Annotated in this window: 43 protein-coding genes and 3 pseudogenes (2 of these 46 only partly in view); 28 read left to right on the forward strand and 18 right to left on the reverse strand. The window is 61.5% G+C overall.

The features are described 5' to 3' along the window. Both C4J92_RS13250 and pgm read left to right on the forward strand, forming a co-directional pair. Window positions 1–872: the 3' portion of a PLP-dependent aminotransferase family protein gene (locus tag C4J92_RS13250; protein WP_124404158.1), read on the forward strand. The gene continues 532 nt to the left of window position 1, outside the view; only the last 872 of its 1,404 coding nucleotides appear in the window; the start codon falls outside the window, past its left edge; its stop codon occupies window positions 870–872. A gap of 108 nt (window positions 873–980) precedes the next feature. Further along, window positions 981–2,624 carry a phosphoglucomutase (alpha-D-glucose-1,6-bisphosphate-dependent) gene (gene pgm, locus C4J92_RS13255; protein WP_124404159.1) on the forward strand — a complete coding sequence of 548 codons (1,644 nt, stop codon included), beginning with the start codon at window positions 981–983 and terminating at the stop codon, window positions 2,622–2,624. Between the two features lie 125 nt (window positions 2,625–2,749). On the opposite strand, the pseudogene C4J92_RS13260 reads toward pgm, so the two are convergent. Beyond that, window positions 2,750–3,444, reverse strand: a pseudogene (locus C4J92_RS13260) (pirin family protein). A gap of 217 nt (window positions 3,445–3,661) precedes the next feature. Between C4J92_RS13260 and C4J92_RS13265 the strand changes: the two are divergent. After that, entirely contained in the window at window positions 3,662–6,109 is a 2,448-nt protein-coding gene (locus C4J92_RS13265) for a UvrD-helicase domain-containing protein (protein WP_124404160.1), read from the forward strand. Window positions 6,110–6,217: 108 nt separating this feature from the next. Here the strand turns inward: C4J92_RS13265 and C4J92_RS13270 are convergent, their stop codons facing one another. Then, entirely contained in the window at window positions 6,218–6,490 is a 273-nt protein-coding gene (locus tag C4J92_RS13270; protein ID WP_124367027.1) for a DUF1652 domain-containing protein, read from the reverse strand. Window positions 6,491–7,067: 577 nt separating this feature from the next. Here C4J92_RS13270 and C4J92_RS13275 point away from each other — a divergent pair. The 8 genes from C4J92_RS13275 to C4J92_RS13310 all read left to right on the forward strand — a co-directional run bounded on the left by C4J92_RS13275 (window position 7,068) and on the right by C4J92_RS13310 (window position 21,352). Further along, window positions 7,068–8,501: a serralysin family metalloprotease gene (locus C4J92_RS13275; protein WP_124404161.1), complete on the forward strand. Its 1,434-nt coding sequence runs from the start codon at window positions 7,068–7,070 to the stop codon at window positions 8,499–8,501. A 47-nt stretch (window positions 8,502–8,548) separates the two neighbouring features. Further along, the gene (locus C4J92_RS13280; protein ID WP_124367029.1) at window positions 8,549–8,905 is read left to right on the forward strand and encodes a protease inhibitor Inh/omp19 family protein; all 357 of its coding nucleotides are present in this window, start codon (window positions 8,549–8,551) and stop codon (window positions 8,903–8,905) included. A 104-nt stretch (window positions 8,906–9,009) separates the two neighbouring features. After that, window positions 9,010–10,752 (forward strand): type I secretion system permease/ATPase, encoded by a 1,743-nt coding sequence (locus C4J92_RS13285; RefSeq protein ID WP_124404162.1) that lies wholly within the window; start codon window positions 9,010–9,012, stop codon window positions 10,750–10,752. A 91-nt stretch (window positions 10,753–10,843) separates the two neighbouring features. Continuing rightward, on the forward strand, window positions 10,844–12,136 hold the full coding sequence (locus C4J92_RS13290; protein WP_124404163.1) for an HlyD family type I secretion periplasmic adaptor subunit: 1,293 nt from the start codon (window positions 10,844–10,846) through the stop codon (window positions 12,134–12,136). A gap of 2 nt (window positions 12,137–12,138) precedes the next feature. Next, window positions 12,139–13,479: a TolC family outer membrane protein gene (locus C4J92_RS13295; protein WP_124404164.1), complete on the forward strand. Its 1,341-nt coding sequence runs from the start codon at window positions 12,139–12,141 to the stop codon at window positions 13,477–13,479. 32 nt (window positions 13,480–13,511) lie between these two features. Beyond that, the gene (locus C4J92_RS13300) at window positions 13,512–16,469 is read left to right on the forward strand and encodes an autotransporter serine protease (protein WP_124404165.1); all 2,958 of its coding nucleotides are present in this window, start codon (window positions 13,512–13,514) and stop codon (window positions 16,467–16,469) included. Between the two features lie 172 nt (window positions 16,470–16,641). Continuing rightward, the gene (locus C4J92_RS13305) at window positions 16,642–19,749 is read left to right on the forward strand and encodes an autotransporter serine protease (RefSeq protein ID WP_124404166.1); all 3,108 of its coding nucleotides are present in this window, start codon (window positions 16,642–16,644) and stop codon (window positions 19,747–19,749) included. 178 nt (window positions 19,750–19,927) lie between these two features. Then, on the forward strand, window positions 19,928–21,352 hold the full coding sequence (locus C4J92_RS13310; protein WP_124404167.1) for a lipase: 1,425 nt from the start codon (window positions 19,928–19,930) through the stop codon (window positions 21,350–21,352). A 113-nt stretch (window positions 21,353–21,465) separates the two neighbouring features. Here C4J92_RS13310 and C4J92_RS13315 read toward each other — a convergent pair whose 3' ends face one another. Further along, entirely contained in the window at window positions 21,466–21,690 is a 225-nt protein-coding gene (locus tag C4J92_RS13315) for a YgdI/YgdR family lipoprotein (RefSeq protein ID WP_124362844.1), read from the reverse strand. A 187-nt stretch (window positions 21,691–21,877) separates the two neighbouring features. Here C4J92_RS13315 and C4J92_RS13320 point away from each other — a divergent pair, with 187 nt between their 5' ends. Further along, the gene (locus C4J92_RS13320; RefSeq protein WP_124404168.1) at window positions 21,878–23,524 is read left to right on the forward strand and encodes a VRR-NUC domain-containing protein; all 1,647 of its coding nucleotides are present in this window, start codon (window positions 21,878–21,880) and stop codon (window positions 23,522–23,524) included. After that, window positions 23,521–25,779, forward strand: coding sequence for an ATP-dependent DNA helicase (locus C4J92_RS13325; RefSeq protein ID WP_124404169.1), 2,259 nt, complete (start codon window positions 23,521–23,523; stop codon window positions 25,777–25,779). The genes C4J92_RS13320 and C4J92_RS13325 overlap by 4 nt, the downstream gene beginning before the upstream one ends. 126 nt (window positions 25,780–25,905) lie before the next feature. On the opposite strand, the gene C4J92_RS13330 is transcribed toward C4J92_RS13325, so the two are convergent. Together C4J92_RS13330 and C4J92_RS13335 are read right to left on the reverse strand one after the other, a co-directional pair. Further along, a complete protein-coding gene (locus tag C4J92_RS13330) occupies window positions 25,906–26,856 on the reverse strand; it encodes an alpha-E domain-containing protein (RefSeq protein ID WP_124362847.1) in 951 nt (316 codons plus the stop codon). Window positions 26,857–26,858: 2 nt separating this feature from the next. Continuing rightward, window positions 26,859–28,268, reverse strand: coding sequence for a circularly permuted type 2 ATP-grasp protein (locus tag C4J92_RS13335; protein ID WP_124362848.1), 1,410 nt, complete (start codon window positions 28,266–28,268; stop codon window positions 26,859–26,861). Window positions 28,269–28,618: 350 nt separating this feature from the next. Here C4J92_RS13335 and C4J92_RS13340 point away from each other — a divergent pair, with 350 nt between their 5' ends. The 3 genes from C4J92_RS13340 to C4J92_RS27220 all read left to right on the forward strand — a co-directional run bounded on the left by C4J92_RS13340 (window position 28,619) and on the right by C4J92_RS27220 (window position 29,616). Beyond that, window positions 28,619–29,164, forward strand: a complete 546-nt coding sequence (locus C4J92_RS13340) for a hypothetical protein (RefSeq protein WP_124404170.1) — start codon at window positions 28,619–28,621, stop codon at window positions 29,162–29,164. A 90-nt stretch (window positions 29,165–29,254) separates the two neighbouring features. Next, window positions 29,255–29,470: a hypothetical protein gene (locus C4J92_RS13345; RefSeq protein WP_124404171.1), complete on the forward strand. Its 216-nt coding sequence runs from the start codon at window positions 29,255–29,257 to the stop codon at window positions 29,468–29,470. Between the two features lie 11 nt (window positions 29,471–29,481). Continuing rightward, window positions 29,482–29,616, forward strand: coding sequence for a hypothetical protein (locus C4J92_RS27220; protein WP_256592792.1), 135 nt, complete (start codon window positions 29,482–29,484; stop codon window positions 29,614–29,616). Between the two features lie 35 nt (window positions 29,617–29,651). On the opposite strand, the gene C4J92_RS27225 is transcribed toward C4J92_RS27220, so the two are convergent. The 7 genes from C4J92_RS27225 to C4J92_RS13375 all read right to left on the reverse strand — a co-directional run bounded on the left by C4J92_RS27225 (window position 29,652) and on the right by C4J92_RS13375 (window position 39,501). Further along, complete coding sequence (locus tag C4J92_RS27225; RefSeq protein ID WP_256657407.1) at window positions 29,652–31,382, reverse strand: glycosyltransferase family 32 protein; 1,731 nt, start codon at window positions 31,380–31,382, stop codon at window positions 29,652–29,654. Then, the gene (locus tag C4J92_RS13350) at window positions 31,355–34,612 is read right to left on the reverse strand and encodes a hypothetical protein (protein WP_256657408.1); all 3,258 of its coding nucleotides are present in this window, start codon (window positions 34,610–34,612) and stop codon (window positions 31,355–31,357) included. The genes C4J92_RS27225 and C4J92_RS13350 overlap by 28 nt, the downstream gene beginning before the upstream one ends. Window positions 34,613–34,749: 137 nt before the next feature. After that, window positions 34,750–36,099 (reverse strand): sodium:proton antiporter, encoded by a 1,350-nt coding sequence (locus C4J92_RS13355; RefSeq protein ID WP_124404172.1) that lies wholly within the window; start codon window positions 36,097–36,099, stop codon window positions 34,750–34,752. Between the two features lie 111 nt (window positions 36,100–36,210). After that, the gene (locus tag C4J92_RS13360) at window positions 36,211–37,467 is read right to left on the reverse strand and encodes an EAL domain-containing response regulator (protein WP_124404173.1); all 1,257 of its coding nucleotides are present in this window, start codon (window positions 37,465–37,467) and stop codon (window positions 36,211–36,213) included. A 9-nt stretch (window positions 37,468–37,476) separates the two neighbouring features. Beyond that, complete coding sequence (locus C4J92_RS13365) at window positions 37,477–37,860, reverse strand: response regulator (protein WP_124362853.1); 384 nt, start codon at window positions 37,858–37,860, stop codon at window positions 37,477–37,479. Continuing rightward, complete coding sequence (locus tag C4J92_RS13370; protein WP_124404174.1) at window positions 37,845–39,185, reverse strand: HAMP domain-containing sensor histidine kinase; 1,341 nt, start codon at window positions 39,183–39,185, stop codon at window positions 37,845–37,847. Before C4J92_RS13370 ends, C4J92_RS13365 begins: the two co-directional genes overlap by 16 nt. Window positions 39,186–39,306: 121 nt before the next feature. Further along, complete coding sequence (locus C4J92_RS13375) at window positions 39,307–39,501, reverse strand: hypothetical protein (RefSeq protein ID WP_124404175.1); 195 nt, start codon at window positions 39,499–39,501, stop codon at window positions 39,307–39,309. Here C4J92_RS13375 and C4J92_RS13380 point away from each other — a divergent pair. The 5 genes and pseudogenes from C4J92_RS13380 to xylB all read left to right on the forward strand — a co-directional run bounded on the left by C4J92_RS13380 (window position 39,500) and on the right by xylB (window position 45,464). Further along, a pseudogene (locus tag C4J92_RS13380) lies at window positions 39,500–41,031 on the forward strand (sugar ABC transporter ATP-binding protein). The gene C4J92_RS13375 and the pseudogene C4J92_RS13380 sit on opposite strands and share 2 nt — an antisense overlap. Continuing rightward, window positions 41,024–42,007, forward strand: coding sequence for a ribose ABC transporter permease (locus C4J92_RS13385; RefSeq protein WP_124404176.1), 984 nt, complete (start codon window positions 41,024–41,026; stop codon window positions 42,005–42,007). Before C4J92_RS13380 ends, C4J92_RS13385 begins: the two are co-directional and overlap by 8 nt. A gap of 34 nt (window positions 42,008–42,041) precedes the next feature. Beyond that, complete coding sequence (locus tag C4J92_RS13390) at window positions 42,042–42,974, forward strand: ABC transporter substrate-binding protein (protein ID WP_124404177.1); 933 nt, start codon at window positions 42,042–42,044, stop codon at window positions 42,972–42,974. Window positions 42,975–42,995: 21 nt separating this feature from the next. Continuing rightward, window positions 42,996–43,988: a LacI family DNA-binding transcriptional regulator gene (locus C4J92_RS13395; RefSeq protein WP_124404178.1), complete on the forward strand. Its 993-nt coding sequence runs from the start codon at window positions 42,996–42,998 to the stop codon at window positions 43,986–43,988. Window positions 43,989–44,003: 15 nt separating this feature from the next. After that, the gene (xylB, locus tag C4J92_RS13400; RefSeq protein WP_124404179.1) at window positions 44,004–45,464 is read left to right on the forward strand and encodes a xylulokinase; all 1,461 of its coding nucleotides are present in this window, start codon (window positions 44,004–44,006) and stop codon (window positions 45,462–45,464) included. A 129-nt stretch (window positions 45,465–45,593) separates the two neighbouring features. Here xylB and C4J92_RS13405 read toward each other — a convergent pair whose 3' ends face one another. Further along, window positions 45,594–46,034, reverse strand: a complete 441-nt coding sequence (locus C4J92_RS13405) for an Lrp/AsnC family transcriptional regulator (protein ID WP_124362860.1) — start codon at window positions 46,032–46,034, stop codon at window positions 45,594–45,596. 109 nt (window positions 46,035–46,143) lie between these two features. Between C4J92_RS13405 and C4J92_RS13410 the strand changes: the two genes are divergently transcribed. After that, on the forward strand, window positions 46,144–47,052 hold the full coding sequence (locus C4J92_RS13410; RefSeq protein ID WP_124404180.1) for a DMT family transporter: 909 nt from the start codon (window positions 46,144–46,146) through the stop codon (window positions 47,050–47,052). A 73-nt stretch (window positions 47,053–47,125) separates the two neighbouring features. Here the strand turns inward: C4J92_RS13410 and C4J92_RS13415 are convergent, their stop codons facing one another. The 3 genes from C4J92_RS13415 to C4J92_RS13425 form a co-directional block, all read right to left on the reverse strand. Then, a complete protein-coding gene (locus C4J92_RS13415; RefSeq protein WP_124404181.1) occupies window positions 47,126–49,105 on the reverse strand; it encodes a U32 family peptidase in 1,980 nt (659 codons plus the stop codon). 534 nt (window positions 49,106–49,639) lie between these two features. Further along, entirely contained in the window at window positions 49,640–50,020 is a 381-nt protein-coding gene (locus C4J92_RS13420; protein ID WP_124404182.1) for a RidA family protein, read from the reverse strand. Window positions 50,021–50,092: 72 nt separating this feature from the next. Then, window positions 50,093–50,962, reverse strand: coding sequence for an oxaloacetate decarboxylase (locus C4J92_RS13425; RefSeq protein ID WP_124404183.1), 870 nt, complete (start codon window positions 50,960–50,962; stop codon window positions 50,093–50,095). Between the two features lie 290 nt (window positions 50,963–51,252). On the opposite strand from C4J92_RS13425, the gene C4J92_RS13430 reads away from it, so the two are divergent. From C4J92_RS13430 to C4J92_RS13440, 3 genes and pseudogenes are all read left to right on the forward strand, one after another. Further along, entirely contained in the window at window positions 51,253–52,209 is a 957-nt protein-coding gene (locus tag C4J92_RS13430) for an ABC transporter substrate-binding protein (RefSeq protein ID WP_124367055.1), read from the forward strand. Between the two features lie 23 nt (window positions 52,210–52,232). Continuing rightward, window positions 52,233–53,554, forward strand: a pseudogene (locus C4J92_RS13435) (LLM class flavin-dependent oxidoreductase). 136 nt (window positions 53,555–53,690) lie between these two features. After that, on the forward strand, window positions 53,691–54,623 hold the full coding sequence (locus tag C4J92_RS13440) for a cupin (protein ID WP_124404184.1): 933 nt from the start codon (window positions 53,691–53,693) through the stop codon (window positions 54,621–54,623). A 29-nt stretch (window positions 54,624–54,652) separates the two neighbouring features. Here C4J92_RS13440 and C4J92_RS13445 read toward each other — a convergent pair whose 3' ends face one another. Further along, window positions 54,653–54,913 (reverse strand): metallothionein, encoded by a 261-nt coding sequence (locus tag C4J92_RS13445; RefSeq protein WP_177413182.1) that lies wholly within the window; start codon window positions 54,911–54,913, stop codon window positions 54,653–54,655. A 193-nt stretch (window positions 54,914–55,106) separates the two neighbouring features. On the opposite strand from C4J92_RS13445, the gene C4J92_RS13450 reads away from it, so the two are divergent. The 3 genes from C4J92_RS13450 (at window position 55,107) to C4J92_RS13460 (ending at window position 57,638) form a co-directional block, all read left to right on the forward strand. Further along, the gene (locus C4J92_RS13450) at window positions 55,107–55,337 is read left to right on the forward strand and encodes a DUF317 domain-containing protein (protein ID WP_124404185.1); all 231 of its coding nucleotides are present in this window, start codon (window positions 55,107–55,109) and stop codon (window positions 55,335–55,337) included. Window positions 55,338–55,663: 326 nt separating this feature from the next. Then, on the forward strand, window positions 55,664–56,281 hold the full coding sequence (locus C4J92_RS13455; RefSeq protein WP_124404186.1) for a dTMP kinase: 618 nt from the start codon (window positions 55,664–55,666) through the stop codon (window positions 56,279–56,281). Window positions 56,282–56,426: 145 nt separating this feature from the next. Next, on the forward strand, window positions 56,427–57,638 hold the full coding sequence (locus tag C4J92_RS13460; RefSeq protein ID WP_124404187.1) for a cytochrome c biogenesis protein DipZ: 1,212 nt from the start codon (window positions 56,427–56,429) through the stop codon (window positions 57,636–57,638). 3 nt (window positions 57,639–57,641) lie between these two features. On the opposite strand, the gene C4J92_RS13465 is transcribed toward C4J92_RS13460, so the two are convergent. Then, window positions 57,642–57,671, reverse strand: the 3' end of a protein-coding gene (locus C4J92_RS13465) for a HAMP domain-containing sensor histidine kinase (protein WP_124404188.1). 1,314 nt of this gene lie beyond the right edge of the window; only the last 30 of its 1,344 coding nucleotides appear in the window; its start codon lies off the right edge, out of view — the gene reads right to left on this strand; the stop codon is at window positions 57,642–57,644.

Genomic DNA, 57,671 nt, shown 5'->3' on the forward strand with positions numbered 1-57,671 from the left:
TCCTGGAGATCCTGATTGACGCCCTGGGCCTCAAAGGCAGCGTGGTGGTGGCCGAATCACCCTGCGATTACCTGGTCTTGCGCCTGTTGCAGGGGGCCGGCGTGCGGGTAATCGAATTGCCCTGGCTCGCCGACGGCCGCTTCGATCTGAGCACCTTTGAACACCTGCTCAGCCACGAGCCGGTGCACCTGGTGGTACTGTCATCGGCAGTGAGCATGCCGTCGGGCAGCGTGTTGTCGGTTCAGGAGCGCATGCAGGTGGCGCAGTTGCTGGACCGATTCGGCTGCTGGCTGCTGGAGAATGACACCTTTGGCGAACTGAGCTTCGCACCGTCCTCCGTGCTCCTGCGGCACCTGGTCGACCCTGAACGGCTGATAGTGTTCTCCTCGTTCGAGAAGATCCTTGGCCCGGAAGCACCGTTTGGTTTTGTACTGTCGCGCCAGCTGAGCCGCGAGCTGCAGCGTCAGTTTTTATTGCGTGCATTCCGCTTGTCGTCGATTCGTCAGCGCGCCATTGCCCGCTTGTACGAAAGCGGGCGGTTTGACCAGCATGTGCAGACGTTACGCCAGCGCCTGCGTGAGCAGGCACAGGCCATGAGCCTGCGCCTGGATGCACGTCTGGAGGGCCGGGTGAGCTATCGGATGCCCGGCGCCGGCGCGAGTTTCTGGTTGCAGTCGACGGCGGCAGTGGACATGCGCCATGTGTTCCAGCGCATGGTTACGCAGCAGGTGGTGATCGCTCCCGGTGAGCTGTTCAGCCTCAGCGGTTTGCATCACCAGCATATGCGCCTGGGGCACGCGTTCAGCGGGCATCCGAACCTGGACATCGCCTTGGACGCATTGGCCGAGGCACTGCAGCAGGCGCAGATTTGACGCGTATGAAATTTCTGTATTAGTTGTTGGATCGATACCGTCGCGCCGTAGTCCAAGTCACCGTAAACTGTCATTTTTCCGAATCCTTATTTTTCTCGAGGTTTATGCATGACTATCAGTCCTTTTGCGGGCAAGCCGGCGCCAGCCCAGTTGCTGGTGGACATCCCGCGACTGGTCACGGCCTATTACACCGGCCAGCCTGATGCAGCGATCTCCACCCAGCGCGTGGCCTTTGGTACCTCCGGGCACCGTGGCAGCTCGTTCGAGCTGAGCTTCAACGAATGGCATGTGCTCGCGATCAGCCAGGCCATCTGCCTGTACCGCCAGGCCCAGGGCATCGACGGCCCGTTGTTTGTCGGCCTGGACACCCACGCGCTGTCGACGCCGGCCGGCGCCAGCGCGCTGGAAGTGCTCGCCGCCAATGGCGTGCACGTTATGCTCGCCGAGGGCGACGAATACACACCCACGCCGGCAATTTCCCACGCGATCATCTGCTACAACCGTGGCCGCACCAGCGGGCTGGCGGACGGTATCGTCATCACGCCGTCCCACAACCCGCCGCAAAGTGGCGGCTACAAGTACAACCCGCCTAACGGTGGCCCGGCCGACACCCACGTCACCAAGTGGATCGAAGCCAAGGCCAACGAGCTGCTGGCCAACAAGCTCGCCGGGGTCAAGCGCATCACCCACGCCCAGGCGCTGAAGGCCGATACCACGCACCGGCATGATTACCTCAACAGCTACGTGGCCGACCTGATCAATGTGATCGACATGGACGCCATCCGCAGCGCCGGCCTGCGCCTGGGCGTCGACCCGCTGGGCGGAGCAGGGGTGCGCTACTGGTCGGCGATTGCCGAGCACTACCGGCTGAACCTGGACGTGGTCAACGCCGAAGTCGACGCTACCTTCCGCTTCATGAGCGTCGACTGGGACGGCCAGATCCGCATGGACCCGTCTTCCAGCTACGCCATGCAAGGCCTGATTGGCCTCAAGGAGCGCTTCGATGTGGCGTTTGCCTGCGACCCGGACCACGACCGTCACGGTATCGTGACCCCGTCCGGCGGGCTGTTGGCGCCGAATAACTACCTGGCGGTGTCCATCGATTATCTGTTCCAGAACCGTCCCGACTGGCGCGCCGATGCGGCGGTGGGCAAAACCGTGGTCAGCAGTGGCCTGATCGATCGCGTCGCCGCGCGCATCGGTCGGCGTTTGTACGAAGTGCCGGTGGGCTTCAAATGGTTTGCTGACGGTTTGTTTGATGGTTCGCTGGGGTTTGGTGGCGAAGAAAGCGCCGGGGCTTCGTTCCTGCGCAAAGACGGTACGGTCTGGAGCACCGACAAGGACGGCCTGATCCCGGCTTTGCTTGCGGCCGAAATTACCTCGCGCAAAGGCCAGGACCCGAGTCAGATCTATCGCGGCCTGACCGACGCCCTCGGCGAACCCTTTGCCATCCGCGTCGATGCCAAAGCCACGCCAGCGCAAAAAGCCCTGCTGGGCAAACTGTCGCCGGAGCAGGTGACGTCCACGCAATTGGCCGGTGAAAGCATCCAGCAGATCCTCAGCCAAGCGCCGGGTAACAACCAGGCGATCGGCGGCTTGAAAGTGATGACCGAAAACGGCTGGTTCGCCGCCCGTCCATCGGGCACCGAGGACATCTACAAGATCTATGCCGAGAGCTTTATCGGCGAAGATCACCTCAAGCAGCTGGTGGAAGAGGCTCAGGTACTGGTAGATGGAGCGATCTCCCAGTAATCACGCAACACCCATGTGGGAGGGGGGCTTGCCCCCGATAGCGATGTGTCAGTCGATATATTCGATGCTGATCCATCGCCATCGGGAGCAAGCCCCCTCCCACATTAGGCCAACATGGCTTGAGGTCAGGCTAAGTCGACCAACACAATCTCGCTGTCTTCAATCGCCGTCACCCGCAGCACCTGCTCATCCGCAACCGCCACCCCGTCTCGAGCCTGCGCACGCAAGCCGTTGACTTCAATCGTCCCCGTTGCCGGCACCAGGTACGCCCGGCGGCCGCTGTCCAGCCGATACTCGGCACTTTCCCCAGCCTTCAGATTGGCCGCCACCAGGCGTGCATCGGCACGAATGCGCAGGCTTTGCGTGTCTCCGGCCTTGCCGCTGGCCAGAGTCACGAAGCCTTCGCGCGCACCCTGTGGAAACGGCCTGGCACCCCAGGAGGGCGGCAAGCCGGCCTCATTCGGGATGATCCAGATCTGGAAGATCTTGGTCGGCGTGGCTTCCAGGTTGTATTCGCTGTGAGCGATCCCGGTGCCAGCGCTCATCACCTGTACGTCGCCAGCCTCGGTACGGCCCTTGTTGCCCAGGTTGTCGGCATGACTGATCGCGCCTTCTCGCACGTAGGTGATGATTTCCATGTCACGGTGCGCGTGCTGCGGGAAGCCGCTGCCCGGCGCAATGATGTCGTCGTTCCACACCCGCAGGTTGCCCCAGTGCATACGCTCGGGTCATGGTATTCGGCAAATGAAAAGTGATGATGGGCGTCGAGCCAGCCATGGTGGGCGCCGCCCAGGGTGTTGAAGGGTCGAAGTTCAAGCATGATCGTCTCCTGTGGATAGCCCTATGGTCCATCAGTGCATGATCGATAAAAAGCGTAAAAAATGCCTGATTCCTATCTGTTTATTTGATGCTTATTTCAGGTATCAACTTTCACTTCATCGCCTAACCGCATGAGATCAAAGCATTTGGCTGGAACTGAGCGGCAATTCCGGCGACCATGGCGCACTGTAAAAACCTAGCTCATCGCAGGAGTCCGCGTGCCGCACCCACAGCCTGATCTGCCCCCTGAACTGCGCCCCCTGGCTGAAATGCCGCTACTGAAACGGCTTGCCGCGCGCCTGTTCGGCCATGGCCTCACGCGTTTGCGCGCTCAGCACCGGTTTTCGTGGTTGCATGGCCAGGCCGACGGTTTTCGCAGCGGGCATGAAGCCGGGGTGGAATATGGTTACCGCGAGGGCAAGGCGGACGGGTTGGAGGAGGGCCGGCAAGTCCTGCTGATCCGCGATTTCCGGTCGGATGAACCCCGTGCGCCAGGCATCGATGACAGCCTGTTCGACGACTGGCGATTGCCGCTCACGGCTGACATAAAAAAGCGCATCAAGGCCGACGTTGCACGTTTGCTGCCGGCGCACGCCCAACCCAGTGCGGCGCAGTGGAAGATGATCTTCAGCGACACGCCGTCCACTTCGGTGATTGCCGGTGCCGGCGCGGGTAAGTCGACCTCTCTGGTGCTGCGCATCCTGCTGCTCACCCATTACCTGGGCTTCGAGCTGAGTTCGATGACCGTGGTGACGTTTACTCGCGAATCGCGCAAAGACTTCATCCAAAAGCTCATGCACATTCTCAGCTTATGGGGCCAGCCCCTTGACCATAAAGAGGCCCAGGCGGTGGTGCGCACCTTTCACTCACGCATCCTGCCGATGGTGCGCAGCCTGCCGGGCTTTGAGCGACTGCAAGTCTTCGAGAACCTCAGTGCCGGGTTCGAGGATGCCGACAGCAACCCATTCGACCTGCGCATCAACGACGCCCAGCGCCAGCAGATGAACGCGTGTTACCACCGCTTGCACGGCCGCCATGCGCGTTTTCGCGAGTTGATCGCACCGCTGGCACGCCATGGGCTGCAGCTCAAGGAACTGGAACGTGATCATCCCGATGTGCAGAAGCGCGTGGCGGTCACGGAATTGGCGGCCAAGCGTGATGAAGAGCTCTGTGATGTCATCGAGGACCTGTGGTTTCGTGCTGGCGCCTGGCCCATCAAGGGCATCGAACCGAGCCGGCAGACGTTCGAGATCAATGGCGCGCAATTTCATTGCCATGGCTATATCCCTGAACTGGACGCCTGGGTAGTGCTGGGCTTCGATTCGCGGGAAAACCCCCAGATCAGCCGGCCGAATGCCAAGCTGTCCGTGCGCGCAGAGTGGGCGGTAAAGCGCACGCTGTTTCAAGCTTTCTGTCGTAAGCCATTGATATGGATAGAAAGCTATGAATCTTCAAAGCGATTGTTAAGTTGCCTGGCGGGCGATGCCACGGCCGGGCCCGGGTTTGATTACAAGGTCAAGGGCGAGCTTGCCTCGGCGCCGCTCCTCGACAGCTTCGTCATGGCCGCCGGCTTTATCGAGAACCTCGGGTTGGATGTGCCCACCGCCGTGGGCCGGATGAGCTTCGCCAAAGACGATCCGGACCGCTTGTTCTTCGAGGCCCTGGGTATTTTCTGGAAAGCCCTGGAAGACCACTTGCTTGAGCAATCGCCGCCGATCATGACCTATAACCGCATGTTTTCGTTGTTTGGCGAAAACACCCCCGAGAACCTCAAGCTGCTCAGCGACGCGCTGCTGCGGCCGATGTCGCACCTGATGATCGACGAATTCCAGGATGTGTCGCCGCAGATCGTCTCGTGGATCCGCGCCAGCCTGCGTGAAATCCGCAGCCGTGGCCCGGCCATGCACGTTGGTCGCGGGGCGCAGCGTTCATCGTTGCTGTGCGTGGGGGATGACTGGCAGTCCATCTATGGCTGGCGCGGTAGCTCGCCCAAGTACTTCATGGAATTCAACAAGGAGTTCACCTCGCCGAGCACCACCCGCGTCATGCTGAGTGAGAATTACCGCAGCCACCAACACATCATCGACGCTGCCGAGCACATCGTGCGCAGTGCCCCGGCCATTCCCGGCAAGAAGGCGAAGGCCGCTGGCGAGCCCAGGCCCTTGGTGCCCGTGGTGGTGCTGGAGCGCGACGACGCGGCGTTGGCCCGGCAGTTGATCGAGCACTATCAGCGCGGCGATACAGTATTAATGCTGTATCGAAAAAGCAGCGATAAGCTGTTGATAAAAGAGCATATTCAGGCGGTAGTTAATCTGGATTCGAGTTTGCCACCGCAGGCGCGCAGGCTGAAACAGCTGACCTACCACAGCGCCAAGGGCCTGCAGGCGGATGCGGTGTTTCTACTCGGGGATTGCCAACACCTGACCAGCTCGCCTTACAAGAACCAGGTCTACCGCATGGCGGGCCTGGGCAGGGACGGCGACAGCGAGGCGTACGACAACGCTCAAAAAGACGAAGTGCTGCGCCTGGCCTATGTCGGCATCACTCGCGCGGTCAGCCACTGTTATTGGTATGTGGAAAAGCCCGAAGGCCAGGCGGTGAATGTGCCAAAGGCGTCGGAGCGGGTGGACGGCAAGAAAGTGTTTTTCGACGATCAGCGCGGTTAATGTGGGAGGGGGCTTGCCCCCGATTGCAGTGTGCCATTCGATCTTTCAGTGGCTGACCCAACGCTATCGGGAGCAAGCCCCCTCCCACAGTTGGATCTCGGCAATTGATCAGGCACGCAGCGACAACGGCGGCACAAAACACTCCAGCTCAGCTTCCACCGCCTCGATGATGCGCTCCACATCGGCGGCGTTCATCACCGTAGCGCAGGGAATGCCGGCGATCGCGATCAGCGTCTCGCCGCTGGCCCGGTCGAACAGGCGGGCAACCATGCTGCCGGGGGCGTCCATGCTCCCTTCGAAGCCCATCGGATGAAAATGCCAGCGCATCAGCTGACAGGCGTTGGGGAATGTCACTTTGTTCATGTTGCCTACCTTGTTCATTGAGCGCTTCCTTTAGCTCGCGGCAGGGGCCAGGACCTTCAATAGCCATGGCGTCGAACACCCAAAATAGCATTCGTTCGCAAGCACGGCGCGACTTTTTCAGGCCCGTTCGGCGGTTCTTTGAACGGACATTGACCTGGATCATGTCCCAAACCCAGGGTGTCCAGGTCATGCCCCGATGAGTGGATAAACGCCGAGCGTATGTCCCGGTAAAAGGCGACAGCGGAGTCTATTACTTACAAGTAGTGGCTCTTTAATGCCGCTAATGACACCGTGACAATATATTGGATCCATTAAATACGGCGCCCAACTAGAGTGGCTTATGGGTATTTAATATTTAAATATCACTGTGGGCTATTTGGTCGTTGAAATACAACCGTCCCCAACAAACGCGGCGCGCGACTTCTCCAAGTTGCCTGCGGGTCAGCTTTTCGCTGCTGAAATATGTGTAGACGAAAGATTTCAAATTGTGTCAGTTTTCTTACGCCTTCAAAAGAGGTGAGTGATAGGACTATCCTCGCCCGCGAGGTTCCTATCGAACAAAGACTGATGCACTTGCAAACAAGGAAGTACGTTTATGTCAAAAGTAAAAGACAAGGCTATAGTATCTGCCGCGCAAGCCAGCACTGCTTACTCGCAAATCGATAGCTTCAGCCATTTGTATGACCGTGGCGGCAACCTGACGGTCAATGGCAAACCGTCCTACAGCGTAGACCAGGCAGCGACCCAGCTGCTGCGGGATGGCGCCGCGTACCGGGACTTTGATGGCAACGGCAAGATCGATCTGACCTACACCTTCCTCACCTCGGCTTCCTCGAGCACCATGAACAAACATGGCATCTCGGGCTTCAGCCAATTCAACGCCCAGCAGAAAGCACAGGCCGCACTGGCCATGCAATCCTGGTCGGATGTTGCCAACGTGACCTTTACCGAAAAGGCTTCCGGCGGTGACGCACACATGACCTTCGGCAACTACAGCGGCGGCCAGGATGGCGCGGCGGCTTTCGCCTACCTGCCCGGCACCGGTGCAGGCTACGACGGCACCTCGTGGTACCTGACCAACAACAGCTACACGCCGAACAAGACCCCGGACCTGAACAACTATGGCCGGCAGACCCTGACCCACGAAATCGGCCACACCCTGGGCCTGGCTCACCCTGGCGACTACAACGCCGGGAATGGCAACCCGACCTATAACGACGCGACCTATGGACAGGACACGCGTGGCTATAGCGTCATGAGTTACTGGAGCGAGAGCAACACCAACCAGAACTTCAGCAAAGGCGGAGTGGAGGCTTACGCTTCCGGTCCGCTGATCGACGATATCGCCGCGATCCAGAAGCTCTACGGTGCCAACCTCAACACCCGCGCCGGTGACACCACTTACGGTTTCAACTCCAACACCGGGCGTGATTTCCTCAGCGCCACGTCCAATGCCGACAAGCTGGTGTTCTCGGTATGGGACGGTGGTGGCAATGACACCCTGGACTTCTCAGGCTTCACGCAAAACCAGAAGATCAACCTCAATGCCACCTCATTCTCCGATGTCGGCGGCCTGGTGGGCAACGTTTCCATCGCCAAGGGCGTGACAGTCGAGAACGCCTTCGGTGGCGCGGGCAACGACCTGATCATTGGTAACCAGACCGCCAACCTCATCAAGGGCGGGGCCGGCAACGACCTCATCTACGGTGGCGGCGGTGCGGACCAACTGTGGGGCGGCGCCGGCAGCGACACCTTTGTGTTCGGTGCCGTGTCCGATTCCAAGCCAGGAGCGGCGGACAAGATCTTTGACTTCACCTCAGGTTCCGACAAGATTGACCTGTCCGGTATCACCAAGGGCGCGGGCGTGAGCTTCGTCAACGCGTTTACCGGGCATGCCGGCGACGCGGTGCTGTCCTACGCATCAGGTACTAACCTGGGTACGTTGGCCGTTGACTTCTCCGGGCACGGCGTGGCGGATTTCCTCGTCACCACCGTTGGCCAGGCAGCTGCCAGCGACATCGTGGCGTGATGTAAAGCGCGGCGCTCCGGCGCCGCGTTCCAGGATGGAGCCAGGCAATGCAGCGTTTTTCCAAAGGGGTCACCCTATTGATCGTGTCGGCAGGAGCCCATGCAATGGCGAGCAGTCTTGTTTTACCCACTACCGCACAATTGGCGGGGCATTGGCAGTTGCACCAGGATGACCAGGTGTGTGCGCTGGACCTGCTCGAACAGCCCAACAGCCTGGGGGGCGATGTGGCGTGTGTCGCACAATGGCTGGGCGATAAACCGCTGACGTGGTCGCCGACGCCGGACGGCATCTGGCTGATGAATGCCGAAGGCAGTGGCATTACGCACTTGAATCGCCAGAAGGAGGGCGAATATCAGGCCCGCACTAAATCTGGAGCCGTCGTGGTGCTGCAACGTACACCTTAGTTTCAGGTTATAAGCTTATAACTTCATTTGTTAGTTGGCCGCCCGCTATTCAGGGGGTAGGGCAACTAGTGCGCGTACTTTGGGTTCATGGAAGATAAGAAGATATGGCCAAGCCCCATACCGTTGCACCCTTGTTCAAGGCGCTGGGTGAATACAAGAGCATCTTGATCAGCGTTGGCTGTTTTACCGCGCTGATTAACCTGTTGATGCTGGTGCCATCGATTTACATGCTGCAAGTGTACGACCGCGTGCTGTCCTCCCAGAATGAAACCACCCTGGTGATGTTGACGTTGATGGTCGTGGGGTTCTTTGCGTTTATAGGCCTGCTGGAAGTTATCCGCAGTTTTATCGTGATCCGCATCGGCGCCCAGTTGGAGCGGCGGTTCAACTTGCGCGTGTACAAAGCCGCATTCGAACGCAACCTGCAACGCGGCCAGGGACACGCCGGGCAGTCCTTGGGCGACTTGACCCATATTCGCCAGTTCATCACCGGGCCCGCGTTATTCGCATTTTTCGATGCGCCGTGGTTTCCCATCTACCTGTTCGTGATTTTCCTCTTCAACCTGTGGCTCGGCGTGTTGGCCACGGCCGGCGCGGTGCTGTTGATTGCACTGGCCTGCCTCAACGAATACCTGACCAAAAAGCCCCTGGGCGAAGCCAGCGGTTATTCCCAACAGTCGACTCAGTTGGCCACCAGCCATTTGCACAATGCCGAAACCATCCAGGCCATGGGCATGCTCGGCGCGCTGCGCCAGCGCTGGTTCGCGGTGCATTCGCAGTTCCTCGGCTTGCAGAACAAGGCCAGCGACACCGGCTCGGTGATCACCTCACTGAGCAAATCCCTGCGCCTTTGCCTGCAATCCTTGGTGTTGGGCCTCGGTGCGCTGCTGGTGATCAAGGGCGATATGACCGCCGGGATGATGATCGCCGGTTCCATCCTGATGGGCCGGGTACTCAGCCCCATCGACCAGTTGATCGCGGTGTGGAAGCAGTGGAGCTCGGCCAAGCTCGCCTACCAGCGCCTCGACGAGCTGCTGCGCGAGTTCCCGCCGCAGGCCGAGCAGATGGCCTTGCCGGCGCCAAAGGGCCAGGTGAGCTTCGAGCAGGTCAGCGCGGGCCCACCGGGTCGGCGCCTGGCGACCCTGCACCACGTCAACTTCAACCTCGGCGCCGGTGAAGTGCTGGGCGTACTCGGCGCCTCGGGTTCCGGTAAATCCACCCTGGCCCGCGTGCTGGTAGGCGTGTGGCCGACGCTGGCCGGCACCGTGCGCCTGGACGGCGCGGATATTCACCGCTGGGACCGCGACGACCTCGGCCCGCATATCGGCTACTTGCCCCAGGACATCGAACTATTCAGCGGCAGCATCGCCGACAACATCGCGCGCTTTCGCCAGGCCGACCCGCAGCTTGTGGTGAAGGCGGCGCAACAGGCCGGGGTGCACGAGTTGATCCTGCGCCTGCCCCAGGGCTACGACACTCTGCTGGGCGACAACGGCGGCGGCCTGTCCGGCGGGCAGAAGCAGCGCGTGGCTCTGGCCCGCGCGCTGTATGGCGGCCCGCGGCTGATCGTGCTGGATGAGCCCAACTCCAATCTCGACACCGTCGGCGAAGCCGCGCTGGCCAGCGCCATCGTGCAGATGAAGGCTCAGGGCAGCAGCGTGGTGCTGGTGACGCACCGTTCCTCCGCGTTGGCCCAGGCCGACAAGTTGCTGATCCTCAACGAAGGTCAATTGCAGGCCTTCGGACCCAGCCAGGAAGTGCTACGCGCGTTGTCCGGGCAGCAAGAGGCACCGAAGGAAAAATCCGGCGGTAGGAGCGAGCTTGCTCGCGAAAGTCGTCAACGATGACGCGCTCCGATTGGATACACACGGTGCCTGTGGGTTTTTCGCGAGCAAGCTCGCTCCTACATGTTTTGCGTCAAGCAGTAAGGATACTTGCATGATTTACGAACAACACGACGCACGTTTCTTCGTCCGCATGGGCTGGCTGCTGACCGTGGTCGGCGCCGGTGGTTTTTTCCTCTGGGCCAGCCTGGCGCCGCTGGATCAAGGCATCCCGGTGCAGGGCACGGTGGTGGTGTCGGGCAAGCGCAAGGCCGTGCAAACCCTCAGCCCCGGCGTGGTCAGCCGGATTCTGGTGCGCGAAGGCGAGGCCGTGAAGCAAGGCCAGCCGCTGTTTCGCCTCGACCAGACCCAGCACCAGGCCGACGTGCAATCGCTGCAAGCCCAATACCGCATGGCCTGGGCCAGCGCCGCGCGCTGGCAGAGCGAACGTGACAACCTGCCAGGCGTGCGCTTTCCGGCCGAACTGAGCGCCAACCCCGACCCGGCCCTGGCGCTGGTGCTCGAAGGCCAACGCCAACTGTTCAGCAGTCGGCGCGAAGCCTTTGCCCGTGAGCAGGCCGGTATCCGTGCAAGCATCGACGGCGCCACCTCGCAGTTGGGCGGCATGCGCCGCGCCCGCAGTGACCTGAGCGCCCAGGCGCAATCCCTGCGTGAGCAGCTGAGCAACCTGCAACCCCTGGCCGACAACGGCTACATCCCGCGCAACCGCCTGATGGACTACCAGCGCCAGTTGTCCCAGGTGCAGCAGGACCTGGCGCAAAACGCCGGCGAGACCGGCCGCGTCGAGCAGGGCATTGTCGAGTCGCGCCTCAAGTTGCAGCAGCACAGCGAGGAATATCAAAAGGAAGTGCGCAGCCAACTGGCCGATGCGCAACTGCGCAGCCTGACCCTGGAGCAGCAACTGACTTCCGCCGGGTTCGACCTGCAGCACAGCGAAATCAACGCGCCGGCCGATGGCATCGCGGTCAACCTCGGCGTGCACACCGAAGGCGCCGTGGTGCGGGCCGGGGAAACCCTGTTGGAGATAGTGCCCCAGGACACGCGCCTGGAAGTGGAAGGGCACTTGCCGGTGCACCTGGTGGACAAGGTCGGCACGCACCTGCCGGTGGACATCCTCTTCACCGCCTTCAACCAGAGCCGCACCCCGCGCGTGCCGGGGGAGGTGAGCCTGATTTCCGCCGACCAGATGCTCGATGAAAAGACCGGCGCCCCCTATTACGTGCTGCGCACCACGGTCAGCGAGGCAGCGCTGGAAAAACTCCACGGCCTGGTGATCAAGCCGGGCATGCCCGCCGAGATGTTCGTGCGCACCGGCGAGCGCTCGTTGCTCAATTACCTGTTCAAGCCGCTGCTCGACCGCGCCGGCTCCGCGTTGACCGAGGAATGAGCATGAAACCTGTGTTCATCGCCTTGCTGTTCAGCTGCGCCAGCGCGCACGCCGCCATGGGCCCGTTCGATGTGTACGAGCAAGCCCTGCGCAATGACCCGGTGTTCCTCGGCGCGATCAAGGAGCGCGACGCCGGCCTGGAAAACCGCACCATCGGCCGCGCCGGCTTGTTGCCCAGGCTGTCGTACAACTACAACAAGGGCCGCAACAACTCCGAGGCGCACTTGCCCGATGGGCGCGGTGGCAGCTATCGCGACGACCGCAACTACAATAGCTACGGTTCCACCTTCAGCCTGCAACAGCCGCTGTTCGACTACGAAGCCTATGCCAACTACCGCAAGGGCGTGGCCCAGGCGCTGTTTGCCGATGAAAGCTTCCGCGACAAGAGCCAGGCGCTGCTGGTGCGGGTGTTGAGCTACTACACCCAGGCGCTGTTCGCCCAGGACCAGATCGACATCGCCCGTGCCAAGAAAAAAGCCTTCGAGCAACAGTTTCAGCAGAACCAGCACCTGTTCCAGCAAGGCGAGGGCACCCGCACCGATATTCTCGAAGCGGAATCGCGTTATGAGCTGGCCGCCGCCGAAGAGATCCAGGCCCTGGATGAGCAGGATGCGTCCCTGCGCGAGTTGGGCGCGTTGATTGGCGTGCAAAGCGTCAACATCAACGACCTGGCACCGCTGAACCAGGGCTTTGCCGCGTTCACCCTGACCCCGGCCAACTATGACACCTGGCATGAACTGGCAATCAGCAACAACCCGACACTCGCCTCCCAGCGCCAGGCCCTGGAAGTGGCGCGCTATGAAGTCGAGCGCAACCGCGCCGGGCATTTGCCCAAGGTCACTGCGTACGCCAGTTCGCGCAAGCAGGAGTCCGACAGCGGCAACACTTACAACCAGCGCTACGACACCAACACCATCGGCGTCGAAGTCAGCGTGCCGCTGTATGCCGGTGGCGGCATCTCGGCGTCCACGCGCCAGGCCAGCCGCGCCATGGAACAGGCCGAGTACGAACTGGAAGGCAAGACCCGCGAAACCCTGATCGAACTGCGTCGCCAGTTCAGCGCGTGCCTGTCGGGGGTGAGCAAGCTGCGCGCCTATCAAAAAGCCCTGACCTCCGCCGAGGCACTGGTGGTGTCGACCAAGCACAGCATCCTCGGCGGCGAGCGGGTCAACCTCGACGCATTGAATGCCGAGCAGCAGCTCTACAGCACCCGCCGCGACCTCGCCCAGGCGCGGTACGACTACCTGATGGCCTGGACCAAATTGCACTACTACGCGGGCAACTTGCGTGACACCGACCTGGCCAAGGTGGATGAAGCCTTCGGCCCGGAGAGAAAACTGTAGGCGTGTGAATAACAATAAACAGGAGTGTACGGATGATCACGGATTCACCATGTTTCAAACCTTTCACCGCAGGCTCATTGCTGCTGTTGTCCGTTGCGGCACAGGCGCAATACGCCGAAACCGGCCAGCCGGGTGATCCCGCCAGCTGGCGTTCCGCCGAGTACCAGAGCGACTGGGGCCTGGGGCGCATGAAGGCGGATGAAGCCTATGCCGCCGGAATCAGCGGCAATGGCGTGAAAATCGGTGCGCTGGACTCGGGTTTCGATACCAATCACCCCGAAGCGGCCAAAGACCGTTTCCACCCGGTCAGCGCCAGCGGCACCTACGTCGACGGCAGCGCCTTCAGCACCACCGGCGCGCTCAATCCGAACAACGACTCCCACGGCACCCACGTCACCGGCACCATGGGCGCGGCCCGCGACGGCGTGGGCATGCACGGCGTGGCGTATAACGCGCAGGTGTATGTCGGCAACACCAACGCCAACGACAGCTTCCTGTTTGGCCCCACCCCGGACCCCAAGTATTTCAAGGTGGTGTACACCGCCCTGGTGGATTCCGGCGTGCGCGCCATCAACAACAGCTGGGGCAGCCAGCCCAAGGACGTCAGCTACCAGACCCTGGACGACCTGCACGCGGCCTACGCCCAGCACTACAACCGCGGCACCTGGCTGGACGCGGCGGCGGATGTGGCCAAGGCCGGCGTGATCAACGTGTTCAGCGCCGGCAACAGCGGCTACGCGAACGCCAGCGTGCGCTCGGCGTTGCCGTACTTTCAGCCGGAACTGGAAGGCCACTGGCTGGCGGTGTCGGGGCTGGATAAAGCCAACAACCAGAAGTACAACAAGTGCGGCATCGCCAAATACTGGTGTATTTCCACGCCCGGTGCGCTGATCAACAGCACCATCCCGGACGGCGGTTATGGTGTGAAATCCGGCACCTCGATGTCGGCGCCCCATGCCACGGGCGCGTTGGCGCTGGTGATGGAACGCTATCCCTACATGACCAACGAGCAGGCGTTGCAGGTGCTGTTGACCACCGCCACCCAGTTCGACGGCTCGATCACCCAGGCGCCCAACGCCATTGTCGGCTGGGGCGTGCCGGACCTGGGCCGGGCGATGCGCGGGCCGGGGCAGTTGCTCGGTGCGATGGACGTGAACCTGGCGGCCGGGCAGGGCGATGTGTGGAGCAATGGCATGTCTGACCAGGCATTGCTCCAGCGCCAGGCAGAAGACCGCGCCGAGCACAGCGCCTGGCAGCAGACCCTGCTCGATAAGGGTTGGCAAAACGGCGTGGGTGCCACGGCCAGCCAGCAGGACCAGACCGACTACGCCATTGGCAACGCGCGTGATCAAGCCGCAGCGAATCGCGTGTACGAAGGCAGCCTGATCAAATCCGGCGCGGGTAGCCTGGTGCTCAGCGGCGACAGCACCTATCGCGGCGCGACCACCGTCAACGGCGGCCTGCTGGCCGTGAACGGCGCGTTGACCTCGGCCGTCACCGTCAATAACAGCGCCACCTTGGGCGGTTCCGGACGTATCGGCGCGCTGTCGGTCAACAACGGCGGGCGTGTTGCGCCGGGCAATTCAGTGGGCACGTTGCAGGTGGCGGGGGATGTGAACCTGGGCGCAGGCTCTACCTACGCGGTCGAACTGACCCCGACCAGCAGCGACCGCATTGTCGCCGGCGGCAAGGCCGTGCTCGGCGGCGGTACGGTGACCCTGGCCCTGGAAAACAGCCCGACGTTATTGAGCCAGAGCCAGGCCCAGAGCCTGATCGGTCGCCAATACTCGATCCTTGAAGCGGCCGGCGGTATCCAGGGCCAGTTCGGCCAAGTGCTGCCGAACTACCTGTTCCTCGGCGGCACCCTCGACTATGCCGCCAACGGCGTGCAACTGGCGGTCGGGCGCAATGACGCCAGCTTTGCCAGCGTCGGCGCCACCCGTAACCAGCGCGCCGTCGCCACGGCCGCCGAGCAACTCGGCGCCGGCAACCCGGTGTACGAAAGCCTGCTGCAGTCGGACTCGGTTGCCACGGCGCAGCAGGGCTTGCAGCAACTGTCCGGTGAAATCTACCCGGCCGTGGGCGCGATGTTGATCAACGACAGCCGCCAACTGCGCGACGCCGTAGGCGAGCGTCTGCGCCATGTGCCGGTGGCCGGTGAAAGCAACCTGTGGCTCAAGGCCCTGGGCGCCTGGGGCAAGTCGGACACTCGCAGTGAAACGGCGGGCGCCACCACCTCCATCGGCGGCTTGCTGGCCGGGGTCGATGGCGCTGTGGACGAACAGACCCGCGTCGGCGTGGTCGCCGGCTACAGCGACAGCTCCCTGGGCCTGGGCAGCGGTACGCACTCATCGGCGTCCATCGACAGCTACCACTTCGGCGCCTATGCCGGGCGTGAGCTGGGCGCCTGGCGGGTGAGCGTCGGCGGTGCCTACAGCTGGCATCGCGGCGATGTGAAGCGTGACCTGCAATACGGCGAGGTCAGCGGCAAGCAGAAAACCAAGCTGGATGCGCGTACCGCGCAGCTGTTCACCGAAGCCGCCTACCGCATTCACCTGCAACCGCTGGCACTGGAGCCGTTTGCCAACCTGGCCTACGTGCACCTGGACAGTGAGTCGTTCCACGAAAAAGGCGCCGCAGCGGCCCTGGAACGTGGCAGTGATCGCCGTGATGCCGTGCTCGGCACCCTGGGCCTGCGGGCGTTGAAAAGCCTGGCGTTGAACGACCATCAGCAACTTGAGCTGTCGGGTTCTCTGGGCTGGCAGCACAGCCTCACCGCCGTCGAATCCGAAGAACACCTGGCGTTTGTCGCAGGTGGCCCTTCATTCGCCGTACGCAGCGCGCCGTTGCTGCGCGATGCGGCCCTGGTGGGCGTGCAGGCGAGCCTGGCGCTGAGCCCGTCGATGCGGGTCAACCTGGATTACAACGGCCAATTGGGTGGACGCGAGAAAACCCAGGGCGTGGGGCTGAGCCTGAACTGGCAGTTCTGAAGGCACACCGCAGGCCCAATGTGGGAGGGGGCTTGCCCCCGATGGTGGCCTGTCAGTCGCCAGTTGTGCTGACTGATGCACCGCAATCGGGGGCAAGCCCCCTCCCACAGGGGATCAGTGGTGTCTGGTCGAGATTTTTCCAAAGGCAACAAGAAAACTAAGGAAGGTCACCGTGAAAAAACGCAAGTCAGGGTTAACTACCGCCATCCCCACCGGCCCGGGCTATCCGCTCAAGGCCTTGAGCAGCGTGCCATACGGCGCGTTGTTGTGTTGCCTGGCAAGCCTGGGGACCGCCCAGGCCGCACCCTATGTGGAAACCGGCAAGCTGGGCGACGCCGCCAGTTGGCGCAGCAATGAGTTCAAGGCCGATTGGGGCCTGGGCGCAGTACATGCCGACACCGCGTATGCGGCGGGCTACACCGGCAAGGGCGTCAAGCTGGGCATCTTCGACCAGCCGGTGTATGCCCAGCACCCGGAATTCGCCAGCCCCAACAAAGTGGTGACGATCGTCACCGAGGGCATCCGCCAATACACCGACCCGTATATCCCGGTGAAGGCCGGTGATGCGTTTCGCTATGACGGCACGCCGTCCCTGGGCTCCAACGGCAAGCTGGGCAACCACGGTACTCACGTCGGCGGGATTGCCGCCGGTAACCGCGACGGCGGGCCGATGCACGGCGTGGCGTTCGACGCGCAGATCATCAGCGCCGAAAACGGTGACCCAGGCCCGGAAGACGGGATCATCCTGGGCAACGACGGCGCGGTGTACAAAGCCGGTTGGGATGCACTGGTGGCCAGTGGCGCGCGGATCATCAACAACAGTTGGGGCATCGGCATCGGTGATCAGTACGCCAAGGGCGGCCGCGATCCTGCCTTTCCGAACTTCACGGTCAATGAAGCCCAGGCGCAATTCAACACCATTCGGCCGATTCTCGGCACGATTGCCGGTGGCGCCTATCAAGGTGCGATCGACGCCGCGCGCAGCGGTGTACTGACCATCTTTGCCGCTGGTAACGACTACAACCGCAACAACCCGGATGCGATTTCGGGCCTGGCGTACTTCGTGCCGGAAATTGCACCGAACTGGCTGTCGGTGGCGGCCCTGCAGCAAAACCCGGACACCAGCAGTGCCAACCCGTACGTGATCAGCACCTTCTCTTCGCGCTGCGGCTATGCGGCGAGCTTCTGTGTGTCGGCACCGGGCACCAAGATTTTCAGTTCGATCATCAACGGCACCAATCTGGACAACCTCACCACCGACTACGCCAACTTCAACGGCACCTCCATGGCCGCGCCCCATGTGGCCGGCAGTGCAGCAGTGCTGATGGAGCGCTTCCCCTACATGAGTGGCGACCAGATCTCCACGCTGCTCAAGACCACCGCCACCGACCTCGGCGCGCCGGGCATCGACTCGCTGTACGGCTGGGGCATGATCAACCTGGGCAAGGCAGTCAATGGCCCGGGGATGTTCATTACCGCCGAGGATATTCCGGCTGAGTTTCGCATCGACGGCGCCTATGGCACTGGCCAGTTTGTCGCGGACCTGCCGGGCATCGGCGCGGTGGTGGATGCCGGCAAACCGACCCAGCGCGTGTGCAACGACGTGCATTGCGGGCTGGATGTGTGGAGCAACGACATCGCCGGGCATGGCGGCCTGACCAAGCAGGGCATTGGCACCCTGGTGCTGACCGGCGCCAACACCTACAGCGGCCCGACCCTGGTCAACCAAGGTCTACTGGCGGTCAATGGCTCGCTCACGTCGGATGTCACGGTGAGCCAGAGCGGCGTTGTCGGCGGCTCGGGGCGTATCGGTTCGCTGAGTGCAAACAGCGGCGGCACCGTGGCGCCGGGCAACTCCATTGGCACGCTGAACGTGGCGGGCAATGTCACTTTCGAGCCGGGCTCGACTTACGCGGTGGAATTGTCGCCCACCAGCAGCGACCGTATCGTTGCCGGCGGCACCGCCACGCTGAACGGCGGCACCGTGACCCTGGCCCTGGAAAACAGCCCGACCCTGTTGAGCGCGACCCAGGCGCAAAGCCTGATCGGCCGCCAGTACAACATTCTGCAAGCCGCAGGTGGCGTCACTGGCAACTTCGCTGCGGTACTGCCTGACTACCTGTTCATCGGCGGCACCTTGAACTACGCGGCCAATGGTGTGCAGCTGGACGTGGCACGCACCAACAGCTTCGCCAGTGTGGCCGCTACGCCGAACCAACGCGCCGTCGCCGCCGCCGCCGAGCAATTGGGCGCGGGCAATGGGGTGTATGAAAGCTTGCTGCTCGCACCGACCGCGGCTTCGGCACAAGGCGCGTTCCAGCAACTGAGCGGCGAAGTCTATCCGGCGTTGGAAACGGCGTTGGTCAATGACAGCCGCTACGTACGCGAAGCGGTCGGCGAGCGCCTGCGCAACGGTGAAATGGGCGCGACCAGCCAGGCCATCGACAGCCGCGGCAACGTGTGGGTCAAGGCGCTGGGTGCATGGGGCAAGACCGACAGCCGCAACGACACGGCGGGCTACACCACGTCTATCGGCGGCATGCTCGCCGGTGTCGACGGTGCCCTCGACGACGCGACACGCATCGGGCTGGTGGCGGGCTACAGCGATACATCGTTGAACATGGGCAGCGATACCCATAGCCGTGCGTCGGTCGACAGCTACCACTTCGGCGCGTATGCCGGGCATGAAATCGGCGCCTGGCGCCTGAGCGGCGGCGCGACCTACAGCTGGCACCGCGCCGATGTGAAGCGCGACCTGCAATACGGTGACGTCAGCGGCAAGCAGAAAGCCAAGGTCGATGCCCACAGCACCCAGCTGTTCACCGAGGCGGCATACCGCATCAACCTGCAACCGCTGGCCCTGGAGCCGTTCGCCAACCTGGCCTACGTGCACCTGGACACCGATGGTTTCACCGAGAAGGGCGATGCCGCCGCGCTGAAAAGCGGCGACGACAGCCGCGACCTGGTGCTGAGCACCCTCGGTGTGCGCGCCTTGAAAACCTTCAACGTCAACGATCACCAGCAACTGGAAGTGTCCGGCACCCTGGGCTGGCAGCACAACCTGAGCAGCACCGACTCCGAACAGCACCTGGCGTTTGCCTCGGGTGGCCCTTCGTTCGCGGTGGAAAGCGCGCCGATGGTGCGTGATGCCGCGCTGGTCGGTGCACGGGTGAGCCTGGCATTGAGCAAGGATGCGCGGGTGAACTTCGATTACAACGGTTTGCTGGCCAGCAAGGAGAAGGTGCACGGCGTCGGCTTGAGCCTGGACTGGGCGTTCTAAGGCTTTAAAAACCACTGTAGGAGCGAGCTTGCTCGCGAAAAACTAAAAGGTGCCGCTTTTCTTCAGGTAGAGCGCGTCATCGTTGACGATCTTCGCGAGCAAGCTCGCTCCTACAGTCGGTAACGGATAACAGGTTTTTTGGCTTTCTCTACAAATCCAACAACAGAGAGGCAGTGCCATGGGTATCTTTGACTATAAAAACCTCGGGACCGAGGGCTCCAAAGCGTTGTTCGCCGATGCGATGGCGATCACGTTGTATTCCTACCACAACCTGGATAACGGCTTCGCTGTGGGCTATCAGCACAATGGCTTGGGCTTGGGCCTGCCGGCCACGCTGGTCGGGGCTTTGCTGGGCAGCACCGATTCCCAGGGGGTGATTCCCGGCCTGCCCTGGAACCCCGATTCGGAAAAAGCCGCGCTAGAGGCGGTGCAACAGGCCGGCTGGACGCCCATCAGCGCCAGCACCCTCGGCTACACCGGCAAGGTCGATGCGCGGGGTACCTTTTTCGGCGAGAAGCCCGGCTACACCACGGCCCAGGTCGAGGTGCTGGGCAAGTACGATGACGCGGGCACGTTGCTGGAGATCGGTCTCGGTTTTCGCGGCACGTCCGGGCCGCGTGAAAACTTGATCACCGATTCCATCGGCGACCTGGTCAGCGACCTGCTCGCCGCCCTCGGCCCCAAGGACTATGCGAAAAACTACGCCGGCGAAGCCTTCGGCGGCCTGCTCAAGAACGTCGCCGAGTATGCCGGTGCCCACGGCCTGAGCGGCCACGACGTGGTGGTCAGCGGCCACAGCCTCGGTGGGCTGGCGGTAAACAGCATGGCCGACTTGAGTGACAGCAAATGGTCGAGCTTTTACAAGGATTCCAACTACGTGGCCTATGCCTCGCCGACCCAGAGTGCCGGTGACAAGGTGCTGAACGTGGGCTACGAAAATGACCCGGTATTCCGTGCGCTGGATGGCTACTCCTCCAACCTGTCGTCGTTTGGCGTGCACGACAAGCCCCACGAGTCCAGTACCGATAATATCGTCAGCTTCAACGACCACTACGCGTCGACGCTATGGAACGCGCTGCCGTTTTCCATCCTCAACCTGCCGACCTGGGTGTCGCACTTGCCCACCGGCTATGGCGACGGCATGACGCGCATCCTCGACTCCGGCTTCTACGAGCAGATGACCCGCGACGCCACGGTGATCGTTGCCAACCTGTCCGACCCGGCGCGGGCCACCACCTGGGTGCAGGACCTCAACCGCAATGCCGAAGCGCACCAGGGCAATACGTTCATTATCGGCAGCCACGGCAACGACCTGATCCAGGGCGGCAAGGGCGCAGACTTTATCGAGGGTGGCAAAGGTAACGACACGATTCGCGACAGCAGCGGGCATAACACCTTTCTGTTCAGCGGGCAGTTTGGCAATGACCGGGTGATCGGCTATCAGGCGACGGACAAGCTGGTGTTCGACGGGGTAGGGGGCAGCACGGATTATCGTGATCACGCCAAGGTGGTGGGCGGCGATACGGTGATCAGCTTCGGCGCCGACTCGGTGACACTGGTGGGTGTGAGCAGTTTGTCGGGGGAGGGGATTGTGATCGGCTAACTATTGGAATGCGGTCAAAATTGTGGGAGGGGGCTTGCTCCCGATGGCGGTGGGTCAGCTACACATAAGCTGGCTGACCCACCGCCATCGGGAGCAAGCCCCCTCCCACAGTTTTATTGTTCCTTGCGCACCGTCGCCACATCAGCAGCCTTGATACGGATGCGCTTGCCAGCGATATCGGTGAACTCATAGAAGCCGTCGGCGGTTTTGGCGTTGGGTGTGTCCTTGGTCAAATACTGTGTGCCGTTTTGCAACGTCACCACGGTCTGCGTGGAGCAACCGGCCAATACCAGAAAAGTGAGTGCAACCAGCGGCAGACCCAAATTCTTCATGTTCATTACCCTTACCTTTACCTTGAAAAGCCCCGCAGCGTCTGGCTGCGGGGCATAAATGTTACGCGATCAGCTCCCACATCTGATCGCTTTTTTGCAAAAAGTTGCAGGCGCCATTTATCTATTACCGATTGCAACAATGCGTTTGCAACGGCACTCTGTATGCATAACCAGTAGTTGATTGCTCTGCGCCATGGCCCACCCCCTCGAAGACCCCTTGTATTACCTGCACAACTTCCGCCAAGTGCTGATTGGGTTGCAGCAGCGCTACGCCGATTTGCTCGACCCGGACGAATTGCAGTTCATTCAGCAATTCGACAGGTTGCCGCAAGCGTCCCAGGCGTTATTGGTACGCATGGTCATGCGCAAGGGTGTGCATTTTCGTGGAGCAAAGCTCAATTACCTGGAAATCGGCTGCACCCATGCGGCCATGCAGCCACTGCTGGCAAGCGGTTGGGTCGATGACCAATGCCTGTTGGGCTTTGATGAGCTGTTCGGCTTGCTGCAAAAAGGCGAACTGCTCATGGCTTTCAAGCCCTGGATCGACCAGCCCAGCGCCAGAAAATCCGATTGGCTGGCGCCATTGGCTGCGCGGTTCAATGAACGCCGCAGCTTTGCCCGTTGGTGCCCCGAACTGCAGGACGTGCTCTACAGCCTTACCGTGATGGAGCTGTGCGACCGCCTGCGCCTGATGTTTTTCGGCAACCTCTACCAGGACTGGTCGGAGTTCGTGCTGGCGGACCTGGGCATTTACACCTACGAGAAGGTGCCGTTCTGTGCCGAGTCCCGTGGCTTGCGCAGCCGCGCCGACGTGGAGGGCTGTGTGTTCCTGCACCAGTGCCAGCAAGCGTTCGAGGCGGGTGAGGCGCTGGAAACGGTGTTGGCCCACATCGCTAGCTTGCACACCGACAACCCCTGGCTGGAAAAACGCCGCGCCAAGTTGCTGTTCCAGATCGGCCAATGCTGTGAACGCAGCGCTGAACTGGGCTTGGCCGAGCAGATCTATCGCGACTGCAGCTATCCCGGCGCTCGCGCACGATTGATCCGCGTATTGGAGCGCCAGGAGGCTTATGCGCCCGCCCTGGCGTTGGCCGTCGCCGCGCAACAGGCGCCGGAAAGCGCCGCCGAGCAGCAACACCTGCTGCGCGTAGTGCCGCGCCTGCGGCGCAAGCTGGGTGAGCCGAAGGTGGCGAAGGCCAAGCCGCGGCCCCTCACGCGCCTGGACCTCGCCTTGGCAATCCCCGAGCCGCTGATGTCGGTGGAATATTGCGTGCAGGCCCATCTGAGCGAGCCGGACGCGCCGGTGCATTATGTGGAAAATGGCCTGATCAATTCGCTGTTCGGCCTGCTGTGCTGGGATGTGATTTTCGCGCCGCTGCCAGGCGCGTTTTTCCACCCGTTTCAGCGCGGGCCGGCCGACCTGCACAGCGAAGACTTCCAGCAACGCCGCGCCGCCTTGTTCAGCGCGTGTTTCGAGCAATTGCGCGACGAGCGCTACAAAACCACCATCCGCCAACGCTACGTGGACAAATGGGGGATTCAGTCGCCCTTCGTGTTCTGGAATCTGCTCAGCGAAGAGTTGCTGGAGCAAGCCCTGACGTGCCTGCCTGCCGAACATTTGCGCTACTGGTTCGAGCGGCTGCTGCTGGACATCCGCGCCAACCGCACCGGGATGCCCGACTTGATCCAGTTCTGGCCGGCGCAAAAAACCTACCGCATGATCGAGGTCAAGGGTCCTGGCGACCGCCTGCAGGACAACCAGCTGCGCTGGCTGGAATTCTGCGGTGAGTACCAGATGCCGGTCACGGTCTGTTATGTGCGCTGGGCAGAGTCCGCTTGAGCTATAGCGTCGCGGTGCGGGCGTTGTGTGAGTTCACGGCCAAGGTCGGTGACCTGGACTTGCGCTTTACCCCATCGCCCAGCGCCCAGGAAGGCATCGTCGGCCATCGCACGGTGGCGTCGCGGCGCAGCGCCCACTATCAGAACGAAGTGGCGCTCGAAGGCGAGTATCAGCAACTCAAGGTACGCGGCAGGGCGGACGGCTATGACCCGGACAGCAATCGCCTCGAAGAAGTAAAAACCTATCGCGGTGACCTCCAGGCCCAGCCGGCCAACCATCGGCAACTGCATTGGGCCCAGGTCAAGGTCTACGGCTGGTTGATGTGCCAGAAGCTAGGGCTTGATGAGATCGAACTGGCGCTGGTGTACTTCGATATCGTCGGCGAGGGCGAAACCCTGCTCAAGCAACGCTTTGCCGCGCCCGACCTTGAACATTTCTTCAACCAGCAATGCGCGCTGTTCCTGCACTGGGCCCACCAGCAGATCCAGCACCGTGAAGCGCGCAACCGCGCCGCGCAGAGCCTGGCGTTTCCCCACGCCGAGTTTCGCAGTGGCCAACGCACGCTGGCCGAATCTGTGTACAAGGCGGTGAGTACCGGCCGCTGCCTGATGGCCCAGGCGCCTACCGGCATCGGCAAGACCGTCGGCACGCTGTTTCCGATGCTCAAGGCCCTGGCACCGCAGCAATTGGACACGGTGTTTTTCCTCACCGCCAAAACCCCCGGTCGCAAGCTGGCGCTGGATGCCGCCCAAGTGCTGTACGACAGCAGCCCCGACTTGCCTTTGCGCGTGCTGGAACTGGTGGCGCGGGACAAGGCGTGCGAGCACCCGGATAAAGCCTGCCACGGCGATTCGTGCCCGCTGGCCAAGGGCTTTTACGACCGTTTGCCCGCCGCACGCCAGGCGGCGTCCGGGATTCGCCTGCTTGATCAACGTAATCTGCGCGAGGTGGCGCTGGCCCACGACGTGTGCCCGTATTACCTGAGCCAGGAAATGGCGCGCTGGACCGATGTCGTGGTTGCTGACTACAACTACTATTTCGATTTTGGCGCGATGCTCTTCGGCTTGGCCCAGCTCAACCAGTGGCGGGTCGCGGTGCTGGTGGACGAAGCCCATAACCTGGTCGAGCGCGCGCGTTCGATGTACAGCGCCAGCCTCGATCAGTACAGCCTCAAGACCCTGCGCGAGAGTGCGCCCGAGGTGCTGAAAAAGCCCTTGCAGCGCCTGAACCGTGAGTGGAACGCCTTGCACAAGGACCAGCTCGCGCCGTATCAGGCCTACGCGGCCAAACCCGACAAGCTGCTCCAGGCCCTGAGCCTGTGCGCCAGCGCCATGGGCGATTACTTCAACGACCATCCCGAAGCCCTGAATGGCGACCTGCAAGCCTTCTACTTCGAAGCGCTGCAATTTGCCAAAGTAGCCGAGCTGTTCAATGAGCACTTCATCTTCGACATCAGCAAGCGCACATTCAGCGGCAAGCGCAGCAGTTCGACCCTGTGCCTGCGCAACGTGGTGCCGGCCGAATTCATTCGGCCCAGGTTGACCGCCGCGCGCAGCAGCGTGCTGTTTTCCGCAACCCTGAGCCCGCGCCACTATTACGCCGACCTGCTCGGACTGCCGACGGACACCGCCTGGGTCGACGTCGAATCGCCGTTCCAGGCCGAGCAATTGCGGGTGAGCATTGTCGAGCGTATTTCCACACGCTTTGTGCATCGCCAGGCGTCGCTGGAACCCATCGTGGCCTTGATCGCCCGGCAATTTGCCGAGCAACCCGGCAACTACCTGGCGTTTTTCTCAAGCTTCGATTACCTGCAACAGGTGGCGCAGTTGATGGCCGAGCGTCATCCGCAGATTGCGCTGTGGTTGCAGTCGCGGGGCATGGCCGAGGCGCAGCGCCAGGCCTTTCTGGACCAGTTCACCCAGCACAGCCAGGGCATCGGCTTTGCGGTGCTGGGCGGCGCGTTTGGCGAAGGCATCGATTTGCCCGGTGCGCGCCTGATCGGGGCGTTTATCGCCACCTTGGGCTTGCCGCAGCTCAATCCGGTGAATGAGCAGATGAAGATTCGCATGGGCGCGATCTTCGGCGCGGGGTATGACTACACCTATTTGTACCCCGGTATCCAGAAAGTCGTGCAGGCGGCGGGGAGGGTGATCCGCAGCCAGCACGACCGCGGGGTGGTGATGTTGATCGATGATCGCTTTGGCGAGGCGCGGGTGCGGCAGTTGTTGCCCAGGTGGTGGTCGATTGATAGCTGACAGGTGGACTGCGGTCCATGTGGGAGGGGGCTTGCCCCCGATAGCGGTGGGTCAGCTACACATAAGCTGGCTGATAGACCGCCATCGGGGGCAAGCCCCCTCCCACAGTTTTGATCCGGGGTGGGCTTAGACCACTTCCAGATAGGAGCTTTGTATTGACCGCGCCAACTCGCGCACGCTGTCGATGAAGTCGGTCAGCCGTGTGTGCAGCCCGTCTTCCAGTATTTCATCGATGCCCGTGTACCTGAGCCGCGCCTCGAACTCCGCCGCCAGGCGCTGCGCGGTGCGCCCGTAGCTGCCGGGCAGGTCGGCGAGGATATGGCTCAGTTCCTCGATGCACGCATGCAGCGAGCGCGGCACATCACTGCGCAGCAGCAGCAACTCCGACACCGAGCGTGCATTCAAGGCGTTCGGGTACAACTCGGTATACGCCTCGAAGGACGATAACGCGCGCAGCAGGGCGCTCCACTGGTAATAACCGCGTGCCGACAGGTCGCTGACTTCCTCGGACTCTTCACCAAACATCTCATAACGCGCATCCAGCAGGCGCAGGGTGTTATCCGCGCGCTCGACAAAGGTGCCCAGGCGAATGAATCGATAGGCGTCATTGCGCATGATGGTGCCGGAGGTGGCGCCGCGAAACAGGTGCGAGCGTTGCTTGACCCAGTCACAGAAGTGGCTGATGCCGTGTCGCGCCAGGCCGCCGGCGGCGATGCTGCGCATTTCCAGCCAGGTGGCGTTGAGGTTTTCCCACATGTCGGCGGTGATGCGTCCGCGCACCGCGTGGGCGTTGCTCCGGGCGGCGCGCAGGCAGTTGTAGATGCTCGCCGGGTTTTCTTCATCCAGGGCGAAGAAATGCAGCATGCGTTCGGCGTCCAGTTGCGTGTGGCGCTCCAGGTAACTGTCCAGGGTGCCGCTGCTGAGCAGCGACATCGCCAGTTCGTCCAGCCCATCGCTGCGCCCGGCCTGGGGCATCAACGACAGCGAGTAGCTGACTTCCAGCATGCGCGCCAGGTTCTCGGCGCGTTCCAGGTAGCGGGACATCCAGTACAAGTCTGCGGCGGTTCTACTCAACATACTCAGCCCTCCACCACCCAGGTGTCCTTGGTTCCGCCGCCTTGCGACGAGTTGACGATCAGCGAGCCTTCACGCAACGCCACGCGCGTCAGGCCACCGGGCACCAGGCGCGTTTCCTTGCCCGACAGCACAAAGGGGCGCAGGTCGATATGCCGTGGCGCGATGCCGTTTTCGACAAAGGTCGGGCAGGTCGACAGGCTCAGGGTCGGCTGTGCAATGTAGGCGTGGGGCCGGGCCTTGATGCGCTGGCGGAAGTCCTCGATCTCGGCGGCGCTGGACGCCGGGCCGACCAGCATGCCGTAGCCGCCGGAGCCCTGGGTTTCCTTGACCACCAAGTGCTCAAGGTTGGCCAGCACATGGGACAGCTCCTCCGGTTTGCGGCACTGGAAGGTCGGCACGTTTTGCAGCACCGGCTCTTCATCCAGGTAGAAGCGGATCATGGCCGGGACATAGGGGTAGATCGACTTGTCATCCGCCACGCCGGTGCCGATGGCGTTGGCCAGCACCACGTTGCCGGCGCAATACGCCGCGACCAGGCCGGGCACGCCGAGCATCGAGTCGGGATTGAACGCCTCGGGGTCGAGGAACGCGTCGTCAATGCGCCGGTAAATCACGTCCACCGCCTTGGGGCCATCGGTGGTGCGCATGAACACCTTGAGGTCGTGGACGAACAGGTCGGCGCCTTCCACCAGCTCCACGCCCATCTCCCGGGCAAGGAAGGCGTGTTCGAAAAACGCGCTGTTGAAGCGGCCCGGCGTCAGTACCACCACGTTGGGATTGTCCAGGCGGCTCGAGCTTTTCAGGGTCTTGAGCAGCAGGTTGGGGTAGTGGTCCACCGGCGCAATGCGCTGTTTGGCGAACACTTCCGGGAACAGGCGCATCATCATCTTGCGGTCTTCGAGCATGTAGCTCACGCCGCTGGGGGTGCGCAGGTTGTCTTCAAGCACGTAGTAGGTGCCGTCGCCGTCGCGCACCAGGTCCACCCCGGAAATATGCGAATAGATGCCCCGGTGCAGGTCGAGGCCGACCATTGCCTGCTGGTACCCCTCGTTGCCCAGCACCTGGTCGGCCGGGATGATCCCGGCCTTGATGATGCGCTGGTCGTGGTAGATGTCGGCGAGGAACATGTTCAGCGCGTTGACCCGTTGGATGCAGCCGCGCTCGATCACGCTCCACTCGCTGGCGGGGATGCTGCGCGGGATGATATCGAAGGGGATCAGGCGCTCGGTGTCCTGTTCGTCGCCATAGAGGGTGAAGGTGATCCCGGCGCGGTGGAATAGCAAATCGGCTTCGCGGCGTCGCTGGGCCAGCAGTTCCGGCGGCGTGTTGGCCAGCCAGCGGGAGAAATCCTGGTAGTGCGCGCGGCAAACGCCTTGCGCGTCATTCATTTCGTCAAAGAAAGATCGAGCCATTCCAGTACCTTGTCAGTGCCGAGGGGAGCGCGGGGGCACTGCCGCTTTTAAACGCATTTTTTATGAGCCCGTGGTCGAGGGTGCCAACGGGCCTGGTCCTTACTTTCTTATGGGGTCGGCTCTGGGTCGGGGGGTAACGAATGCTCCTGAATGTGGGCAGATGAATGGTTTAAGCAAGGCGTGTGCCGGAACCGCTGAGGCACGGTGATTATCCCGTGGCGTGGGCGTTTGCCGCCGCTGGCTGCGAGGCGGCCCTCACCACGGCGCCTCAATTTGGTGCGCGACAAACTTGAACTTCACCCAGGCGCGCTTCTTCTAATAAGCCTTGAAACCTTGTGGAGCCCCTTGTCGTGCCCAGAATCATTTCGCCCAACACCCCGGAAGCGGCCCTGACCGACCACAGCGAGCACAACGCCAAGATCTTCGGTTCGCCCAAGGACCGTCTCGACTTCTATCGTCGTGAGATCCAGTACGAAACCAGCATCCTGGCCAACCGCACCGACGCCTACCTTACCGCCCAGTCATTCCTGGTCATTGCCTTCGTCTCCGGGATGGGCAACCTCAACCCGGAGTGGGGCAAGCTGTTCACCCTGCTGGTGCCGGCCATTCTCGCCGCGCTGGGGATCCTCAGCTCACTCAACGCCTGGCCGGGCATACGCGCCGCCTACGAGATCATCGATCACTGGCACTACAAGCAAAGCGAGCTGCTGCGCAGTGAACCGGTGATGGGCATGGCCTACGATGACTCGCCGTTGTTTTCCGAAATGGAGTCGACCCACAAGGGCTATCGCAAATCGCTGCTGTTTTCCATGCGCGCGCCTTGGTTATTCATGGGGTTCTGGCTGGTATTGGGCATCTACGCCTTCTACATCCAGGTCGACAACCCATTGCACTGAGCAGTCGGACGGAACTTCATCCAGTAACGCGGCGCCTTAGCATTACGGGGTACAGATGCCCCACAGGCCTGCAAAGTAAAGAGGTGCGCGATGACGACAAACAACGATCCCCAAACCAGTAACCGCAACGACCCAGCGATCGACGGTGGCGAGTCGGCCCCCAGCACTGGCGCCGATGCCCCCAAAGATCCAGCGCCGGCAAGCGACCCAAAGGCCAAGGAAAACGACTACAGTCCAGACTTCAAGCCTGAGCCGCTCGAGCCCAAGCCTGAAACCGATGCTGATATCGATACCCAAGGCGGTTAGAGGAGATGGTCATGTCAAAAGAACTCGACGAAGAACTCAACGACCCCGGCAATGAAGACCCAGGCTCGTTGATGGACGATGCCGAAGTGCCGCTCAACGACCTGGATGAAGCGGCGGACGTCGGCAACACCGAGGATCAGGACTGATCCGTCCAAACGGGTAGAGGTTGAACGAGGGGCGATCAGCCAGTCTTCCAGGAATGGTCGGCCCCTGCTTTCACGTTGAATTTATGGCGAAGCGGGAAATAATGCTCGCGCATTTTACTGATGTGAAGGCGCAGCAGCAGGGGCGGCTTAATGCCCCGCTCTCGATATAAGTCCAGGGCTCTCTCTTCGTTATTGACGACCGGCCCAGACGAGACCAGTTCTCCGTCTACGACATTCGTATCTTTTGAGAACCCTTCCAGTCCCAGATCATACATATCAGGTCGTTTTGCCTTGAGTGTGTCGTTGAGCAGGGTAGGGCCCGTCGTTTCGAATAGTTTTTTCCCGTATTCGTCGAGATCAGAGGTAAATGCACCACCGTTGATAGACTGCCGGGCCACCGGGCGGTTGTTGACAAAATAGGCTTTGTTCGCGGCAAAGCGCTTGTGCATTGCAGTGATGACTTCTTTCATCAACGGGTTGCCAGGCTGGGTGGCAAAGTTACTGTTGTTATAGAAAGGTTTGAAGTCGGTGGACCGATGCACAACCGGGTGACCGAGCAGGACATCATTGGCCCCCGCCATCAAAGCGCCGGAATCGACGTTGGTCTGGATGAGGTCATCGGTGTCCAGGTAAACCCCACCATGCTTGTGCATGATTTGATAACGCGCGACATCCGAAGTGGCAGCCAGGTTTTTACCCTGTCCTTGACGGAAATAATTGTACATTTCGTCATTTTTCAACTGCGTGTAGAGGGCATCCTCCCGAAAGTTCTTGACCGTCACGCCGGGGGCTTTGTCTTTCAGGGTGGTTTTTATCTTTTCAAAAATTTCAGGGGTATCGGCGTCGACATGGATAATTGAGGTGTATCCGGGCGCACGTCGGCTGTTTTTAGCCAGGTTGTCGGCCAAATGGGCGGGGAGGTCCTGGCCGGCCCAAAAATAATGCAAGCTCTGGGGTAAGGGGGTGACCTCTTTCGGGACTTTCGGGATCGCCGAAACATCGACGAATTGGTAGTGATGAGCGTCTGCCTTTTTAGCGCGCAGAAAGTCATTAATGTTGCCTTGCTGCCACGCTCCTTTAGGATTTCGCCAGAAATAGGGAGCGTCCAGGCTTGAAGAGACACCTCGCCAGGCGCCGTGTGTACTGTCAAAGTCGACGGCGTGGTCGACGCCCTTGACGTTGATCCTGAAAGGCGGGGCAGCGTTTTCCACCACCTTGATTCCGTCCATCGGCACGACATACGTGTTATCGCCCAACTGCCATGGTGTATGAAATTCCTTCGCGCCCCCCAGCAGACCGACAGACCTGGAACGAGGCTCCCACCCGGAAATGCCGAGATCCTTGACCGGTATGTCAGGGCCCTTGCCTGTGGGGTGGAGGATGAATCGCTGGCCGTCCTTGACTTTGGATTCATACAACGCCCCATCGACCTTCACATATTCCTTTTTACTGCGGCCTTGATACACGTTGCCCTGCAGGCCTTTGCTCGAGAGCTCTCGCGGTTCGATGTAGTTGGCTTGATACCCCAGCAAATCGGCATCCGCGACCCGTACTTCGCCACTGGCCGCTACCCGGCTGGGGGTGAAGTCTTTCAATGGAGGGCCGATAGGTTGTTTTTTCAGCGGGTCGTATTGATGCCAATTGCCCTGAAACATCACAACGTTGCCTTCAACGCTCTTCTGTCCGACCTTGAATGTGCCGGCGGCTGCCAAGCCATGGCGCTGGCTGACGGTCGTTATCACGTCGTTGCTGCCGATCGCGTCCAATCCCCCCGTGGGCCAACACTGAACTGCTCGAGGGACTTGCCATAGGCCTGTTGCGTACGCGGGTCAAACGCAAACCACCTTTGCGTGCCTTCGTCGAATTTGGCCAAGGCAGGAATTTCATTGCCGTTACCGGCCAACTTGTAGGTGCCTTCGGCGATATCGGGCCTTTTGGCCAATTGCAGCAGGTCGACGCTGCGGTGGTGATTGCGCAGGTGGTTAATACCCTTATAGCTTGCGTTGACGGCTTTTTTTCCAAGATGCAGTGCACCTCGCGCTAGATCACCAACCCCGTCCAACGGGTTCAGCGCGCCGAGTGCTGCTCGGCCGATGATTCTGACGACCTGACCTGCTTTTGCGAGCGTCGATGCACCCCTCGCCAGGGCGCTCAGGCCTTTGACCGCACCGCCGAAGCCCACCACGAAACCAAAGATATCAATAGCCAGTTCGACGGCACCTTCCTTGATGTTGCCCGCGATCAAGTTCTCGATGCTCGACTTGAAGGGAATCAGGCCCACCACGATTGCTTCAATGGTCTTATGCAGGGGTACTTGGGTATCAAAGGTTGTCGCCCCTCGGGCGTAACGCTCTACCTCGGGCAAGTTCATGTCCGCAAACAGCGTGTCGATGATGTATTGGGTACTGGCGCTGTTGAAACTGTCAGGCGCACCGTGCCCGGCTGTTTTCCCGTCGGGCAGTGCTGGCGGTTGCGAACCCCCAGGTTTGACGGTGTCGTACCTTTGGCCCAATTGCGGAATAGTGCCATTTCTAGGTGGGTATTCGACGTAAGTCTGATCGGGCCGCCGAGTTACGGTGCCCTTGATCCGATCAATCGCGTAGGTCATTTTCTTGCCGTTGCGCTCGGTGTCGAACAGCAGTACGCCTTCTTCCACGACCCTGGGATGATCGTCTCGGTAATACCTGATGTGCTTGCGAACAGGCAGTTTGATGAACGCCAGGTTCTCGCGGTCTTCCAGCGGAAGTTTGGCGATCATCTGTTTGAACTGTGCGGACTTGATTTTCTTCAAAGCGCTCGAGAACTCAGCGTATTGCGGCTCGAACAGCTCTCTGGGGCGTGGCAGGGTTTTCAGCGTTTGAGTCACCTTGTCAAGGTCGAACTCTTTTGATGAGGATACCCAGGCTGCTGGCCGTGAATCTGGTCGCTCCTCGTTTTCCCTGGATACGAAAAGATTTTTGAAGTTGCGTGCTTCTTCCGACCAGAACTCCTCCCGGTTGGGCGTCCAGAAAAGCGGTCGGCCATCGATGTAGGCGTCCAGTATCGAGTAAGGCCCGGGGAACCGTTTATGGGGAGGGTCTATGGTGATGCATTTTTTCTCGAACAGTTTGGGGTCCATGTCCGGCAGCGCTTTTTTTAACTGCGCCAGTGCTATTTCTTTGGCCGTTGGCAGGTTGCCGAGTGATGTTTCGCTAGCCTCCCTCAGTTCGTTGATCATCGCACTGAACGTTTTGCGCACTTCGCCCATTACAAGGGGGGTGAGCGGAGGTTTTCTCCCGTTGGCGATGGCCCAATCCTTGAGCGCGTCATTCTGGGCGGCATATTCAATGTGGCGCTCTTGTTCACTGATCGGTGCGATGCTGGTTTCAAGCATGACTTGCGCAAAGGTCATGCCTGCCGTCGAGCCTGGCGCTTTTGCTTCGATGCGCGAAACAGCGGTGGCGAAACTGACCCAAGCGTGAGTGCCGATGGTGACCTCCTTCGGAATATCCTTGATCAGGAATTCCGGCGCTCTGCTGGTCAGCAAAAGGTGTGCTTGAATGGCGGCGGTTTCGGGGGACGAAGCCCTGTCGCTGGCGAGCAGATGATCGGCCAATGCCTTGACGACTGTTGAGGCGGTTTTGTTGGTGTTTTCAGCGCTGACCAGTCGATAGCCTTCAATGGTCAGTCCATCGCCGTTCTCTGCGTTTTTCTCCAGGCCCATGGCGGCGAGCAACCAATCGTTGGCGCTGCCCTTGATTTCGCGCGCTTCGAATGCAGCCTGAATCGCCTCTCCCAGGGCCTTGCTTTCAGGGGCTTCGATCAAGGTATCGATCAACTTGCGTGGATCGTTGAGGTCGGCAGCCGTGACCCTCCTGCCGTCGAGCAGATATTCCAGGACATTCTTGAAGGGGCTCACATTGATGTTGCCGAACTTGCCTGCGCCGATGTCTGCCTTGAGCTGCTGCTGGCTTTGCGTATCAAGCGGCACGGGCCAGGCCAGCGCCCCGCCCAGGTTGCCATTGGGGGGCGAGTAGGGAGGCAGTGTGGAAAGCGCTGTGGTCAGGTTTTCCAGCTCGTTGTGATTGCTGGGGATGTCCAAGCCATGATCCCGCAGATAGTCAAACACACTGATTGTGTTCGCTGGTTGATGGTCGGCGGCGGGGTAGGTGGAGGGATAGGTGTTATGAGCAGGCAGGGAGAGTTTCTTGCGCTTCAACTGGTTTTCAAGATCATCGGGGTGTTCGAAGCCGTCCTTGGGCAAGGGCGACAGCTCCTTTAGTTCGAAGACGACCTGATTGCGGATGAGGATATCGCCCACTAACGCTTGCTGGTGCAGGAGCGCGTCTTCGCTGCGGGATTCGATCAAGCCAGCGTCGGTGCCAGCATCAAGGGTCTTGAAGCTTGAGTTGCGCAGAATGCCATGCGCCTGTGTACGCAGGTCACTCGCCGTCAGCGCCGGCGGCTGTTCCTGGTAAAAACGCGCAATTATCGATCCCGGAATTTGCACATCCTGAAGAACCTCCTGAGGCATGAAGGCTGTATCAGGATACCCGGCGCAGATAACCTGTGCGGCGTGAAGGATAGGCCCACGGATAGCGGCCCATTGCCGGTCTTCTGGACCAACCGTGTGCAGTTTCTGTTGGGGGTCAAGGTGGCGCTTGAGCTTGAAGGAAACTTGCCCTGACTGCATGTTGAGTATCAGCGACGAAACGTCGATCCCTTTGTCTTGAGCCCACCGAACAACGTCGGGTAACTGAAGGGTGTTTTTCAACTGCTCGCGCCACTGGCCGAAGGTGGAGTGTGGGTCAATCGCGTTGATACGCACATCCGTACCGGCCTTGGCCGCGCGTAGCATTGCAAACCCATACTCGTTGGCCAACTCGCGATCGCCCGTGACACGCGACTTATCAGCTGTTTCCAGCGAGGGGGTTTCACGTTTGGGGCGAGAGAGGGGCTCGGGTGGGATGTCCGTGCGCGGGACGTACGAAGCGATGCGGCTCAAAGTGGGAGTCATGTGTGCTGTCATCTCAGGGGGGCAGGATGGTTCCAAGGCGTAGATTTGCTTGGTTTACCCCTGAGTAACTCTCGAACTTCATCGGTTCCAGCGTTTGTCAATACAGAGTTATCCGTTTATTTCCAATCGGCGTCTCTTCATTTTCCCATCGCTTGGCTGCGGCGCTCGTACCACGCCAGCATCGGCTGAGTGCTCAGGCCATGCACAACAATGCTCAAGGCGATCACCGATACCGTGAGGTCCACGGCTACCGCGCTGCTGGTGCCGATCAGGCCGTGATTGAGGGCATAGAACAGGTAGAAGATACTGCCGATCCCGCGAATGCCGAACCAGCCCATCAAGCCGCGTTGGCGAAGATCGATCAGGCGTCCCCAGGGCATCGCCAATACGCTCAGCGGCCGGATCACGCAGAACAACAACGCCGCTATCGGCAGGGCGCGCCAATCCCAATGACTGGCAAGTACGATCCCCAGCACCGTCACCAGGAACACTTCCATCGAACGCTCCACCAGCCCGCCGAACGCCAGCATGTCGCCCATCATGACCCCGGCGGCAATTTGCGTGTCTTCCAGCGCGCTGACATCGCCGTGCAAGGCTTTTTCGGGCGCCACTTCAAGATGCCCGACCACGGGGCGGGCCAGGTGCTCGGACGGTGTCTGCGCTTTGCCGCTGGATTTGAATTCGGCCTGGCGCAACCCCAGCCCGGCGGCGAATACCGCGAGGAAGCCATAGCCACCCACGGCTTGCGCCGCCACGTAGGCCAAGGCAATCAGGGCCAGGGTCAGGTAATCGTTGGGCGACAGGGTGCTGTCGGCATTGGCGATGCGCATGCGCAAGGTCACACGCCCGATGCCCCGGCCCATCCAATAGCCAATCAACAAGCCGGCCGGCACCGCCCACAGCAGGTTCTTCAGTACCCAGCCACCCAGCCAGTCACCGTCGAAGCCGCCGTGCTGCATGAACAGCAGCGCGAAAATCACAAAGGGAAAAGCCGTGCCATCGTTCAGCCCGGCTTCACCGGACAAACCGAAACGCAACGGGTCATCGTCCTGGGCATTGTTGACCTGGACCAGGCCGGCCAGCACCGGGTCGGTCGGTGCGAGCATCGCGCCGACCAGCAATGACACGCCCCATGACAACCCCAACAGATAGTGCAACGCCAGGCACACGCCGAGGATGGTCAGCAGCATCACCGGCCCGGCCATGCCGAAGGCGATACGCCAGGTGCGATGCTTGAGGGGCAGGCGCAGTTTCAAGCCGCTGACGAACAGTGAAAACAGCACCGCGACTTCGGTCAGGTGCTCCATCCAGCGGGCCGAGCCCTTGATGTCCAGGTGCAGCAGGTCCGCACCCAGTGGGCCGATGGCGACCCCCAGCAACAGGCACACCGCCGAGGTGGTCACCGGCATCCAGCGCAGATAGGAGGAGGTGAGGGCCAGTATCAGCAAAATAGCCCCGAGTACGGCCATCCATAAAATAAACGTCATCAAGCGTGCATCCGGCCGTGGTCTATGCAGGTTGGAGAGGCATGGCCGGATACAGGTTCAATGTGGTTTGACGCGTGCTAGCCGCAGTATCAAGAGCGCCGGAGTCAGCGATCAAGGCGCGGGGGCCAGGCGCTCCAGCAGCAGGCGCTCCAGGGTGGAAGCCGGCAACGGTCGGCTGAACAGGTAGCCCTGGATCTGGTCACACCCGGCCTCCTTCAAAAACGCCAGCTGATCTTGGGTTTCCACGCCTTCGGCCACCACCCGCAGGTTCAGGCTGTGGGCCAGTTCGATGATGGTGCGGGTGATGGCCGCATCCTGTGGGTTGGTCGTGACTTCGCGGATGAAGGCGATATCGATCTTCAAGGTGTCGAGGGGAAAACGGCGCAGATACGCCAGGCTTGAATAGCCGGTGCCGAAGTCATCGATGGAGATTTTCACGCCCATGGCGCGCAGGCGCTGCAGGCTGGCGATGGTGCGTTGGGTGTTCTCCATCAGCGAGCTTTCGGTCAGTTCGACCTCCAGGTAATGGGCCTGAACCCCGGTCCTGGCCAGGGTGTGGGCGATATCGGCAATCAGGTCGCCTTCGATCAATTGATGCCCCGAGACATTCACCGACACCTCCACAGCGCCGATAACGCCGCGTTGCCAGGTCGCGATCTGTCGGCACACGCTGTCGATCACCCAGCGCCCGACAATCACGATCAAGCCCATGCTCTCCAGTATGGGAATGAACACCGCCGGAGACACTGGCCCGTAGCCTGGGCGCTCCCAGCGCAGCAACGCCTCCAGGGCGCATATCTGGCCACCGGCCAACTCGATCTTGGGCTGGTAGTGCAGGGTGAAATCCTGTTGCTCAACCGCCAGGCGCAAGTCTTTTTCCAGGTCCTGGCGCGCCAGGTCGTGCACGCTCATGCCGGTGGTCTGATCGGTTTGCCGCTGCAGTTGCTGCTCGAGCAACAGGCTATGGTTTTTCAACTGGTCGCCACGGGCCTTGAGCCGCAGCAGGTTGCGCACCCGCAGCCATAACTCGACGCGCTCCACCGGCTTGCTGAGGAACTCCTCGGCGCCGGTTTCCAGGCCACTGACGCGGGCGCTGGACTCGCTCAGTGCCGAGAGCATGATGATCGGGATGCTGGCCGTGGTTTCATCCCCCTTCAAGTGGCTGGCCACTTCGTAGCCGTCCATGCCCGGCATCATGATGTCCAGCAGGATCAGGTCCGGCGGCTGTTGCGCCACCAAAAGCAGGGCTTCTTCACCGCTGGCGGCGCTCAGGGTCTGGTAGCCCTCATGCTGCAGCAGGGTTTCCAGCAGCTTGCGAACCTGGGGTTCGTCGTCAACGATCAACAGCGTGGCGGGTTGGCTGGCCATGGAGAGGGCTCATGTGAGGGGGTTGATAGTCTTTTGCAGCAAGCTGTCGATCACCTGGTACAGCTCTTTGTAGCGCAGCGGCTTGATGATGTAGGCATCGCAACCGGCCAGGCGGGTTTTTTCGCGGTCCTCCTTCATCGCCATCGCGGTCAGGGCGATCACCGGGATATGGGCGGTAATGGGGTCTTGCTTGAGCAGGGACGTGGCGGCCAGGCCGTCCATGCCCGGCAGTTGGATGTCCATCAGGATCAGGGCCGGTTGTTTTTCCCGGGCCAGGGTCAGGCCGATTTCGGCATCGGCGGCCCACAGCACCGTGTGCCCGGCGTTGATCAGCAGCAGGCGGGCCAGGCGCATGTTGGCCTCGTTGTCTTCGACGATCAGGATGTCGGCCATGACGCCTCCGGAGCACGATGCAATGGCAGCCACACTACGAAGCGCGCGCCCAGGCCCACGCGACTGGCCACGGCGACGCTGCCGCCGTGCAGGTCGGTCAGTTGCTTGACCATCGCCAGCCCCAGGCCCGTGCCTTCAAACTTGCGCGCCAGGCTGCTGTCGATCTGGCTGAAGGCCTTGAACAGCTTGCTCATGTCGTCTTCGGCGATACCAATGCCGGCGTCGCTCACGCTCAGCTCCAGAAACCGCTGGTGCACGCTGGGTTGCAGGGCGAAGCCATGGGCCGGCCAATCCCCCGGCACCTGGCCGACCTCGTCGCGGCTGACTTCGCGCACCGCCAGGGTCACGCGGCCGCCGTGTTCACTGAACTTCACCGCATTGGCCAGCAGGTTGTAGATGATCTGCTTGGTCTTGCGCAGGTCCAGGGCCAGCACGCCGAAATCCGTCGCGCATTCGAGCTTCAACTCGATGCGCTGCAGCGCGGCCTTTTCCCGCACGATCAGCAAGCTGTTGGCCAGCAAGCCGTCGAGCGCTACGGCTTCCAGCTCCAGGTCCATCATCCCGGCCTCGACCTTGGACAGGTCGAGGATGTCGTTGATCAGCGACAGCAAGTGCTGCCCGCTGGTGAAAATATCGCCGATGTATTCGCGCTGCACTTCGCTCATATCGCCCACCAGGCCATCCTTGAGCGCCTCGGAAAAGCCGATCACCGCGTTCAGCGGCGTGCGTAACTCGTGGGACATGGTCGCAAGGAACTCGGACTTCATGTGGCTGGCATGCTCCAGCTCCAGGTTCTTTTCTTCCAGCGCGCGCTCGAAGCCTTTGCGTTCGGCTTCTTCCTGCTTGCGCGCGGTGTTGTCGGTGCCGATCAGCAGGTAGCCGATGATGGTGTCGTGGCGGTTACGCAAGGCGGTCACCGAAACCATGGCCGACAGGCGACTGCCGTCCTTGCGGATATAGGTCAGTTCGTAAATGTCTTCGATGCCACGGGAAGCCTTGAACACCAGGGCTTCGAAACCTGGTGTGATCGGCGTGTCGAGTTCCAGGCTGAGGGCAGCGGCGCGGGTGATCAGTTCGGCGGGGTCGGAGATGTCAGCGGGGGTGATGCGGTTGAGCACATCGGCAGCGGCGTAACCGAGCATGCGTTCGGCGCCGACATTGAAAATCTGAATCACACCTTTTTCGTCAGTGGCGATGCTGGAGAAATACGCGCTGTTGAAGATCGCGTCCTGCAGCGCACCGGTCTTGAGCAAGGTTTTCTGGCGTTTGAACTCAACGATCTTTTCAGCGCGTGATTGGGGCGGGTCGGGTAGAGGGGTGTCCATTGCCAAGCATTCCGTGAACTTCAGGCCTGCCATCGGCGAAACACGATGGCGTGGAGCATGCTCATTGACGATCGCGCGAACGCGACGCGCAGGAGATGCGTTCCTGGGACAATAGCAGAAATCATGGCGTTTTGATGGCTACGCCATCCATTTGACGCGTAAAAGCCGGCGCAGTAAGGCTTTGCGTATTTTCAGCTGGGTGAAACGTTTCATCAAGCAAATAAATGCGCACGCAAGCGCTTGCGTAAGCAAATGTATCTGGACTAGAGTCGGCAGCACTCGACAACAAAAACAATAAATCCAGGAGCTCATCCATGAGCCTTGAACCCTTGCTTGAGATGCAGGGCATCAGCAAAACCTTCAACGGTTTGCGCGTGCTCAAAAGCGTCGGCCTGAAGGTCTACCCCGGCGAAATCCACGCCTTGATGGGGAGAACGGTGCCGGCAAATCCACGCTGATGAAAATCCTCTCCGGCGCCTATCAGGCCGACCCCGGCGGTGAAATCCGCATCGATGGCCAGCCCGTCGCCACCTTCACGCCTGCTACCGCAAAAGCCCTCGGCATTGCCGTGATCTACCAGGAACTGAGCCTGTGCCCGAACCTGAGCGTGGCCGAGAACATCTACCTGGGCCGCGAGCTGCGGCGTGGCTGGACCATTGACCGCAAGGGCATGCAGGACGGCTGCATCGAGGTGTTGCAACGCCTGGGCGCCGAATTCAAACCCTCGACGCCGGTCAGCAGCCTGTCGATTGCCGAGCGCCAACTGGTGGAAATCGCCCGCGCCCTGCATGCCCACGCCCGGATCCTGGTGATGGACGAGCCGACCACGCCGCTGTCCTCCCGCGAGACCGACCGCCTGTTTGCGCTGATCAAACAACTGCGCGGCCAGGGCTTGGCGATCATCTACATCAGCCACCGCATGGCCGAGATCTACGAGTTGTCGGACCGGGTGTCGGTGCTGCGCGACGGCCAGTACATCGGCGAACTGAGCCGCGATGCGTTGTCGGCCGAAGTGCTGGTGAAAATGATGGTGGGCCGCGATCTTTCCGGCTTCTACAAGAAAGAACACGCCGCCTATAACCCTGGCAATGTGGTGATGCGCGTGCGTGACATGGCCGACGGCAAACGCGTGCGCTACTGCAGCTTCGACCTGCATGCCGGCGAAGTGCTGGGCATCGCCGGGCTGGTCGGGGCAGGGCGCACGGAGCTGGCGCGACTGATCTTTGCCGCCGACCCACGCACCAGCGGCACCCTCGAAGTGGTCGGCAAGCACGTCACCCAATTGCGCACCCCGGCCGATGCGATCCGCGCCGGTGTGGTGTACCTCACCGAGGACCGCAAGGCCCAGGGCCTGTTCCTCGACATGAGCGTGGCCGACAACATCAATGTGTGCGCCTGTGTGCCGGATGCCCATGCCGGCGGCGTGCTGGATCGCAGCCATGGCGCACAGCGCGCCAACGACGCGATCAAGGCGCTGTCGATCCGCGTGGCGTCGGGCAAGGTCAATGTGGGCGCGCTGTCCGGTGGCAACCAGCAGAAGGTGTTACTGGCGCGGCTGCTGGAGGTCAAGCCCCATGTGCTGATCCTGGATGAGCCCACCCGTGGCGTGGACATCGGCTCCAAATCCGAGATCTACCGCATCATCAATCAATTGGCCCAGGCGGGTGTCGGCATCGTGGTGATCTCCAGCGAGCTGCCGGAAATCATCGGCACCTGCGACCGTGTGCTGGTCATGCGCGAAGGCCAGTTGGTGGCTGAAGTCGGCGGGGCCTCCGGTCACGTCATCTCCCAGGAACGTATTATCGACCTCGCCACCGGTGGCGATCAGGTGGTGGTCAATGGCTGAATCGAATATCGCAACAACAACGACGGGCAAGGCTGAACGCGTACGCGAGCTGATGCGCACGGTGGGCATGTTGCCGGTGCTGGTGCTGCTGCTGGTGGGCTTTGCCCTGGTCAGCGAAAACTTCATGACGATGCAGAACCTGTCGATCATCACGCAGCAGGCCTCAGTCAATGTGGTGCTGGCGGCCGGCATGACGTTTGTGATTCTGACGGCGGGTATCGACCTGTCCGTCGGCGCGATCCTCGCGGCGTCGGCGGTGGTCGCCCTGCAGGCGTCGATGTCGCCGCAGTTCGGCATGTTCGGGATTGCCGCCGGTATCGGCTTCGGGCTGTTGCTGGGCCTGGTCAACGGCGGGTTGATCGCGTTCATGCGCCTGCCGCCGTTTATCGTCACCCTCGGCGCGCTGACCGCCATGCGCGGCCTGGCGCGCTTGCTGGCCGATGACAAGACGGTATTCAACCCGGACTTGCCGTTTGCCTTTATCGGCAACGACTCGATCCTCGGCGTGCCGTGGCTGGTCGTCATCGCCGTGGCCGTGGTGGCGCTGTCGTGGTTCATTCTGCGGCGCACGGTGATGGGTGTGCAGATCTACTCGGTGGGCGGCAACCCGGAAGCCGCGCGGCTGTCGGGGATCAAGGTGTGGAAAGTGCTGCTGTTCGTCTACGCGATGTCCGGCGCCCTGGCCGGGCTTGGCGCGGTGATGAGCGCCTCGCGCCTGTTCGCCGCCAATGGCTTGCAATTGGGCCAATCCTACGAGCTGGATGCGATCGCGGCGGTGATCCTCGGCGGCACCAGTTTCACCGGTGGCGTCGGCACCATCGGCGGCACACTGATCGGCGCACTGATCATCGCGGTGCTCACCAATGGCCTGGTGCTGCTGGGGGTATCGGATATCTGGCAGTACATCATCAAGGGCATCGTGATCATCGGCGCGGTGGCGCTGGATCGCTATCGCCAGTCCGGCGCCCGAACCTGAGTTCACTCCTACAACAATCACAAGAGAGACCGCCATGAACGTCAAACGTATCTTCCCCGTCATTGCCTTGGCTGCCCTGATGTCCCAGGCCGTGCAGGCCCGCGAACTCAAGGCCCTGGGCATCAGCATGGGCTCGCTGGGCAACCCGTACTTCGTGACCCTGGCCGACGGCGCCACGGCGCAGGCCAAGGCACTCAACCCCAGCGTCAAGGTGACGTCGGTGTCGGCTGACTATGATTTGAGCAAGCAGTTCTCGCAGATCGACAACTTCATCTCGTCCAAGGTCGACCTGATCCTGATCAACGCCGTCGACCCGTCCGCCATGGCCTCGGCGATCAAGAAAGCCCGCGACGCCGGGATTGTGGTAGTAGCGGTGGATGTGGACGCCAAGGGTGTGAACGCCACGGTGCAGACCGATAACGTCGAAGCCGGCAAGCTGGCCTGCCAGTACCTGGTGGACAAGCTCTCGGGCAAAGGCAATGTGATCATCCAGAACGGCCCGCAAGTCACCGCCGTGACCGACCGCGTCAAAGGCTGCAAGGCCGCCCTGGCCACCGCGCCGGATATCAAGCTGCTGTCCGACGACCAGGACGCCAAGGGCTCGCGCGAAGGCGGCCTGAACGCGATGCAGGGTTACCTGACACGCTTCCCGAAAATCGACGGCCTGTTCGCGATCAACGACCCGCAAGCCATCGGCAGCGACCTGGCGGCCAAGCAGCTCAAACGCAGCGGCATCATCATTACCTCGGTGGACGGCGCGCCGGATATCGAGAATGCGCTCAAGACCGACACACAGATCCAGGCCTCCGCCAGCCAGGACCCGTGGGCCATGGCCCAGACGGCGGTGAACGTCGGTAATGACCTGCTCAATGACAAGGCCCCGGCCGAAGCGGTAACCCTGCTCACGCCCAAACTCATCACCCGCGACAACGTCGGCAGCTACAGCGGCTGGTCGAGCAAGCACTGATTGGCTCAAGGGGAGCGCGCCGTGGTCACCATGGACGACGTGGCAAGCAGGGCCGGCGTGTCGCCGTCGACCGTGTCCCACGTGTTGAACGGCACCCGCAAGGTCAGCCCGGCCACGGTGCAGGCGGTACAGCGTGCGATTCGGGAGCTGGGCTACATCCCCAACACCCTGGCGCGCGCGCTGGCCCGTTCCACCACCAACACCATTGGCGTGGCGATCTCGGCGCTGTCCAACCATTACTTCAGCGAGACGGTGCACGCGATTGAAACCGAGTGCGCCCGGCACGGCTACATGATGCTGTTTGTCGACACCCACGACGACCCGGAGCAGGAATTGCGCGTGGTCACCGCGCTGCATCACCGGCGGGTCGACGGGATTGTGCTGGCGCCGTCGAACGGCTCGCTGGCGCTGGATTACCTGCGCGCCAATGAGCTGCCTGCGGTGCTGGTGGATCGCATGATGAGCGAGCAGTTCGATCAGGTCGGGGTGGAGAATAGCCAGGCCACCCAGGCGTTGATCGAGCACCTGATCGCCCACGGGCACCGGCGCATCGGCTTTATCGCCGGGCGTGCGGGCTTCAGCACCACCGATGAGCGCGTGGCGGGCTACCAGGCCGCGTTGCAGGCGGCGGGGCTGGCGTTCGATCCGCAGTTGCTGGTCAACGGCGGCTCCAATACCGAGCCTGCCCGCCAGGCCACCCGGCAGTTGCTGAGCCTGGCCGAACCGCCGACCGCCATCATGGCCGGCAATAATCTGATGACCCTCGGCGCCATGCACGCCCTGCGTGATGCGCAGATCGAAGTGCCGGGGCAAATGGCGTTGGTCGGCTTCGATGATTTCGAATGGGCGGACTTTTTCGTGCCGCGCCTGACCTTGATCGCCCAGCCGGTCCAGCAACTGGGCGCCCGCGCGGTCGAGCTGTTGCTGCAACGCATGGCAACCCCCACTGCACCCAAGCACAGCGTGCGCCTGGCGCCACGCCTGCAGGTGCGTAATTCCTGTGGCTGTGATTGATCGGACCCACCCCGTATGAACCGTCCTGTTTCCCTTGGTATAGACCTTGGCACCTCCGAACTCAAAGCCATCCTCATGGACCTCGACGGCAGCGTGCTGGCCCGCGCAGGCGTGCACTTGAGTGTGTCGCGCCGCCATGGCGGCTGGTCCGAGCAGGCGCCCGAAGACTGGTGGCAGGCCTGCCTGCAGGCGCTGGACTCACTGCGCACCCATGAGGCGTTTGCCCGCGTGGCCTGTATCGGCCTGTCCGGGCAGATGCACGGCGCGGTATTGCTGGGGGCCGACAACCGCGTGCTGTACCCGGCAATCCTGTGGGACGACTCCCGCGCGGTTCGGCAGGCAGAACAACTGGGCACCGGCTATGCCGAGATCACCGGCAGCTTGCCGATGGCCGGGTTGACCGCGCCGAAACTACTCTGGCTGCAACAGCACGAGCCCGAGGTGTTCAAGGCGATTGATTGCGTGCTGTCGCCCAAGGATTACCTGCGCTTGCGCCTGTGCGGGGAGCGCATCAGCGAGATGTCGGACGCCGCCGGCACCCTGTGGCTGGATGTGGCGCGGCGTGAGTGGTTTACCCCGATGCTGCACGCGACCGGCCTGACGCCTAAGCAGATGCCCAGGCTGGTGGAGGGCGGTGCCGCAAGCGCTGGTGTCACAGCCGCTGGCTTGGGCTTGTCGCCGCAGGTGGTGATCGCCGGGAGCGGCGGCGATAACCCGGTAGCGGCCGTCGGGATCGGCGCTATCGATGCCGGTGACGGGTTTATCACCCTGGGCACCAGCGCGGCGATTGTCGCGATTACCGCGCACGCCGCCGGCAACCCGGCCAGTGCGGTGCACAGCTTCTGCCATGCGCTGCCCGAGCGCTGGTACACCATGGGCGCCATGCTGGCCGGCGCCAGTTGCCTGCGCTGGGTGACGCGCCTGACGGGCACGGCGGATGAGCAAACACTGTTGGACCAGGTGCAGGCGCAACTGCCAATCGAGCACCCGGTACCGCTGTCCACCCCGTTGTTTCTGCCGTATCTGGCGGGTGAGCGCACGCCGCATAACGACCCCTTGCTGCGCGGCGGCTTCATGGGGCTTGGCCATGACTGCACACCGGCGATGCTTGGCTATGCGGTGATGGAAGGCGTGGGTTTTGGCTTGCTTGACGCCTGGCGCGCAGTGCAATCGACCGGGGCCGAGGTCAAATCCTTCGCGCTCGTCGGCGGAGGGGCGCGCAGTGAGTATTGGGCGCAGCTGCTGGCGAATATTCTGCAGCGGGAGGTTTTTACCCTGCATGGCAGCGAACTGAGCGCGTGCATCGGGGCGGCGAAATTGGGGTTCATGGCCATCGGGGAGGGCGCTGATTTGCTGGCGGCGGGGATGCCGGTGAAGGCGCGGTATGTACCTGACGAGGGGGTGCAGCCGGTGTTGGCGGCGCGGTATGGCAAATTCCAGGGGTTGCTCGCTGCAGCGAAAGCGCTCCAGGATTAAATCGACGGCTGGAGCAGTCTAGTGTGGGAGGGGGCTTGCTCCCGATAGCGGAGTGTCAGTCAGCGCATCTGAAACTGACACTCCGCTATCGGGAGCAAGCCCCCTCCCACATGTTTGTGCAGTGCACTTTCAGTCGGTCAACGGCGGCAAGCGCCGTTTCACCGGGGTTTTCTTGACGATGGCAGTGTTGGTTTCGGCATACCCGTTAATCCGGTCGAGCAGGCTGTCCAGGTGGTCCATGGTGCGCACATGCAGGCGGGCGATGAAGCAGTCTTCGCCGGTGACTTTGTCGCATTCGGTGAATTCGGGGATTGCCTGAATCTGCCGTTCCACTTCCTGCAACTTGCCGGGCAGCGGGCGGATGCGCACGATGGCCTGCAGCAGGTAGCCAAAATGCTTGGGATCGATATCGACGGTGTAGTGGGTCAGCACGCCGCGTTCCTCCAGGCGGCGCAAGCGCTCGCCGACGCTTGGCGAAGACAGCCCGGTGATACCTGCCAGGGCCTTGAGGGACAGACGCGAGTCATCCATCAAGGCGGCGATCAGTTGCTGGTCGATGGTGTCAATCATGGGGTTCGCCTAATAAGAAAAGGTGATTTGAGGTTTTGGCCTTTTTTAGTCACTGGAGCGGCTGTCGGGCAGCTTGCCATAATTGAGCCTCACTTGAGGAGCATCAATCATGGATACAGCTGTCCGTCGCGGAACCTGGGAAATGATCGCCGCCATGCTGATCTCCGGCACCATCGGCTGGTTTGTGCTGGTGTCCGGCGTGTCGGTGATCGAAGTGGTGTTCTGGCGCTGCGTGATCGGCGCGCTGGCGCTGCTGCTGGTGTGCGCATGGCTCGGCTACCTCAGGCTGGACTTGCTCAGTTGGGCCAGGTTCGGGCTGGCGGTACTCAGCGGTGTGGCCATCGTCGGCAACTGGCTGTTGCTGTTCGAATCCTACTCGCGTGCGTCAATCGCCATCAGTACGGCGGTGTACAACGTGCAACCGTTTCTATTGGTGATGCTGGCGGCGCTGTTTCTCGGTGAGAAAATCACCCTGCAGAAGATGGCTTGGCTGAGCGTGGCGTTCCTGGGCATGCTGGCAATCGTCACGGCCCATGGTGAAGAACCGGCTGGCGAGGACTATTTGACCGGCATCGCGCTGGCCCTGGGCGCGGCGTTGTTGTACGCGATTGCAGCGCTGATCATCAAGCAACTCAAGCAAGTGCCGCCGCATTTGATGGCGTTGATCCAGGTGACTACCGGCGCGGTATTGCTGGCGCCGCTGGTGCCTTGGGACCGCTTGCCCACGTCGACTGATGCCTGGGCGGCACTCGCCACCCTCGGCCTGGTGCACACGGGGTTGATGTATGTGTTGTTGTACGGGGCGATACAGAAGCTGCCGACTGCGATGACCGGCGCCTTGTCATTCATCTACCCGATTGCGGCGATTTTCGTCGACTGGATCGCCTTCGGGCATCGCCTGGGATGGCTGCAATGGTTGGGCGTGGCGGCGATCCTGCTGGCGGCGGCGGGGTTGCAGCGGGGCTGGTGGTGGCCCCGTAACCTCGGTAGGAGCGAGTTTGCTCGCGAAAAACGCTAACGATAACGCAGCCTATCGGGTTGACACGCGGCGTTCTCAGGTTTTTCGCGAGCAAGCTCGCTCCTACAGAGGGTCAGTGTGTGCCCTGGAAAATGATGTTCTCGGGGTTGAAATGCTCCACCGCGCTGCCGGGCTGCGGCAATCCGAGGATGTGCCCCTTGATCTTGCCGACCACGTGCATTTCGCAGGGTTTGCAGTCGAACTTCAGCGTCAGCACTTCATCGCCATGGATCAACTGCATCGGCGCCACCTTGGTCTTCACCCCCGTCACGCCCTTGGCCTGTTTAGGGCACAGGTTGAACGAGAACCGCAGGCAATGCTTGGTGATCATCACCGGTACTTCGCCGGTTTCTTCGTGAGCCTCGAAGGCGGCATCGATCAGCTTCACACCGTGACGGTGGTAAAAGTCGCGGGCCTTCTGGTTGTAGACGTTGGCCAGGAACGACAGGTGCGCGTCCGGGTACACCGGCGGCGGCGTGGTCTCGGCCTTGCGTCCACCGCGCGGGTGCGCGGCGACGCGAGCGACGGTCAGCGCTTCGATCACTTCACGGCGTAGCGCCTTGAGCTGCGAGTTGGGAATGAAGAATGCGTGCGGTGCATCCAATTGGATATCGGTGGCGTGGTACTCGGTGGTACCGAGTTGGCCCAGCAGGTCGCGCAGGGTATCCAGGGCCTGTTCCGGCTTGTTGGCCACGCCAAACGGGCCGGGCAGGGTGACGCTGGCGCTGATGCCTTCTTCGCTGGTGGCGGTGATTTGCAACTGTTCTTCACGCAGCCGCGCCACCCAAGCCAAGCCGATACGACGCTCGGCCGAGGTCTTGAGCAGCGCCTGTTGCCAGTTATGGTCCAGATTGCGGTTTAACGGGTGATTCGGGCGCAGCTGGTGCAGGCCCGCCGGCATTTCATTCGGTTCGACGCGGTAGCGATAGCGCTTCTCGCCGTCTTCCTCGAATTCGCCCTTGGGCTCGGCGATGTTGGCGCGGAACCCCACCACTTCACGCTTGACCAGCACATTGAGGCCGTCGCCGTTGGACAGCGGCTCATGGGTGACCACCTGCAAGTCGCGCTTGCCGGCTTTTTCCACCACACCCACCGGCAGGCCGGTGAAGGTCGGGGTGTCGAAGGCGCCGATATCGATCTTGCGGTCGCTGACAAAGTAGTCGGTACTGCCACGGTGGAAGGTTTTTTCCGGGTCGGGCAGGAAGAAGTGCGCGGTACGCCCGCTGGAAGCGCGGGCCAGGTCCGGGCGGTCTTCGAGGATTTCGTCGAGGCGCTGGCGGTAGTAGGCGGTGATGTTCTTCACATAGCCCATGTCCTTGTAGCGGCCTTCGATCTTGAACGAACGCACGCCGGCTTCGACCAGTGCGCGCAGGTTGGCGCTCTGGTTGTTGTCTTTCATCGACAGCAGGTGCTTTTCAAAGGCGACGACGCGGCCCTGATCATCTTTCAAGGTATACGGCAGGCGGCACGCCTGGGAGCAATCGCCACGGTTGGCGCTGCGGCCGTTCTGCGCGTGGGAGATATTGCACTGCCCGGAGAACGCCACGCACAAGGCGCCATGGATGAAGAACTCGATGGCGGCCTCGGTCTCGTCGGCGATGGCGCGGATCTCTTGCAGGTTCAGCTCGCGCGCCAGTACCAACTGGGAGAAACCGGCCTGATCGAGGAACTTGGCGCGGCCCAGGGTGCGGATATCGGTCTGGGTGCTGGCGTGCAGCTCGATGGGCGGAATATCCAGCTCCATCACGCCCAGGTCTTGCACGATCAAGGCATCGACACCGGCGTCGTAGAGCTGGTGGATCAGCTTGCGCGCCGGCTCCAGCTCGTTGTCATGCAAGATGGTGTTGATGGTGGTGAAGACGCGAGCGTGGTAACGGCGGGCGAATTCCACCAGTTGAGCGATATCGCTCACGTCGTTACAGGCATTGTGACGGGCGCCGAAGCTCGGCCCGCCGATATAAATGGCGTCGGCGCCATGCAGGATAGCCTCGCGTGCGATGGCCACATCGCGGGCAGGGCTGAGCAATTCCAGGTGATGCTTGGGCAAGGACATAGTTTTTTTAGTCAGGCTTGTCACGGTCGAGGCGGGCATTGTAGCTGCGAAAAGTCTTACCGGCATCTACCACAGGGCTGTCGGGCTCATGGACCTGCCGCTGATGGCGGTGGGTCAGTTACACATGCACTTGCTGACACTGCCTCATCGGGGGCAAGCCCCCTCCCACAGTTTTGACCGAGTACGGCATCCCGACCCGGTTGGCTCCGAGACCTTCTCACTGTGTTTACCAAGGCTGTCGGTATGCGCCGAACCAATGTGGGAGGGGGCTTGCCCCCGATGGCGGTGGGTCAGTTACACATGTGCTTAATGAAACTGCCTCATCGGGAGCAAGCCCCCTCCCACAGTTTTGACCGAGTTCGGCATCCCAAATCGGTCGGCTCCGAGACCTTCTCGCTGTGTTTGCCAAGGCTGTCGGTATGCGCCGAACCAATGTGGGAGGGGGCTTGCTCCCGATGGCGGTGGGTCAGCTACTCATGTACTCACTGACACTCCCCCATCGGGAGCAAGCCCCCTCCCACATGTTTCACCGAGTCAGGCCTTGGCAGCCATCGCCGTTACTTCAACACGCATACCTTCTACAGCCAACGCGGCAACACCCACCGCCGCCCGTACCGGCCATGGCTTGGCGAAAAAGCGTTTGTAGACTTCGTTGAACGCGGCGCGATCGGCCATGTCGGTCAGGTAGATGGTCAGGTGCATGACCCGGTCCATGGAGCTGCCGGCTTTTTCCAGCGCGACTTTCAGCGCTTGCAGGGTGCATTCGCTTTGCAGCGTGATATCGCCCAGCTCCAGGCTGCCGTCGGCGTGGGTTGGAATCTGGGTGGAGACCAGGATGCCGTTGAAGCCGATCACGTCGGAGGAGATCGAATCGGCATCCGGGTCGGGTGTGAAGGTCAGGTCGTGGTTGGCCATGGGTGCCTCATGTTGGCAGGAACGAAAAGGCGCCATGGTCCCTGAAAAAACCACCTGGGGCAAACCAGGGGTTTACTCTTTCACGTCCATGAACTCCTCAGCCCACGCCACATAGCTCTCCGGCAATGTATAGGTGTGGGTCAGCTCGGTCGCGCTGAGGTTGGAAGTGCTGTGGGTCAACTGCCGTTGCGCGCGCAGGCTGTCGTAAGTGGCCTTGATCGCGGCAAAGTAGGCGCCATGCCCGGCCACCACGATGCGCACGCCCAGGCTCGCCAGACGCTCGCTGTCGTGCAGTTGGGGGTTGCCGTAGGTCACCAGCATCAATGGCACCGTGAGGTTCTCGGCGATTTTTTCCAGGTGGTCGAAGTCTTTGACTCCGACCATGCAGATTCCATCGGCGCCGGCCTTTTCATAGGCCTGGGTGCGCGCAATCACGTCTTCGGTGGGCAATACGCCGGCGTTGGTGCGCGCGATGATCGACAGTTCAGGATCGACACGCGCCTCCAGAGCTGCCTTGACCTTGCCGATGCCTTCTTCGACGGAGATCAGGTCCGTGGATTTACGCCCGAATTGCGCAGGCAGCAGGGTGTCTTCAATGGTCAGCGCCGCGACGCCGGCGCGTTCCAGCTCTTCAACCGTACGCATCACGTTCAGGGCATTGCCGTAGCCGTGGTCGGCATCGGCAATGAACGGCAACTGTGCGACGCGGCCGATGCGGGTGGCCTGTTCGACGAACTCACTCAGGGTAATCAACGCGAAATCAGGTGCCGCCAGTACCTGCAGGGAGGCGACGGAGCCGCCGAGAATACCCACCTCAAAACCCAGGTCAGCCGCGATACGGGCGGACATGGGGTCGAAAACCGAGGCGGTTTCAACACAGATGGGCGTGGCAAGCAGTTCGCGGAATTTACGGCGCAGCGCTGAGTGAGAAATCTTGGGCATGTTCTTTCCTGGCTTTGGTCATCGTCAAGTGACGATCAATGTCTATTCGTGGTGGCGTGAGATTACCACGCAGACGGGCAGGGGTTGATGACGTTTGAATGCGCACGATGCGTGTTGCGCGGCGATGCACCGGTAAAATGCAATATGTGCATTTTTAGTGAATTACGTTATGCATTATAAATATTTTACATGTCTTTCTTATAACCTCATCGTAATGCCCCTTACGACTATCGCCGAGACCGCACGCGCGGATCGACTTGACGTGCCTCCCATGGCATCTGGAGACGAACGTGCGTTACCTGTCAAAACTGGCGACCGGCATGGCCGCCGCATTGATCTGCCTCACCGCCCATGCGCAAACGCTGGTAGTGGGCGATCAAAGCTATAACGCCCAAGCCGCGATGGAAGCGGCGGGGGTGCTTGAGGATCTTCCCTACACCCTTGAATGGAAGCAGTTCACGGCCGGATCGCCGGTGGCCGAAGCGCTCAACGTCGGCAGCCTGGATATCGGCCTGCTCGGCGACGCGCCGGTGTTGTTCCTCGGCGCATTGGGTGCGCCGATCAAGGTGATTGCCGTCAGCCGGCAAAACCTGGCGGGCGTGGCGATTCTGGTCAAGCAGGATTCGTCGATCCACAGCCTCGCGGACCTGGCGGGCAAACGCGCAGCCATCTGGAAAGGTTCCTGGAGCCAGCAACTGCTGCTGAGCGCACTGGATAACGCCGGCGTTGCCCGCGACGCGCTGCAGTTGCGTTACCTCAGCGCACTGGATGCGTCCCATGCGCTGGAAGGCGGCTCGGTCGATGTCATCGCCACCTGGGAGCCTTATGTGACCCAGCAGGAACGCCAAGGTGCACGGGTACTCGCGACGGCCGAGGGGTTGATTCCCGCCCAGAGTTTTATCGCCGCCAACGCCACGGCGGTCGACGACAAACGCGCGCCCATCAACGACTTTCTCCAGCGCCTGAAAAAAGCCCGTGACTGGGCACGCCAGAGCCCGGCCAACACCAACGCCTACGCTGACGCATGGGCCAAACGCACCCGCGCCGATGCTGAAATCGCCCGCGCCTGGTTTGCCAGGGCACGCACCACGGTCGAACCGCTGACTGCCCAGGCACCGGTCGAGGCGCAAAAAACCGTGGACTTCTTCGCCAGCGAAGGGCTGATCAAGGCTTACCCGGCCGCCAGCCTGTTCGACCCGTCATTCGCCGCGGCCCTGCAGCCCGCCGTCGCCCAGGCACAGCCCTGAATACACCAAGGAATCTCTCTGACATGACCAAACGACAGCTCAAACTGGGCGCCTTGACCATGGGTTGCGGTGGGCCGGGCCGCCACAACCTGTGGCTCGACCCGCAATTGCCGGCCGACGCCAGCGTGAATATCGACTGGTACATCGATATCGCGCGCCAGGCCGAGGCGGCGTTGTTCGACTTGATCTTTATCGTCGACAGCCAGTTCATTACCCCGGGCTCGCCTTCCCATTACCTCAATCGCCTGGAACCGCTGACGTTGTTGTCGGCGCTGGCCGTGAGCACGCGGCATATCGGCCTGGTCGGTACGCTGACCACCTCCTACAACGCGCCGTATAACGTTGCGCGGCGCCTGGCTTCCCTGGACCTGATCAGCAAAGGCCGCGCCGGCTGGAACGTGGTGACCAGCGGCGATGCCGGTACCGCCGGCAATTACAGCCGGGACGAGCATTATGACTACACCACGCGTTACAGCCGCGCTGCCGAACACGTCCAGGTGGTGCAGGGGCTGTGGAACTCCTATGAGGACGACGCCTTCGTGCGCGACCGCGCCACCGGCCAGTTTCTCGACCCGAGCAAACTGCATAGCCTGAATCATCAGGGCGAACACTTTGCGGTGGCCGGCCCGCTGAACATCCAGCGCTCACCCCAGGGGCAGCCGGTGATCTTCCAGGCCGGGGATTCCGAGCAAGGCCGCGACCTGGGCGCCGCCACCGCCGACGTCATCTTCACCCATGCCGCCAGCATCGAGCAGGGCCAGGCGTTTTACCGGGATATAAAGGGCAGGGCGCTGCAACGCGGGCGCGATCCGGAGCAGTTACTGATCATGCCCGGCGCGGAAATCTATGTGGGCGACACCGATGCCCACGCCCGCGAAATCGAGCAGCATTATCATCAGGTCGACCATAGTTTTGCGCTTGCGCTGAAAGAATTCGGGCGTAATTTCGGCTGGCATGACTTCAGCCAGTACGACCTGGATGCGCCATTCCCTCAAGAAAGCCTGGAGGCTGCGCGCAGCAGCTTTTTCACTGCTGCCAAACGCATCGCCGATCAGGCCCGCGAGAAGGGTTTCAGCCTGCGCCAGGCCGTAGAATTTGGCCGCCAACTGCGTCCAGGGCCTTCACCGGCACGGCTGATACGGTGGCGCAAAAAATGGCGGATTGGCTGCACGCCCGCGCCGTGGATGGTTTCAACATCTACATCGGACACCCGGAGCAGTTCACTCGCTTTACCCGGGAAGTCATACCGTTGCTGCAGGAACGCGGTGTTTACCGGACCGCGTATGAAGGGAGTACGTTACGCGAGCGCCTGGGGCTGGAAATTCCGCAGTTTGCACGGCGTTAAGCCGCTGCCCTCGTTTGACCTGACCGCCGTGCGGATCAAGGGATGCATCCGCCGGCGCGCTATGCCTATAGTTCACTCACCCCCACAGCGCACTCAACGACGCTGTGCAAACCAGCCGAAGACTGAGGTGAGCCTGATGAACCGTGAATTCAGCCGCGCATTGTCCGATCCCCACCAAGTGGACGCCGAGTACTTCGAGTACAGCAAGGCCGCCAACCCCATCAGTGCCAATCTCATACCGCGCATTCCCTACCACAGTTTTCCTGCCGCGCTGTATGACAGCGGCCCTTCACGCGTCGTCCCGCTGGACCTCAGCGACGCCCTGGGCTGCGAAGGCCCGGCCACAGGTCCCGGACTGTGCGCCAACTTTATGCGACTCAACCGTAGCGACACGCTGACCGTGCAACCCAACGCGACCTCCCAGGTGTTCTACGTGATCGCCGGGGAGGGCAGCGTGGTGCAGGCCGAGCATGAGATTCAATGGTCCAAAGGCTGCTTTATCGCGCTGCCGGGTTTGCAGGCGGCGCACTTCAGTGCCAGCGCGGATGCGCGCCTTTACTACGTGCACGATGAACCGTTGCTGCGCTACCTCGGGGTGGTACCCAGTGCAGATCGCTTCACACCAACGCTGTACCCCGCAGCGGTGGCCAACGCCAAGCTGCGCGAAGCGGCGGATGATCCGCGTGCCCAGGACCGCAGCCGCATCAGTATCCTGCTGGGCAATCGTAACTTTCCCCAAACGCGCACCGTTACCCACGTACTGTGGGCGATGTACGGCATTCTGCCGGCCGGATCGGTGCAAAAGCCCCACCGGCACCAGTCGATTGCCCTGGACTTCATCATTGACTGCCCGCCAGGCTGCTACTCCCTGGTAGGCACCGAACTGGACACGGAGGGGCAGATCCGCAATCCGGTACGAGTCGACTGGGCGCCCGGCCTGGCGTTCGTGACGCCGCCTGGGTATTGGCATGCGCACTTCAATGAATCCGCCACCGAAGCGTTCCTGATCCCGATCCAGGACGCGGGGCTGCAAACCTACCTGCGTGCGTTGGATATTCGCTTCAGTTGATAAAGCAACGCCCCATGTGGATCGCACGATCAGGGTGAAATAGGATCGCTCGCCGGGAAGGTTTCTTCGATGGCCTCGTCAAGCTGGCTATCGCTGACGGCGCGGTCCTGCACCTTTACATGCGACTCGCAATGGCATTCCGCACTGGGGCATGCCTGACCGCGTGGGTGCAGGTCGGCGCAGGCCTGGCTGCAATAGGTTTTGCCATCGCGTTGATAGCGCGCGGCATCGGTCACCTGGCAACTGCAGCCTGGGCAGGCGCATGGCAAATCCGGGATGGCGTGGTTCATGAGTCCTCCGATTGTCAGTGTGATTGAAGCGTTCACACCTGTTTTGATCAGCGTAAATTCAAGAGTTTAAAAAAACACAGGGCAGGGGTGATGAACGGCGGGTGTGCGTGTGTGAGACAAGAAAACGAACCCTGCGCTGCCTCGTGCGTCTATGGTGATAACAACGATCACACAGACGCGAGGAGGTTTACCCATGATTGATTACGCAGCGGGCGACACCGATTCAGAAGCGCGCAACCGTTCGATCGGTAATGCCATAGGCCTGGCCGCCGATGAAGTCGAGTTGTGGGTGGCTTCGGTGGAAGAAGACGGCAGCGGCATGGGCTATGTGCTGACGTTTTCCGCGGACACGCCCAGCGAAATCCTCGCCAAGGTCGAGGGGCTGGGCGCTGACCGCACGATTAATATCGGTCCGATTGACTGAGCCCTGTAAGGCCGGTAGCCGTTCACGGCTGCTGGTAATGCCCCGGAATGTCATGGCCTTCGTAGCCGGCTTAGTGCGTTTTTGCACCTGAACATCGCTCTATCGCGCATCCTTGAGCTTGGCAAAGCGCTGCTTGAGCAGGGACTGATGCCAGGCCACTGTAGGAGCGAGCTTGCTCGCGAAAAGCGCCCAGGCGACGCGTTTATTCTGGATAATCGCGGTGGCCCTGAATTTTTCGCGAGCAAGCTCGCTCCTACAAAAAGCCTTGATTGACTGGCATAAGGGCAGGGCCTGCCCAACACGATGTCCACCATGGAGCAGGTCAAATGAGTCGCCCGCTGTTCATTTCGCTGGACGGGCCCAAGGGCACCGGCAAAACCACGCTGCTGGAGGCTGTTACGTCAGCTCTGAGGGCAGACGGCAAAAAGGTGATCCGACTGTGCGAAAAAAAGAGCGATCCCCATCGGGGTGAAACCATGGCGCTGGTCAACCAGCTCGTCAGGCATCCCAGCCCGGCACTGGAGTTGGCGGTGTGTGAGCGATTTGCTGATAGCCGTGGCTGGATTTCCCGGCATGTACTGCCCAAACAGCCGTCTGACAGCATCATCCTGATTGACCGCTGGTACCCGTCTGATGCGGCGTTTCGTCGGCTGATGCCGTTCGCAGAAATTCTAAAGCTGAACATGGAGCGTGGTGTGCAGATTCCAGACCTGCATGTCGGGGTAGTCACCGACGCTGAAACATCATGGGCGAGGGCGGCGGCACGAACACGTGGGCTGGGCAGTACGGTGCTGCAGTCCCTGGAAGAACAGGTGGCCTGCACGCTGGGCTTCGAGCGAGCGGTTGCCGATCACGGTTGGGTGCTATGCCGTAACGAAGGATCGATCGAGGACGCCACGGCGCAGGTGGTTGCTGAGATCTATGGCGTGCTGAGTGAGCGCTAGCAGTTCCGTATCGCACTGTATCTACAGGCCCTGCGGATACTTGCGGATTCAATAGACCGCTTTACCGACATATCCGCGATACCTGCAGGCGATTCAATTGGCGCCAGCGAGGGACACCCCCTCGGCCAATTGAGTAGGTAGCGCCATGTTATTGATCGCCTTTCTCGGCGGCATCGTCACGGTACTCAGCCCGTGCATTCTTCCCGTCGTGCCGTTTTTATTCGCCCGTGCTGACCGCTCGCCAGCGTCAGTGTTGTGGACCCTGCTTGGCCTGGCGCTGACCTTTGCCCTCGTGTCCAGCCTCGCCGTGGTCAGCAGTGACTGGGTGGTGACGGCCAACGGTATCGGTCGCCAGCTCGCGCTGGTGGTGCTGGTAGTGTTCGCCCTGTCGTTACTCTCCGCCAAAGTCGGCAACGGGCTGATGCGCCCGTTAACGGCACTGGGTAATCGCCTCGATCCAGCCACGCGCAGATTGTCGGGGCCCGGCGCATCGCTGCTGATCGGGGTGGCAACCGGATTGCTCTGGGCACCCTGCGCGGGGCCCATCCTCGGAATCATCCTGACCGGCGCAATGCTTCAAGGCCCGAGCGCGCACACCAGCCTGCTGCTGTTGGCCTACGGCTTGGGCAGTGCCGTCTCCTTGGGCGTGCTGATCTTTGCGGGCCGAGGCCTGGTGTCTCGGTTGAAGTTGTCGCTGCCCGTGATTGCCTGGCTGCGACGCGGCACAGGGCTGGCCGCGCTGGTGGTTGCGGGGCTGATCGCCAGTGGCTCACAAAGCCAACTGCTTGCCGGCACTTCATCCCAGGGCGCTGCCACGCTGGAGCAGTCGCTGCTGAACGGTGTGCCCAAAGTCACTGATTACCTGGTGGACAGCGTCAAGGCAGCGACCACACCTGACCTAAGTGCCAAGGGTGAAATGCCGTCCCTGTCGGGCGCCGTACAATGGCTGAATTCACCCGAACTGAGCAACGAGTCGTTGCGAGGCAGAGTGGTGCTGGTGGACTTCTGGACGTTCGACTGCATCAATTGCCAGCGCAGCATTCCGTATGTGAACGAGTGGGCACGCAAGTACGAGAAGGAGGGGCTGGTTGTCATCGGCGTGCACACCCCGGAGTATCCCTTTGAAAGGGTGATAGACAACGTGCGCAAAAACGTAGCGAAGCTGGGCCTCAACTACCCGATCGCGATCGACAATAACTATGCGATCTGGCGCGCATTCGACAATCAATACTGGCCCGCCCACTACCTCGTCGACGCCGAAGGCAAGATCCGCTACACCCACTTCGGCGAAGGCAGCTATGACACTCAGGAAAAAGTGATCCAGCAGTTGCTGGCGGAGGCTAAGAACAAGGGGTGATGATCACTGGGGATGATCCATGGGCGTCTTTGC

This window comes from Pseudomonas sp. R3-18-08 (genome assembly GCF_003852065.1).
In the GTDB taxonomy this organism is placed as follows: domain Bacteria; phylum Pseudomonadota; class Gammaproteobacteria; order Pseudomonadales; family Pseudomonadaceae; genus Aquipseudomonas.

Bases quoted from the DNA above. Each gene is read 5' to 3' on its own strand.
- C4J92_RS13420 (WP_124404182.1), bottom strand. From the start codon at position 50,020: ATGGCCAACCACGACCTGACCTTCACACCCGACCCGGATGCCGATTCG.
- C4J92_RS13390 (WP_124404177.1), top strand. From the start codon at position 42,042: ATGAACGTCAAACGTATCTTCCCCGTCATTGCCTTGGCTGCCCTGATG.
- C4J92_RS13320 (WP_124404168.1), top strand. From the start codon at position 21,878: ATGGCCCACCCCCTCGAAGACCCCTTGTATTACCTGCACAACTTCCGC.
- C4J92_RS13310 (WP_124404167.1), top strand. From the start codon at position 19,928: ATGGGTATCTTTGACTATAAAAACCTCGGGACCGAGGGCTCCAAAGCG.
- pgm (WP_124404159.1), top strand. From the start codon at position 981: ATGACTATCAGTCCTTTTGCGGGCAAGCCGGCGCCAGCCCAGTTGCTG.
- C4J92_RS13455 (WP_124404186.1), top strand. From the start codon at position 55,664: ATGAGTCGCCCGCTGTTCATTTCGCTGGACGGGCCCAAGGGCACCGGC.
- C4J92_RS13405 (WP_124362860.1), bottom strand. From the start codon at position 46,034: ATGATTGACACCATCGACCAGCAACTGATCGCCGCCTTGATGGATGAC.
- C4J92_RS13280 (WP_124367029.1), top strand. From the start codon at position 8,549: ATGCAGCGTTTTTCCAAAGGGGTCACCCTATTGATCGTGTCGGCAGGA.
- C4J92_RS13290 (WP_124404163.1), top strand. From the start codon at position 10,844: ATGATTTACGAACAACACGACGCACGTTTCTTCGTCCGCATGGGCTGG.
- C4J92_RS13445 (WP_177413182.1), bottom strand. From the start codon at position 54,913: ATGAACCACGCCATCCCGGATTTGCCATGCGCCTGCCCAGGCTGCAGT.
- C4J92_RS13375 (WP_124404175.1), bottom strand. From the start codon at position 39,501: ATGGATGAGCTCCTGGATTTATTGTTTTTGTTGTCGAGTGCTGCCGAC.
- C4J92_RS27220 (WP_256592792.1), top strand. From the start codon at position 29,482: ATGTCAAAAGAACTCGACGAAGAACTCAACGACCCCGGCAATGAAGAC.
- C4J92_RS13335 (WP_124362848.1), bottom strand. From the start codon at position 28,268: ATGGCTCGATCTTTCTTTGACGAAATGAATGACGCGCAAGGCGTTTGC.
- C4J92_RS13275 (WP_124404161.1), top strand. From the start codon at position 7,068: ATGTCAAAAGTAAAAGACAAGGCTATAGTATCTGCCGCGCAAGCCAGC.
- C4J92_RS13460 (WP_124404187.1), top strand. From the start codon at position 56,427: ATGTTATTGATCGCCTTTCTCGGCGGCATCGTCACGGTACTCAGCCCG.
- C4J92_RS13360 (WP_124404173.1), bottom strand. From the start codon at position 37,467: ATGGCCAGCCAACCCGCCACGCTGTTGATCGTTGACGACGAACCCCAG.
- C4J92_RS13350 (WP_256657408.1), bottom strand. From the start codon at position 34,612: ATGACTCCCACTTTGAGCCGCATCGCTTCGTACGTCCCGCGCACGGAC.
- C4J92_RS13345 (WP_124404171.1), top strand. From the start codon at position 29,255: ATGACGACAAACAACGATCCCCAAACCAGTAACCGCAACGACCCAGCG.
- C4J92_RS13425 (WP_124404183.1), bottom strand. From the start codon at position 50,962: ATGCCCAAGATTTCTCACTCAGCGCTGCGCCGTAAATTCCGCGAACTG.
- C4J92_RS13295 (WP_124404164.1), top strand. From the start codon at position 12,139: ATGAAACCTGTGTTCATCGCCTTGCTGTTCAGCTGCGCCAGCGCGCAC.
- C4J92_RS13410 (WP_124404180.1), top strand. From the start codon at position 46,144: ATGGATACAGCTGTCCGTCGCGGAACCTGGGAAATGATCGCCGCCATG.
- C4J92_RS13365 (WP_124362853.1), bottom strand. From the start codon at position 37,860: ATGGCCGACATCCTGATCGTCGAAGACAACGAGGCCAACATGCGCCTG.
- C4J92_RS13355 (WP_124404172.1), bottom strand. From the start codon at position 36,099: ATGACGTTTATTTTATGGATGGCCGTACTCGGGGCTATTTTGCTGATA.
- xylB (WP_124404179.1), top strand. From the start codon at position 44,004: ATGAACCGTCCTGTTTCCCTTGGTATAGACCTTGGCACCTCCGAACTC.
- C4J92_RS13440 (WP_124404184.1), top strand. From the start codon at position 53,691: ATGAACCGTGAATTCAGCCGCGCATTGTCCGATCCCCACCAAGTGGAC.
- C4J92_RS13330 (WP_124362847.1), bottom strand. From the start codon at position 26,856: ATGTTGAGTAGAACCGCCGCAGACTTGTACTGGATGTCCCGCTACCTG.
- C4J92_RS13270 (WP_124367027.1), bottom strand. From the start codon at position 6,490: ATGAACAAGGTAGGCAACATGAACAAAGTGACATTCCCCAACGCCTGT.
- C4J92_RS13415 (WP_124404181.1), bottom strand. From the start codon at position 49,105: ATGTCCTTGCCCAAGCATCACCTGGAATTGCTCAGCCCTGCCCGCGAT.
- C4J92_RS13315 (WP_124362844.1), bottom strand. From the start codon at position 21,690: ATGAACATGAAGAATTTGGGTCTGCCGCTGGTTGCACTCACTTTTCTG.
- C4J92_RS13285 (WP_124404162.1), top strand. From the start codon at position 9,010: ATGGCCAAGCCCCATACCGTTGCACCCTTGTTCAAGGCGCTGGGTGAA.
- C4J92_RS13370 (WP_124404174.1), bottom strand. From the start codon at position 39,185: ATGGACACCCCTCTACCCGACCCGCCCCAATCACGCGCTGAAAAGATC.
- C4J92_RS13450 (WP_124404185.1), top strand. From the start codon at position 55,107: ATGATTGATTACGCAGCGGGCGACACCGATTCAGAAGCGCGCAACCGT.
- C4J92_RS13300 (WP_124404165.1), top strand. From the start codon at position 13,512: ATGATCACGGATTCACCATGTTTCAAACCTTTCACCGCAGGCTCATTG.
- C4J92_RS13385 (WP_124404176.1), top strand. From the start codon at position 41,024: ATGGCTGAATCGAATATCGCAACAACAACGACGGGCAAGGCTGAACGC.